66 protein-coding genes (2 of these 66 only partly in view) are annotated in these 54,129 nt (G+C 56.8%); 21 read left to right on the top strand and 45 right to left on the bottom strand.

The window, feature by feature from the left end:
* Window positions 1-447 carry the 5' portion of a GNAT family N-acetyltransferase gene (locus QEP11_RS11350; protein WP_284336763.1) on the bottom strand. 87 nt of this gene lie to the left of the window's left edge, so the window shows 447 of its 534 coding nt (coding positions 1-447); it begins with the start codon at window positions 445-447; its stop codon lies beyond the left edge, outside the window.
* Entirely contained in the window at window positions 434-922 is a 489-nt protein-coding gene (locus tag QEP11_RS11345; protein WP_413788718.1) for a hypothetical protein, read from the bottom strand. The genes QEP11_RS11350 and QEP11_RS11345 overlap by 14 nt, the downstream gene beginning before the upstream one ends.
* Before the next feature lie 111 nt (window positions 923-1,033).
* On the opposite strand from QEP11_RS11345, the gene xdhC reads away from it, so the two are divergent.
* The 4 genes from xdhC to QEP11_RS11325 all read left to right on the top strand — a co-directional run bounded on the left by xdhC (window position 1,034) and on the right by QEP11_RS11325 (window position 6,277).
* On the top strand, window positions 1,034-1,837 hold the full coding sequence (gene xdhC / locus QEP11_RS11340) for a xanthine dehydrogenase accessory protein XdhC (RefSeq protein ID WP_284336762.1): 804 nt from the start codon (window positions 1,034-1,036) through the stop codon (window positions 1,835-1,837).
* 203 nt (window positions 1,838-2,040) lie between these two features.
* On the top strand, window positions 2,041-3,342 hold the full coding sequence (locus QEP11_RS11335; protein ID WP_284336761.1) for a urate hydroxylase PuuD: 1,302 nt from the start codon (window positions 2,041-2,043) through the stop codon (window positions 3,340-3,342).
* Between the two features lie 190 nt (window positions 3,343-3,532).
* The gene (locus tag QEP11_RS11330) at window positions 3,533-4,156 is read left to right on the top strand and encodes a Crp/Fnr family transcriptional regulator (RefSeq protein ID WP_284336760.1); all 624 of its coding nucleotides are present in this window, start codon (window positions 3,533-3,535) and stop codon (window positions 4,154-4,156) included.
* A 189-nt stretch (window positions 4,157-4,345) separates the two neighbouring features.
* Window positions 4,346-6,277 carry a sensor domain-containing diguanylate cyclase gene (locus QEP11_RS11325; protein WP_284336759.1) on the top strand — a complete coding sequence of 644 codons (1,932 nt, stop codon included), beginning with the start codon at window positions 4,346-4,348 and terminating at the stop codon, window positions 6,275-6,277.
* On the opposite strand, the gene xdhB is transcribed toward QEP11_RS11325, so the two are convergent.
* Window positions 6,274-8,601 (bottom strand): xanthine dehydrogenase molybdopterin binding subunit, encoded by a 2,328-nt coding sequence (gene xdhB / locus QEP11_RS11320; RefSeq protein ID WP_284336758.1) that lies wholly within the window; start codon window positions 8,599-8,601, stop codon window positions 6,274-6,276. The genes QEP11_RS11325 and xdhB overlap by 4 nt on opposite strands.
* Complete coding sequence (gene xdhA / locus QEP11_RS11315) at window positions 8,598-10,121, bottom strand: xanthine dehydrogenase small subunit (RefSeq protein WP_284336757.1); 1,524 nt, start codon at window positions 10,119-10,121, stop codon at window positions 8,598-8,600. Before xdhA ends, xdhB begins: the two co-directional genes overlap by 4 nt.
* Before the next feature lie 237 nt (window positions 10,122-10,358).
* Here xdhA and QEP11_RS11310 point away from each other — a divergent pair, with 237 nt between their 5' ends.
* From QEP11_RS11310 to QEP11_RS11270, 9 genes are all read left to right on the top strand, one after another.
* Window positions 10,359-11,153 carry a hypothetical protein gene (locus QEP11_RS11310; RefSeq protein ID WP_284336756.1) on the top strand — a complete coding sequence of 265 codons (795 nt, stop codon included), beginning with the start codon at window positions 10,359-10,361 and terminating at the stop codon, window positions 11,151-11,153.
* 75 nt (window positions 11,154-11,228) lie between these two features.
* Complete coding sequence (locus QEP11_RS11305; RefSeq protein ID WP_284336755.1) at window positions 11,229-12,152, top strand: LysR family transcriptional regulator; 924 nt, start codon at window positions 11,229-11,231, stop codon at window positions 12,150-12,152.
* 86 nt (window positions 12,153-12,238) lie between these two features.
* On the top strand, window positions 12,239-13,828 hold the full coding sequence (locus tag QEP11_RS11300) for an ABC transporter ATP-binding protein (RefSeq protein ID WP_284336754.1): 1,590 nt from the start codon (window positions 12,239-12,241) through the stop codon (window positions 13,826-13,828).
* Window positions 13,821-14,903 carry an ABC transporter permease gene (locus tag QEP11_RS11295; protein ID WP_284336753.1) on the top strand — a complete coding sequence of 361 codons (1,083 nt, stop codon included), beginning with the start codon at window positions 13,821-13,823 and terminating at the stop codon, window positions 14,901-14,903. The genes QEP11_RS11300 and QEP11_RS11295 overlap by 8 nt, the downstream gene beginning before the upstream one ends.
* Window positions 14,903-15,823 (top strand): ABC transporter permease, encoded by a 921-nt coding sequence (locus QEP11_RS11290; protein WP_284336752.1) that lies wholly within the window; start codon window positions 14,903-14,905, stop codon window positions 15,821-15,823. Before QEP11_RS11295 ends, QEP11_RS11290 begins: the two co-directional genes overlap by 1 nt.
* Window positions 15,824-15,924: 101 nt before the next feature.
* On the top strand, window positions 15,925-17,076 hold the full coding sequence (locus QEP11_RS11285) for a BMP family ABC transporter substrate-binding protein (protein ID WP_284336751.1): 1,152 nt from the start codon (window positions 15,925-15,927) through the stop codon (window positions 17,074-17,076).
* A 338-nt stretch (window positions 17,077-17,414) separates the two neighbouring features.
* Window positions 17,415-18,560: a BMP family ABC transporter substrate-binding protein gene (locus QEP11_RS11280; RefSeq protein WP_284336750.1), complete on the top strand. Its 1,146-nt coding sequence runs from the start codon at window positions 17,415-17,417 to the stop codon at window positions 18,558-18,560.
* Window positions 18,561-18,671: 111 nt separating this feature from the next.
* Entirely contained in the window at window positions 18,672-19,655 is a 984-nt protein-coding gene (locus QEP11_RS11275) for an aromatic ring-hydroxylating dioxygenase subunit alpha (RefSeq protein WP_284336749.1), read from the top strand.
* 4 nt (window positions 19,656-19,659) lie between these two features.
* Window positions 19,660-20,724, top strand: coding sequence for an adenosine deaminase (locus tag QEP11_RS11270; protein WP_284336748.1), 1,065 nt, complete (start codon window positions 19,660-19,662; stop codon window positions 20,722-20,724).
* Between the two features lie 42 nt (window positions 20,725-20,766).
* On the opposite strand, the gene fos is transcribed toward QEP11_RS11270, so the two are convergent.
* On the bottom strand, window positions 20,767-21,192 hold the full coding sequence (gene fos / locus QEP11_RS11265) for a fosfomycin resistance glutathione transferase (protein WP_284336747.1): 426 nt from the start codon (window positions 21,190-21,192) through the stop codon (window positions 20,767-20,769).
* A 157-nt stretch (window positions 21,193-21,349) separates the two neighbouring features.
* Entirely contained in the window at window positions 21,350-21,799 is a 450-nt protein-coding gene (locus QEP11_RS11260) for an HIT family protein (protein ID WP_284336746.1), read from the bottom strand.
* 372 nt (window positions 21,800-22,171) lie between these two features.
* Between QEP11_RS11260 and QEP11_RS11255 the strand changes: the two genes are divergently transcribed.
* Window positions 22,172-23,422 (top strand): tyrosine-type recombinase/integrase, encoded by a 1,251-nt coding sequence (locus tag QEP11_RS11255; RefSeq protein ID WP_284336745.1) that lies wholly within the window; start codon window positions 22,172-22,174, stop codon window positions 23,420-23,422.
* On the opposite strand, the gene QEP11_RS11250 is transcribed toward QEP11_RS11255, so the two are convergent.
* The 12 genes from QEP11_RS11250 to QEP11_RS11195 form a co-directional block, all read right to left on the bottom strand.
* Window positions 23,419-23,625: a helix-turn-helix transcriptional regulator gene (locus QEP11_RS11250; RefSeq protein ID WP_284336744.1), complete on the bottom strand. Its 207-nt coding sequence runs from the start codon at window positions 23,623-23,625 to the stop codon at window positions 23,419-23,421. The genes QEP11_RS11255 and QEP11_RS11250 overlap by 4 nt on opposite strands.
* Window positions 23,626-23,661: 36 nt before the next feature.
* The gene (locus QEP11_RS11245; RefSeq protein ID WP_284336743.1) at window positions 23,662-23,910 is read right to left on the bottom strand and encodes a hypothetical protein; all 249 of its coding nucleotides are present in this window, start codon (window positions 23,908-23,910) and stop codon (window positions 23,662-23,664) included.
* A gap of 18 nt (window positions 23,911-23,928) precedes the next feature.
* Window positions 23,929-24,150 carry a hypothetical protein gene (locus QEP11_RS11240; RefSeq protein ID WP_284336742.1) on the bottom strand — a complete coding sequence of 74 codons (222 nt, stop codon included), beginning with the start codon at window positions 24,148-24,150 and terminating at the stop codon, window positions 23,929-23,931.
* 26 nt (window positions 24,151-24,176) lie between these two features.
* Window positions 24,177-24,428, bottom strand: a complete 252-nt coding sequence (locus QEP11_RS11235; protein WP_284336741.1) for a hypothetical protein — start codon at window positions 24,426-24,428, stop codon at window positions 24,177-24,179.
* On the bottom strand, window positions 24,425-24,646 hold the full coding sequence (locus tag QEP11_RS11230; RefSeq protein WP_284336740.1) for a hypothetical protein: 222 nt from the start codon (window positions 24,644-24,646) through the stop codon (window positions 24,425-24,427). Before QEP11_RS11230 ends, QEP11_RS11235 begins: the two co-directional genes overlap by 4 nt.
* A 25-nt stretch (window positions 24,647-24,671) precedes the next feature.
* Entirely contained in the window at window positions 24,672-26,600 is a 1,929-nt protein-coding gene (locus tag QEP11_RS11225; RefSeq protein ID WP_284336739.1) for a replication endonuclease, read from the bottom strand.
* A gap of 9 nt (window positions 26,601-26,609) precedes the next feature.
* Entirely contained in the window at window positions 26,610-27,011 is a 402-nt protein-coding gene (locus QEP11_RS11220; protein WP_284336738.1) for a hypothetical protein, read from the bottom strand.
* A gap of 2 nt (window positions 27,012-27,013) precedes the next feature.
* Window positions 27,014-27,163 carry a hypothetical protein gene (locus QEP11_RS11215; RefSeq protein ID WP_284336737.1) on the bottom strand — a complete coding sequence of 50 codons (150 nt, stop codon included), beginning with the start codon at window positions 27,161-27,163 and terminating at the stop codon, window positions 27,014-27,016.
* Window positions 27,160-27,468: a hypothetical protein gene (locus QEP11_RS11210; protein ID WP_284336736.1), complete on the bottom strand. Its 309-nt coding sequence runs from the start codon at window positions 27,466-27,468 to the stop codon at window positions 27,160-27,162. Before QEP11_RS11210 ends, QEP11_RS11215 begins: the two co-directional genes overlap by 4 nt.
* Before the next feature lie 116 nt (window positions 27,469-27,584).
* Complete coding sequence (locus QEP11_RS11205) at window positions 27,585-28,100, bottom strand: Ogr/Delta-like zinc finger protein (RefSeq protein ID WP_284336735.1); 516 nt, start codon at window positions 28,098-28,100, stop codon at window positions 27,585-27,587.
* 11 nt (window positions 28,101-28,111) lie between these two features.
* Window positions 28,112-28,420, bottom strand: a complete 309-nt coding sequence (locus tag QEP11_RS11200) for a helix-turn-helix domain-containing protein (protein WP_284336734.1) — start codon at window positions 28,418-28,420, stop codon at window positions 28,112-28,114.
* 97 nt (window positions 28,421-28,517) lie between these two features.
* Window positions 28,518-28,715 carry a hypothetical protein gene (locus QEP11_RS11195; protein ID WP_284336733.1) on the bottom strand — a complete coding sequence of 66 codons (198 nt, stop codon included), beginning with the start codon at window positions 28,713-28,715 and terminating at the stop codon, window positions 28,518-28,520.
* Window positions 28,716-28,872: 157 nt separating this feature from the next.
* On the opposite strand from QEP11_RS11195, the gene QEP11_RS11190 reads away from it, so the two are divergent.
* The 3 genes from QEP11_RS11190 to QEP11_RS11180 all read left to right on the top strand — a co-directional run bounded on the left by QEP11_RS11190 (window position 28,873) and on the right by QEP11_RS11180 (window position 30,630).
* Window positions 28,873-29,106 carry a hypothetical protein gene (locus QEP11_RS11190; RefSeq protein WP_284336732.1) on the top strand — a complete coding sequence of 78 codons (234 nt, stop codon included), beginning with the start codon at window positions 28,873-28,875 and terminating at the stop codon, window positions 29,104-29,106.
* 229 nt (window positions 29,107-29,335) lie between these two features.
* Window positions 29,336-30,034 (top strand): XRE family transcriptional regulator, encoded by a 699-nt coding sequence (locus tag QEP11_RS11185; protein WP_284336731.1) that lies wholly within the window; start codon window positions 29,336-29,338, stop codon window positions 30,032-30,034.
* Window positions 30,013-30,630, top strand: coding sequence for an OB-fold protein (locus QEP11_RS11180; RefSeq protein WP_284336730.1), 618 nt, complete (start codon window positions 30,013-30,015; stop codon window positions 30,628-30,630). Before QEP11_RS11185 ends, QEP11_RS11180 begins: the two co-directional genes overlap by 22 nt.
* 24 nt (window positions 30,631-30,654) lie before the next feature.
* Here the strand turns inward: QEP11_RS11180 and QEP11_RS11175 are convergent, their stop codons facing one another.
* Window positions 30,655-30,900 carry a hypothetical protein gene (locus QEP11_RS11175; RefSeq protein WP_284336729.1) on the bottom strand — a complete coding sequence of 82 codons (246 nt, stop codon included), beginning with the start codon at window positions 30,898-30,900 and terminating at the stop codon, window positions 30,655-30,657.
* A 335-nt stretch (window positions 30,901-31,235) separates the two neighbouring features.
* On the opposite strand from QEP11_RS11175, the gene QEP11_RS11170 reads away from it, so the two are divergent.
* Window positions 31,236-32,705: a hypothetical protein gene (locus tag QEP11_RS11170; RefSeq protein WP_284336728.1), complete on the top strand. Its 1,470-nt coding sequence runs from the start codon at window positions 31,236-31,238 to the stop codon at window positions 32,703-32,705.
* 27 nt (window positions 32,706-32,732) lie between these two features.
* Window positions 32,733-33,569, top strand: coding sequence for a DUF6216 family protein (locus QEP11_RS11165; protein WP_284336727.1), 837 nt, complete (start codon window positions 32,733-32,735; stop codon window positions 33,567-33,569).
* Window positions 33,570-33,601: 32 nt separating this feature from the next.
* On the opposite strand, the gene QEP11_RS11160 is transcribed toward QEP11_RS11165, so the two are convergent.
* Window positions 33,602-33,841, bottom strand: a complete 240-nt coding sequence (locus QEP11_RS11160; protein ID WP_284336726.1) for a hypothetical protein — start codon at window positions 33,839-33,841, stop codon at window positions 33,602-33,604.
* 389 nt (window positions 33,842-34,230) lie between these two features.
* Between QEP11_RS11160 and QEP11_RS11155 the strand changes: the two genes are divergently transcribed.
* Together QEP11_RS11155 and QEP11_RS11150 are read left to right on the top strand one after the other, a co-directional pair.
* Entirely contained in the window at window positions 34,231-34,617 is a 387-nt protein-coding gene (locus QEP11_RS11155) for a hypothetical protein (RefSeq protein WP_284336725.1), read from the top strand.
* Window positions 34,618-34,817: 200 nt separating this feature from the next.
* The gene (locus QEP11_RS11150) at window positions 34,818-35,525 is read left to right on the top strand and encodes an HNH endonuclease (protein ID WP_284336724.1); all 708 of its coding nucleotides are present in this window, start codon (window positions 34,818-34,820) and stop codon (window positions 35,523-35,525) included.
* A gap of 117 nt (window positions 35,526-35,642) precedes the next feature.
* Here QEP11_RS11150 and QEP11_RS11145 read toward each other — a convergent pair whose 3' ends face one another.
* From QEP11_RS11145 to QEP11_RS11025, 25 genes are all read right to left on the bottom strand, one after another.
* A complete protein-coding gene (locus tag QEP11_RS11145; RefSeq protein WP_284336723.1) occupies window positions 35,643-36,797 on the bottom strand; it encodes a contractile injection system protein, VgrG/Pvc8 family in 1,155 nt (384 codons plus the stop codon).
* Window positions 36,794-37,291, bottom strand: a complete 498-nt coding sequence (locus QEP11_RS11140; protein ID WP_284336722.1) for a phage tail protein — start codon at window positions 37,289-37,291, stop codon at window positions 36,794-36,796. The genes QEP11_RS11145 and QEP11_RS11140 overlap by 4 nt, the downstream gene beginning before the upstream one ends.
* Before the next feature lie 6 nt (window positions 37,292-37,297).
* A complete protein-coding gene (locus QEP11_RS11135; RefSeq protein ID WP_284336721.1) occupies window positions 37,298-40,225 on the bottom strand; it encodes a phage tail tape measure protein in 2,928 nt (975 codons plus the stop codon).
* A 33-nt stretch (window positions 40,226-40,258) separates the two neighbouring features.
* Window positions 40,259-40,384: a hypothetical protein gene (locus tag QEP11_RS11130; protein ID WP_284336720.1), complete on the bottom strand. Its 126-nt coding sequence runs from the start codon at window positions 40,382-40,384 to the stop codon at window positions 40,259-40,261.
* Window positions 40,385-40,395: 11 nt separating this feature from the next.
* Window positions 40,396-40,515 (bottom strand): GpE family phage tail protein, encoded by a 120-nt coding sequence (locus tag QEP11_RS11125; protein ID WP_284336719.1) that lies wholly within the window; start codon window positions 40,513-40,515, stop codon window positions 40,396-40,398.
* A gap of 8 nt (window positions 40,516-40,523) precedes the next feature.
* On the bottom strand, window positions 40,524-40,865 hold the full coding sequence (locus tag QEP11_RS11120) for a phage tail assembly protein (protein ID WP_284336718.1): 342 nt from the start codon (window positions 40,863-40,865) through the stop codon (window positions 40,524-40,526).
* 73 nt (window positions 40,866-40,938) lie between these two features.
* A complete protein-coding gene (locus QEP11_RS11115; protein ID WP_284336717.1) occupies window positions 40,939-41,448 on the bottom strand; it encodes a phage major tail tube protein in 510 nt (169 codons plus the stop codon).
* Between the two features lie 16 nt (window positions 41,449-41,464).
* On the bottom strand, window positions 41,465-42,673 hold the full coding sequence (locus QEP11_RS11110; protein ID WP_284336716.1) for a phage tail sheath protein: 1,209 nt from the start codon (window positions 42,671-42,673) through the stop codon (window positions 41,465-41,467).
* 144 nt (window positions 42,674-42,817) lie between these two features.
* Window positions 42,818-43,225 (bottom strand): hypothetical protein, encoded by a 408-nt coding sequence (locus QEP11_RS11105; RefSeq protein WP_284336715.1) that lies wholly within the window; start codon window positions 43,223-43,225, stop codon window positions 42,818-42,820.
* Window positions 43,222-45,690 carry a hypothetical protein gene (locus QEP11_RS11100; protein ID WP_284336714.1) on the bottom strand — a complete coding sequence of 823 codons (2,469 nt, stop codon included), beginning with the start codon at window positions 45,688-45,690 and terminating at the stop codon, window positions 43,222-43,224. The genes QEP11_RS11105 and QEP11_RS11100 overlap by 4 nt, the downstream gene beginning before the upstream one ends.
* 12 nt (window positions 45,691-45,702) lie before the next feature.
* Window positions 45,703-46,251 carry a phage tail protein I gene (locus QEP11_RS11095; RefSeq protein ID WP_284336713.1) on the bottom strand — a complete coding sequence of 183 codons (549 nt, stop codon included), beginning with the start codon at window positions 46,249-46,251 and terminating at the stop codon, window positions 45,703-45,705.
* Complete coding sequence (locus QEP11_RS11090) at window positions 46,244-47,161, bottom strand: baseplate assembly protein (protein ID WP_284336712.1); 918 nt, start codon at window positions 47,159-47,161, stop codon at window positions 46,244-46,246. The genes QEP11_RS11095 and QEP11_RS11090 overlap by 8 nt, the downstream gene beginning before the upstream one ends.
* Window positions 47,158-47,502, bottom strand: coding sequence for a GPW/gp25 family protein (locus QEP11_RS11085; RefSeq protein ID WP_284336711.1), 345 nt, complete (start codon window positions 47,500-47,502; stop codon window positions 47,158-47,160). The genes QEP11_RS11090 and QEP11_RS11085 overlap by 4 nt, the downstream gene beginning before the upstream one ends.
* Window positions 47,499-48,161, bottom strand: coding sequence for a phage baseplate assembly protein V (locus QEP11_RS11080; protein ID WP_284336710.1), 663 nt, complete (start codon window positions 48,159-48,161; stop codon window positions 47,499-47,501). Before QEP11_RS11080 ends, QEP11_RS11085 begins: the two co-directional genes overlap by 4 nt.
* Window positions 48,162-48,327: 166 nt before the next feature.
* Entirely contained in the window at window positions 48,328-48,780 is a 453-nt protein-coding gene (locus QEP11_RS11075) for a DUF2442 domain-containing protein (RefSeq protein ID WP_284336709.1), read from the bottom strand.
* Window positions 48,768-48,995 (bottom strand): DUF4160 domain-containing protein, encoded by a 228-nt coding sequence (locus tag QEP11_RS11070; RefSeq protein WP_284336708.1) that lies wholly within the window; start codon window positions 48,993-48,995, stop codon window positions 48,768-48,770. The genes QEP11_RS11075 and QEP11_RS11070 overlap by 13 nt, the downstream gene beginning before the upstream one ends.
* 31 nt (window positions 48,996-49,026) lie before the next feature.
* Window positions 49,027-49,494, bottom strand: coding sequence for a phage virion morphogenesis protein (locus QEP11_RS11065; RefSeq protein ID WP_284336707.1), 468 nt, complete (start codon window positions 49,492-49,494; stop codon window positions 49,027-49,029).
* Window positions 49,487-49,990 carry a phage tail protein gene (locus QEP11_RS11060; RefSeq protein WP_284336706.1) on the bottom strand — a complete coding sequence of 168 codons (504 nt, stop codon included), beginning with the start codon at window positions 49,988-49,990 and terminating at the stop codon, window positions 49,487-49,489. Before QEP11_RS11060 ends, QEP11_RS11065 begins: the two co-directional genes overlap by 8 nt.
* Window positions 49,987-50,481, bottom strand: coding sequence for a lysis system i-spanin subunit Rz (locus QEP11_RS11055; RefSeq protein WP_284336705.1), 495 nt, complete (start codon window positions 50,479-50,481; stop codon window positions 49,987-49,989). The genes QEP11_RS11060 and QEP11_RS11055 overlap by 4 nt, the downstream gene beginning before the upstream one ends.
* On the bottom strand, window positions 50,478-51,053 hold the full coding sequence (locus QEP11_RS11050) for a glycoside hydrolase family 108 protein (RefSeq protein WP_284336704.1): 576 nt from the start codon (window positions 51,051-51,053) through the stop codon (window positions 50,478-50,480). The genes QEP11_RS11055 and QEP11_RS11050 overlap by 4 nt, the downstream gene beginning before the upstream one ends.
* A complete protein-coding gene (locus QEP11_RS11045; protein WP_284336703.1) occupies window positions 51,050-51,505 on the bottom strand; it encodes a hypothetical protein in 456 nt (151 codons plus the stop codon). The genes QEP11_RS11050 and QEP11_RS11045 overlap by 4 nt, the downstream gene beginning before the upstream one ends.
* A 29-nt stretch (window positions 51,506-51,534) precedes the next feature.
* The gene (locus QEP11_RS11040) at window positions 51,535-51,747 is read right to left on the bottom strand and encodes a tail protein X (protein ID WP_284336702.1); all 213 of its coding nucleotides are present in this window, start codon (window positions 51,745-51,747) and stop codon (window positions 51,535-51,537) included.
* A gap of 2 nt (window positions 51,748-51,749) precedes the next feature.
* A complete protein-coding gene (locus QEP11_RS11035; protein WP_284336701.1) occupies window positions 51,750-52,229 on the bottom strand; it encodes a head completion/stabilization protein in 480 nt (159 codons plus the stop codon).
* 114 nt (window positions 52,230-52,343) lie between these two features.
* A complete protein-coding gene (gene gpM / locus QEP11_RS11030; protein ID WP_284336700.1) occupies window positions 52,344-53,222 on the bottom strand; it encodes a phage terminase small subunit in 879 nt (292 codons plus the stop codon).
* A 60-nt stretch (window positions 53,223-53,282) separates the two neighbouring features.
* A protein-coding gene (locus QEP11_RS11025; protein WP_284336699.1) for a phage major capsid protein, P2 family crosses the window boundary here: on the bottom strand, window positions 53,283-54,129 show its 3' portion. 170 nt of this gene lie beyond the right edge of the window; the window shows 847 of its 1,017 coding nt (coding positions 171-1,017); the start codon falls outside the window, past its right edge — the gene reads right to left on this strand; the stop codon is at window positions 53,283-53,285.

Raw genomic sequence — 54,129 nt, 5'->3', positions numbered from 1 at the left:
GAATTGCTGGTACAGCGCGATGGCCGCGTGATTGATGCTGGCCACGCCCAATTTCACCTGAGTTAGCCCTGGCATGGTGCGTGCGCGCTCCAAGGTGGAGCGCAACAAGGCTTGTGCAAGGCCTTGGGTGCGTTGATCAGGGTGAACGTAGACAGCCCAAATCTCGGCTTTGTGGGCCAATTTTCGGGGGCGCTGGCGTTGCAGACCCATAGTGCCAACGAGCTGGTCTGCGCAAAAGGCACCCAGGACAAACTGTTCGGCTCCCGGCTCAATGCTGTGGGCAACAGCGGATAAAGGCATGGCCGCCTGCTCTTCAGGCGAGGTGAAAAAAGCCTGCGGATGTTGGTGCAGTGCCATCAGGCGCAGGTTTTGAAAGGCGGCAACATCACTAGCTTGCAACGCACGTATGTGTGCCTGAGGCAGGGCGTTGGAATCAATCTCCGTCACGCTGGCCTTCTGTCAAAGTGTCGAGCTGGAATTTTCCAGATTTGTCCCACAACCAGGTGTCGGTGTAGGTGACATAACCGAGTCTGCTCGCAACAGGAAAGGGGGCGGCTGCACGCACGGTGCGCTCGATTTCTCGGATCACTTCTGGTGCGTGGCGTGGCGCACGCATCCAGTTGAAGCTGCGCACCTGCCCCTTGCGATCCAGGTTCACTTCCAATGTACCTATTGCGTACAGCAGGGGCGGCAGCTTACCTTTGTAAATACGGGAGGCATTTTTCGCATACAAATGTCGCGCTGCATCCTGGCGGTATGAGCGGGGATTGGTGGCGCTGGAGGAGCCGCTGGAGGATGGTGGAGGGCTTGAGGGCGTGATGCCACAGGCAGCCAAAAGGGCAGCTACCGCTGCAGCCATTCCACCCCACAGCCAATGGCGCTTAGGGTGTGGGCAAGATGTGGGAACAGACTTTTCACTCATGGTGCAAGCTTATCCGGATTGCGGCGGATGTAGAAGTGGCAAGACTTGTGCTTGGTTTGCGGGCTTCGGTGTAAGAAAAAAGGTGATTGGGTGAACGATAGACAGCGACTGATGACAGCCGTCGCACAAGGCCTGGTGTGTCTGGTCGAAGTGGTGTCGGTGCAAGGGTCGGCACCACGCGGTCCAGGTGCGTGGATGGCGGTGCAGCCTTGTGCATTGATTGGCACGATTGGTGGTGGCCATCTGGAGTGGGAGGCATTGCGGCTTGCACGTGCATGGCTGCAACAAGGCCTGGAAGGGCAGGCTCGCATACACCGCCTTGCGTTAGGGCCTTCTTTGGGCCAGTGCTGCGGGGGCGTGGTGGAGATCCGTCTGTGCGCAGTGACGCAAGCGACGGTGGAAGCTGTGCTGAAGCGCTTGCAGCCCGTGAAAGTACCTGTAGCCCTGTTTGGCGCTGGCCATGTGGGTCATGCTCTGGTACGTGTTTTACAGCCCTTGTCCTTTGATGTTCAGTGGGTGGACAGTCGCGAGGAGATGCTCCCTGCCGAACCGCCTGCACATGTGCGATGCGAACATTCCGAACCCGTTCATGATGCGGTGCGCGGCCTGGCTGCACATTCGCTGGTGTTGATCATGAGCTTTAGTCATGCCGAGGATCTGGACATTGTCTGTGCCTGCCTTCGCCGCCAGCGCATGCAGGGGGATCTGCCATTTGTGGGCTTGATTGGTAGTGCGACCAAATGGGCGGTTTTCCAGAGAAGATTGGCGGAACGCGGGTTTGCCGAAGATGAGGTCGCCCACATCACCTGTCCAATAGGAATGACAGAGGTTCCAGGCAAAGAGCCGGAAGTGATTGCCATCGCTGTGGCGGCACAGTTATTGCAATTGCGAGCCAAGCAGCTTGCAATCATCTGACGCGGGTTGGTAGTTGTCCTAGGAACATGCATTTTTTCAAAATTGTCGACAAAAAATGCATACACTTTCGGCAAAGACAGGTCGCAGCGGTGCCCATAAGGATGCTCGTATCCCAGGTGCGCGACCCCTTCTTCTGCTCAGAGCGCCCGCAGTGGTGAGCAGGATTGATCCTAGGCAGCACCATACTGCCGGAGTGAAGAGCTATGGAAAGCTATTTTCTCGACTGGGCCAACCTGCTGTTGCGGTGGCTGCATGTCATTACCGCCATCGCATGGGTAGGCTCGTCGTTTTATTTTGTATTTCTCGACAGCAGTCTGACACCACCAGTTGATGAAGACCTCAAGAAACAAGGCGTCAGCGGTGAATTGTGGGCCGTCCACGGAGGGGGGTTCTACCACCCTGTCAAATTCAATGTCTCACCGCCCAAACTGCCGGATCACCTGCACTGGTTCTATTGGGAAAGTTACACGACATGGCTGTCGGGATTTGCGCTGCTGACAGTGTCCTATCTCTGGAATGCCAATATTTACCTGGTCAATCCAGCCAATCCGGTCATGTCCAGTCAAATGGCCATTGTGGTGGCGCTGGCCTTTCTGGTGGTGTTCTGGCTGCTGTACAACGCAATCTGTCGCATCTTTGGTGAAAAAGAGGGGGGAGACGGCATCGTCGGCGCGCTGGTTTTGGTGCTGGTCTGTATTGCCTCTTACCTTGCCTGCCATTTGTTCCCGGGGCAAGCCGCATTTCTGCTGATTGGAGCAATGTTGGCGACTTCCATGAGCGCGAACGTGTTCTTCTGGATCATTCCTGGCCAAAAGAAGGTGGTTGCCTCCATCAAGGCGGGTGAGCCTGTAGACCCTATTCATGGCAAGCGCGGCAAGCAGCGTAGCGTGCACAACACCTACTTCACCCTGCCTGTACTGTTTGCCATGCTGTCCAACCACTATGGCTGGCTGCATTCACATGAACTGAATTGGCTGGTACTGATTTTGATGATGTTTGCGGGAGCTGCCATTCGCCAGTTCTTCGTGATGCGTCATGGTTACAAACTGGGCCGAAATCCTCACCCCTGGAAGTATGCGGCCGTTGGTATGGTTGTGTTGCTGGGTGTGCTGGCCTGGCTCAAGCCGATGCCTCCAGCAGCAGTAGCAGTCAATCCGGCGGTGATTGCGCCCGTTGGACAGTCGGTGTTGCAAGGCGAGGAAGCGAAAGCTGTGGCACCGGCAGTGTCCGCTGCTACTGGCAGTGCAAGTACAGGCACTGTAGGAAGCTATGAAAAACTGCATGCCGTGATGCAGCAACATTGTGTGGTGTGTCACAGCGCCAACACCATCGCGCAAAAGAACGTGAAGTTCGATACGGCCGAAGAGGTCAAGTCCCATGCCCAGCAGATTTACCAACAGGTGGTGCTGCTGCGCAAGATGCCGTTTGGCAATCCTGATGCGCTCAATGAAGAAGAGCGTGCAGCCTTCAAACAATGGTTTGAAAGTGGCGCTGCGATCAAGTAAAGGCAACGCAAAACCACGCTCTTAGGTGTAACCCGCAGCCATGCGCTGCGGGTTTTTTCTGGCTTGCATGCAGCTTTCAAGCGTACGCTCCTCTGGAAACTTTGAGGAGAAAAGAATCTTGACAAAACCAGATTGCAATGTTGACTTGGCTCAACATAGTCTGGTATGGGCTCAGGCAAAGTCTGGGACTATGTTCCTCATCCCATCATTTGATCCCTTGGCCCAAGCAGAGGTGGTTTCCGCCGGGCAATTGCTGCGTCAACGTGGTTCGCGTCCTGATTCCGTACTGTACCTCGACAGCGGTTGCGTGGTGTTGGGTGTGCGGGATGACGGTCAAATGCGCCACCAGCTTGGCATGGTTGAAGGCCCAGCTTGGCTGGATGCTGCTTTTGCTTTGGCCGATAAAGCATGTGGCATCGATATGGTTACCGACTCGCGGGTACGCTTGCGTCGTATTTCGCTGAGTGCTTTCCGGCAAAGTCTGGAGGGTTTGCCTGAGACGGTGGTGACTTTGGTGCGTGACATGGCGCATGGCTATTGCCAGCAGACCGAGACAGCAGTGAGTCGCCTGTCTCAGGATGCCGAAGCGCGGTGTGCACAATGGCTGCTACGCCATGCGCAGCAGGCTGACAACGGCACCATGCGTGTCACATTGCACCAGCGCAAACGCTCTATTGCTGCCCAATTGGGGATTGCGCCAGAAACCTTTTCACGTGTGCTGCGCCACTTGCGCGAGCATGGTCTGATCGCTGGGACGGGTAATGTCTTGAATTTACCCAAACCCAGTGCATTGCAAAGCATGGCGGGTATCTGAAGATATCCATCGGGGAGGAGAAAAGAGGCCGTAAGGCCTCTTTTGCTTTTGGCTGCTGTCAGCCGCTGTCTGGCAAGGGTTCTACCCGTGTGAAAGAGTGTGTTCACGTGCCTATAGTGGGGTGTGAACCGGATTAAAAGCAACCTTCTTTCGCCGGATAGTACAGCCACCAGCTGGCATGGCGTTCGCATGGCGATCTGTGTTTTGGTGGCATTGGTGCTGTCTGCCATGTTGCTGTGCGCTTTCTTTCTGGTACGGGTATTTGATGAGCGCATGCAAGAGCGCTTGGTTGCACACCAAACCGTTGAAGCTGATTTATGGGCACGCATGCTCACTGCCCGCATGGAGGCTCATCAGCGATTGCTCAACTCCATCGCAGAAGGCTTGCACACCAGCTTGCTGGATAAACCAGCGGTGCTAGATGCTTTGATGCAACAAGACGGCTCCATGCTGCGCTTGTTTGCAAGCCTGCATGTGGCGTTGCCATCAGGCTCTGTGACCCATCATGCAGCGGTCGGCACAGTGACTGACATTGACGTGCAAGGTGTGGATGCGCTGCGCCGAACCATTTCTGAAGGCAAGCCTTTCATCACCAATGTTTCGGCAGTTGACGACAAACAGCATCTGCGCTTGCTGTTGAGTGTGCCGATGCGACGTGAAGATGGGCGTGTCACGGGTGCTTTGGCGGCCACTGTGAAATTGCCTTTGGCTGCCTTGCTGCCAGAGGTCACTGAGCCTGAGAAAAATCTGCAGTATCTCTTGCTGGATAACGATGGCATGGTACTGGCGCATTCGGATTCCACGCACCGCTGGCAGCACATTGATAATTTGCTGGCTCCGCATGAGCAAGCCTGGAAGGCGCTTTCCAACCCTTCGGCAGCCAATGCCGATACGCAGCAGTGGGGGGCGACGCTGGTGACGCGTGTGGGGTTGCCACTGCCTCAGTGGCAACTGGTCGTGGTGCGCGATACTTCCAAGGATATTTTCTTTGGGCAGGATCTGCCTGCCCAGGTATGGTTGGGACTGGCAGGTGGAGCCTTGCTGTTGACGGTGCTTGCAGGTGCTTTGTTGTGGGGCTGGCTGGCTCCGTGGCCTCGCCGGACATCGTTGCCAAAGCGCAGTTTGCTGTCTCAACCAGACGGGGAATTGGACACCGATCTGGAGGAAGATGCCTTGCAAGAACGAGCGTTTGCACAGCGCTTGTCACTACAGGCAGGTGCCATGGCCATGTTCGAGGCGGTGCCTTCAGCCATGTTGCTTGAGCATGAGGGGCGCATCACGCTGGCAACGCCACAAGTTGCGGTCATGCTGGGCTATTTTGGTGCGGAGAATGAGCCGCTCACCATGGAGCAATTCTTCGAAAGTGCTGCGGTTTTGGCGGACGTGCGGCACGCCCTTGTGGACCTGGGAAGTTTCGAAGGTATGCTGAAGCTGCGCAAGAAGGATGGGGACTGGGTGTCGGTGGATGTGCTGGCATGGATTCCCTCCCAGCTCTCTTCGGCCACGGTGTGGCGCATGCAGCTGCCATGGCGTCAGCGTCGGGCAATGCCTTTGCCTAACCAGGAACATGCTTGGCGTGACACCCTCACAGGCATGCCCACCCGTGAAGCCTTTATGTGGGGGCTGCAATCATGGGTCACTGACAGCATGCAAGCTGGGAAAACTGCTGTGATTGAGAACAAGCTTGTTCCTGCACAGGGCTGCCTGCTATTTGCTGACCTGGATTATCTGGGCATGATGAATGAAACCACCTCACGCGAGATGGGGAACAAAATTCTGCGTCATGTAGGGCGTTTGCTCGCCAGTTATACCCAACCTCTGGGAAATGTAGCGCGCCTTAGCGGTGATGAATTCGCCGTGCTTTTGCCGGGTATCAGCCTAGCCCATGCACAAGGCATTGGACAGGCGCTGTGTGACGCGGTTTGGCGCTGGCAACCCAGTTGGGGAGGGGAGCGTCACTGGGTCAGCGTCAGCATCGGTGTGGTGGCAGTAGACGCTCTTCGGCATACCCCGCAGCAGGCCTTGCATGCAGCAGACATGGCTTGCTATGAGGCCAAGCGCCGTGGTCGCTGTCAAGTCGCGGTGGGGCAGATCAGCGCCAACCGCAGTTTGCAAGACTAACGCAGCAACGCTTGCAACACATGCTCCGCAGTAGCGGGAGCTTGCAGTTGCACCACCCCCTTCTTCCCTTGTCTGTCGCGCGCACTGGCAATGGCATGGCGTAGCGCTTCGTAGACGCTGATTGCGAGCATGAAGGGGGGTTCACCCACGGCTTTGCTAGCGCCCACGTTGTCTTCAAAGTTGGGCTCTTGGTACAACTCAATCTTGAAATGCTCCGGAACATCGCCTGTGGCCGGGATTTTGTAGGTGCTGGGAGCGTGTGTGGTCAGCACGCCTTTGTCATTCCACACCAATTGCTCGGTCGTCAGCCAGCCCATGCCTTGAATGAATCCGCCTTCCACCTGCCCGACATCGATGGCGGGATTGATGCTCTTGCCTGCGTCATACAGCACATCAACAGCCAGTACCTTGGATTCGCCCGTGAGCGTATCAATGGCCACTTCTGTGCACGCCAGACCATAGGCAAAGTAATAGAAAGGGCGGCCCGTCAGCGTTGTCTTGTCGTAGTGGATCTTGGGTGTGCGGTAAAAACCATCGCTCCACAGCTGGATGCGGTTGGCATAGGCTTCCTTGACCACGGCTTTGAAATCGCGCGACCCGCTGGGTGTATGAATTTTCCCGGCAGAGAAAGTCACGGCACCAGCGCCACAATTGTCCAATCCCGCCACAAAAGCGGCCAGATTGCTGCGCACTTTGCCAGCAGCATATTGCGCGGCGCGGCCATTGAGGTCGGTGCCGCTGCTGGCCGCTGTGGCACTGGCATTGGGTACCTTGCTGGTGTCGCTGGCAGTGACCTGCACCTGCGACAGCGGCACGCCGAGTTCATCAGCCACGATTTGCGCCACTTTGGTGTTCAGTCCCTGGCCCATCTCGGTGCCACCGTGGTTGACCTGCACGCTGCCATCGGTATAGACGTGCACCAGCGCTCCGGCCTGATTGAACAGTGTGGCCGTGAAGCTGATGCCGAACTTCACGGGCGTCACAGCAATGCCGCGCTGCAACACCGTATTTTGTGTATTCCATGCAGCAATGGCTGCCAGCCTTTGCTGATAGTTGGCTGACTGCGTCAGCTTTTGCGTCATGGGGTGCAGGATGTTGTCTTCCACCCTCATCTGGTAGTGAGTGACGGCGCGTGCAGAGCTGGCATCCGCAGCGTAGTAATTGCGCTGGCGCACGTCTAGGGCATCCAGGCCCAGGGTGCGTGCAATATCGCCCATGATGGTCTCTATCACGATCACCCCCTGTGGTCCGCCAAAACCGCGAAAGGCCGTATGGCTCTGCGTATTGAGCTTGCAGCGGTAGGAGGTGATGCTCACGTCTGACAAAAAGTAGGCGTTGTCAGCATGAAAAATGGCGCGGTCGGCTACCGGGCCGGACAGGTCTGCACTGAAGCCGCAATGTGCGGCCATCTCCAGCTTCAAGCCAGTGATCAGGCCAGTGTCATCGAAGCCCACATCCCATTTGTAGTCAAAGGGGTGGCGCTTGCCAGTGACCATGAAATCATCATCGCGGTCCAGTCGCAGCTTGATGGGGCAGCCGAATTTGCGGGCCGCCAGTGCAGACCATACGGCCAGATGTCCGGCCTGGGTTTCCTTGCCACCAAAGCCGCCACCCATGCGGCGACATTGGACGGTGACGGCGTGTGCGCTGATACCCAGGGCATGCGCCACCCATTCCTGAACTTCGCCTGGATGCTGGGTGCTGGAGTGCACGATCCACTGGTTTTGCTCCGCCGGAATGACGTAGGCAATCTGGCCTTCGAGGTAGAAATGCTCCTGTCCACCGACCTCCAGCGTGCCCTGCAAGCGGTGGCTGGCGCGGGCAAGACCCGCATCGGCATCGCCGCGTTGTACATGCACGGGTGGCAGCACAAAACTCTGTTGGGCTATCGCGGTTGCAGTATCCAGTATGGCGGGCAGCGGCGTGATGTCCGCTTTGACTTTGCGTGCAGCGCGACGCGCCGCCATCACACTGTCAGCGACTACCAGGCCCAGCACCTGACCCACATGGAAAACTTTTTCGAGCGCGAAAATGGGTTCGTCATGGCCAAATGCGGCCAGGATAGGATCGCCAGGAATATCTGCCGCCAGGACGATGCCGCGCACGCCAGGCATGGTCAGTGCTTCACTGCTGTCCAAGCCATGCAGTGTGCCATGGGCTACAGTGGAGAGAATCGGTGCGGCGTAGAGCGTGCCGCGCAGCTCGGGCAGATCGTCCAGATAAGGCGCACTGCCTAAAACCTGTGCGCGGGCGCTCTCGTGGATGTTCGATTGTCCAACCACACCGGTGCTTGTGGTCGTTGCTGTGGGGATTGCATTGCTCATGCGGCCACCTCCACGCGAATGTTTTCAAGGGATGTGCAGGCGAGCCCTTGGCTTTCCAGCCAAAAGCGCTGCATCAAACTGCCCAGCACATGCTTGCGGTAATCGCTGCTGGCGCGCATATCGGAGATAGGGTTGAATTCTGCTTGCAAAACTTTTGCTGTGGCTTGTAGCGAGTCTTCGCACCAGGGCTGACCGATCAAGGCTTCTTCAGTCTGCCTGGCACGTGCAGGGGTGGCTGCCACGCCGCCTGCACCAATGCTGGCCTGGGAGATCAGCTTGTCTTTCACATGGATATGGATGACCAGACACACGGCGGAGATGTCGTCATCCTGGCGCTTGCTGATTTTGTAAGCACGCAAATATGGTGTGGATTCATCGGTGTTGGGCACAGGAACGTCAATGCGTGTGACCAGTTCGTCTGCGGCCATGAGGTTCTGGCGGTAGCCTGTGTAAAGCTGCTCCAGGGGCAGGCTGCGCTCTCCGCGCACGCTGGCCAGTACCACCTGGGCATTTAAGGCAATCAGCAGTGGCATGGAGTCCCCGATGGGAGAGCCATTGGCCACATTTCCACCAAGCGTTCCACTGTTGCGTACGGGCAGGCCAGCAAAGCGCGCTGCAAATTTGTGCAATTGGGGCCAGTGGCTTTTGAGTGCTGCGAAAGCCTCATGCAAAGTGGCTGCGGCACCTATGTGCAGGTAATTTTCAGAACGTTGGATGGTTTTCAGCTCCTCTGCGCCTGTCACATCCAGCACCATGTCGAATCTTCGGTGCTGCTTGGTGACCCACAGCCCAACATCGGTGCAACCTGCCACCACTTGTGCGCGCGGATAGGCTGCCCGGATTTGCAGCAACTCACGCATGCTGCCGGGGCGTTGGTAGCTGGGTGCGGTCTGCCCCATTGTTGCCTCGTGATGGGCTTGAGCTTGCTGTTCGAGTTGCTTGAGCTTTTGCATCACTGCGGGTGCATTGACGGTGGCCGGAGGTAAAAATGCCATCTGCTGGGCAGCATCCAGAATAGGGCGATAACCCGTGCAGCGGCACAGATTGCCCGACAGCGCTTCTTGTGCACCTGAGCGGTCAAGCCTGGCACCCTGGTCATGGTTTTGATACATGCCGAACATGCTCATGACAAAACCGGGTGTGCAGAAACCGCATTGTGTGCCATGGCATTGCACCAGGGCTTCTTGCACAGGGTGGAGATCTTTGCCTGCTGGAAGCTGGATATCAGGGTCCTGGGTCAAATCTTCCACTGTCCACAAAGCCATGCCCTCGACGGAATGCGCCAAGCGAATACAACTGTTGATGGCTTTGTAGCTCAGCTGTTCCTGTCCATCGGCATCGGATACGCGCTCGCCAAGCACCACGGTACAGGCGCCGCAGTCACCCTCGCCACAGCCTTCTTTGGTGCCGGTGCAATGCAAGTCTTCGCGCAGCACCTCCAGCAGGGTGCGGTCCGGGGGAACGTCGTGCAGCGTCACGGGCTGACCGCGGCGCAAAAAATGGAGAGGTCGTGAGGACATAAGCTTGCGATCTGGCGGTATTTGGGTGATTAAGCCACTCGGAGTTGGCGATGGCATATAGACTTCCATATGCAGTTCATGCGTTTACAGCAATAAAGTCGGTGTCCATGTAGGTGTCGATCTATAGGCTGCAATCTGTATACACGTTCTGTAAGCAACTTCCGTGCAAGCTAGGTGGGTGCCTTGCTTGTGATTGTTAAACTCTATGACCTGTCTTCTTGGAACTTTTGCCGCAACATGAGCTTTTCTAATTTCTTGCGTCGTGCCAAAAGCTCCCTCAAGTTCTGGTCTGCATCTGCTCAGCCTGAATCGGAACCTCCTGAGTTTCATATTGACGAAGTTTCCGAGCGCGTCGCCAAGCTCCAGGCTCCCCAAGCCAAAGAGCCACAGCAATTTCACGCCTTGGTCAAACTGGCGCCTATTCCAGTGCCACGAGAAGTGCGCTGGGAAAGTCAGCTCATTTATATGGGAGCCTGGGCGGGTACTGCGGCGCTAGCTTGGGGAGGTTTTCACGTTCCGACAAACTGGTTGCTATGGTATGGCGCTGCTGCCGTACTGATCTTCGCAATGCTGTTTCGGCTGGAAGGTCCGCGCACCCGCAAGGAGCGGTTGCAGCGCGAAAGCGAAGTGCAACGTTGCCATGCAGCCTATTTGCAAGCTGAAACCGATTTGAAGGCCGTGCTTAGCGAGGGCTTCAATGAGCGCATGGAAGAGTTCAACAGTATTCGTGCGGAATACGACGGTGCATGTCGGGCCCTGGGGACGACTGATCCGAGTAAAAGTAGCAAGCTGCTGGCCGTATTGGCCAACCCATTGCGCACGGAGAAGACGCCGGAAGATGAGCTGATGGAGCAGATGTCCAAGATGGAACGCAAGATGCTGAAATTGGTAGATGAGCTGGAAGACTATTCCGACATCCACAAAGAAGTGATCGATGCAGCCATCATGGCTCGCCACAACGCCCGTCTGGCGTACTGGCAAGCGCGATTGGATGAAGCTGCATTGACGGGTGAAGCTGTGCAGCAGCATTAACCTCCGAATAATCCCTGCCCTCGTGGCATCCGAGCCTTGGCATACTGGGTCGCAATCGCGGCCCTTATTTCTTTCATGCGAGAAACCACGCCTTTCGAAAAAATCGATCTGCACCTGATTCGCGTGCTGCATACGGTCATTGCCGAACGCAGCGTTTCGCGTGCAGCGGTGCGCCTTGGCATGCACCAGCCAGCGGTTTCTACAGCGCTCAAGCGTCTGCGCGATTTATCGGGTGATCCGATTTTGGTGCGCTCGGGCAGTGGCATGCAGCCTACTGATGCGGCGCTGCGCATGCTGGAGCCATCTGCGGCGATCTTGCAAGCGGCCGAGAACCTGTTTATTGAAGCGCGCTCGTTCGATCCGCGCAGCGCATCGCGCGTCTTTCGCATAGCAGCAAGTGATTATCTGGATCCGCAGTTTCTGCCCAAGCTGGTGGCTTATCTGAAAAAGCATGCGCCGCTATGTACTGTGGAGATCATGGCGCTGAGCCATGACGTGGACTACAACGGTCAGCTGGCGCATGGCGATGTGGATGTGGTGATTGGCAATTGGCCCCAGCCGCCTGCAGAGTTGCGCATGGCCCAGTTGTTTGCCGATGACACCGTGTGCTTGGTCAGTCAGGGTCACCCCGCAGTACGCCGAGGATGGAGTGCCCAGGAATGGCTGGATGCCGAACACATAGCGCCCATGCCGACGCACCCTGGCGCCAAAGGTGTCATTGATGAAGCATTGAATGCGCAAGGCATGCGCCGCAACATTGCCGTGCGCTGTGCGCATTTTGGCTTGATGCCACAGATGGTGGCATCGAGTTTGCTAGTGCTGACTACGGGAAGGCAGTTTTGCGAGCGTTATGCCGCACAGCTGCCTTTGGCGATTTTGGAGCCTCCAGTGCCTCTGCCACAAATGCGCTATTACCAGTTGTGGCACGACCGAACGCACCATTCCAGTGCCGGTGCATGGTTGCGTGATGCTGTTAAACACACTGCTATGCAGCTATGAAACAAATAGCAAATAGACCAAGTTGAAGCTGCGGGTTAGCAGTTTTTGTTCACAAGATTTTTTATTGAAACTGAGAAAATTCGCGCATGAATTCCCCTCAATCCATCCCCCAACCCGGTGAAGCGCCACCGCGTCTGCAACTGGTGGGCATTACCAAGCGATATCCGGCCGTGGTGGCCAATGACGGGGTATCGCTGACTGTGCTGCCAGGTGAAGTGCACGCCGTATTGGGTGAGAACGGCGCGGGCAAGTCCACGCTGATGAAAATCATTTATGGCACCGTCAAGCCTGATGAAGGTCAGGTGCTGTTTGATGGCAAGCCTGTCCATATCCGCAATCCCCAAGAGGCGCGTCAGCTCGGCATTGCGATGGTGTTCCAGCACTTCAGTCTGTTTGACACGCTGACTGTGGCAGAGAACGTCTGGCTGGGGCTGGACAAAAGCATGACCTTGGCGGAGGTGACTGCGCGCATCGAAGCCAAGGGTGCGGAGTACGGTATGGATATCGATCCATCCCGGCCCGTGCACACCTTGTCGGTGGGCGAGATGCAGCGCGTGGAAATCATCCGAGCCTTGCTGACGGATCCGCGTGTGCTGATTCTGGACGAACCCACTTCGGTGCTGACTCCGCAAGCAGTGGAGAAGCTGTTCGTGGTGCTCAAAAAGCTGGCATCCGAAGGCTGCTCCATTCTTTACATAAGCCACAAGCTGCACGAAATCCGTGAGCTGTGCACGGCATGTACCGTGCTGCGTGGTGGTAAGGTCACCGGCTACTGCAATCCTCAGCAAGAGAGCAATGCATCGCTGTCGCGTTTGATGATTGGTGCCGAGCCTCCGGCGTTGCAGTACCGTGAGGTGCAAACCGGTGACACTGTGCTGCATGTCAGTGGCCTGACCTTGAAAAAGCAGGATCAGTTCGGGGTGGATCTGATCGACATGCAGTTTGAAGTGCGTGCTGGTGAAGTTGTAGGCATTGCCGGCGTGTCGGGCAATGGTCAGCAAGAGCTGCTGTATGCGCTGTCAGGGGAAGACACACGTGCGGATGCCCAGATGATCTACGTCACGGGGCAGGCTGCAGGACGCCTGAATCCCAAGCAGCGCCGCGCGCTGGGCTTGCATTTCGTTCCTGAAGAGCGTCTGGGCAGAGGTGCGGTGCCGACCATGGGTCTGGCGCACAACATGTTGCTCACACGTGATGATGCCGTGGGCAAGGGGGGCTGGCTGAGCATCAGCAAGCTGGAGGCCCATGCTACAGACATCATCAAGCGCTTTGGCGTGAAAGCCGGAGGTCCGAATTCTCTGGCCAAGTCGCTGTCTGGCGGCAATCTGCAAAAGTTCATCGTGGGTCGTGAGATTGACGCCAAACCCAAGCTGCTGATCGTTTCTCAACCCACCTGGGGGGTGGATGTGGGCGCAGCCGCACAAATCCGCGGAGAAATTCTGGCGCTGCGTGATGCGGGATGCGCAGTACTGGTACTCAGTGAAGAGCTGGATGAACTGTTTGAAATCTGTGATCGTTTGCATGTGGTGGCCAGGGGGCAATTGAGCCCATCGCTCAAGCGCGCAGACGCCACGCTGCAATTGGTGGGTGAGTGGATGAGTGGTTTGTGGAATGCCGATGTGCAGCAGCACCTGGCGCAAGTCGAAGCAGATAAGGGAAGCGCACAGCATGTTTAAGCTTGAACCTCGTCCACAGGTCTCCAAGTTCTGGACCTATGGCGCGCCCATTCTGGCGCTGTTGATCACCGTGGCCATTGGTGTTGCCTTGTTCATCGCGCTGGGCAAAGACCCCGTCAGGGGCTTGCAAGCCTTCTTCTGGGAACCTATCAAGACCTCTTACGCCCTGGGTGAGCTGGTGATGAAGGCCACGCCCTTGTTGCTGATCGCTTTGGGTCTGTCGGTGTGCTTTCGCTCAAACATCTGGAACATCGGTGCCGAAGGTCAGTTCGTGATTGGTGCGGTGACAGCGGGCGGCGTGGCGCTGCTGGCCGATCAGAACACAGGCCCCTGGATCATTCCTGCCATTTTGCTGGCCGGGGTGCTGGGTGGCATGGTCTGGGCGGGCATTGTTGCCTTCCTGCGTGACAAGTTCAACGCCAATGAGATTCTGGTGAGCCTGATGCTGGTGTACGTCGGCACGCTGGTGCTGGGCTATCTGGTCTATGGTCCTTGGAAGGACCCCATGGGCTACAACTTCCCGCAGTCCAAAACTTTTGACAGCGTCACCCAGATTCCCAAGCTGATTGCTGGCACACGTGTGCACATCGGTACGCTGCTGGCATTGGCAGGTGCAGCGGCCTTGTGGATTTTCCTGTTCCGCACCAAGGCGGGTTTTGCGCAGCAGGTTGGCGGTATGGCACCGGCTGCAGCACGTTATGCGGGCTTTTCTTCGCGCCGTGCGCTGTGGACTGCATTGCTGATCTCTGGTGGCGCAGCCGGATTGGCGGGTGCGCTGGAGGTGGCAGGTCCTATCGGTCAACTCACCCCCTATGTACCCGCAGGCTATGGCTTTGCGGCCATCATCGTGGCCTTTGTGGGCCGATTGCACCCCGTTGGAATGATTTTTTCGGCCATTTTGATGAGCATGTTCTATATCGGTGGCGAGCTGGCGCAATCGCGCCTGGGCTTGCCCAAGTCTTTGACGGGGGTGTTCCAGGGGTTGCTGCTGTTTACGCTGCTCGCTTGTGACACTTTGATTGCCTACCGTGTACGTTGGGTGGCTTCCAAGCCTGTAGTGAAGGGAGCCCAGTAATGGACGCGTATGCATTGCTGTTTGCTTCGACGCTGAGTGCCGGCACGGTACTGGCTCTGGCAGCCTTGGGTTTGCTGATCAACGAAAAAGCCGGTGTGATCAATCTGGGGGCCGAGGGCATGATGCTGTGTGCAGCACTGGCAGGTTTTGCCGCTGTGGTGCACACCGGTAGTACCTGGATGGGCTTTTTGGCGGGCATGGGTGCCGGTGCTCTGCTGGCTGCGGTGTTTGGTGTGCTGGTGATCTGGCTCAACACCAACCAGTCGGCTACCGGCCTGGCCTTGAGTCTGTTTGGCGGTGGTTTCTCGGCGTTTGCTGGCCTTAACTATGTGCAGGCCAAGATGCCTGAATCACCGAAGTTTGAAATCCCCTTCCTGGCGGACATTCCTGTGTTGGGCCCCGCATTGTTCCGTCATCATCCGTTGGTGTATGGCGCCATCATCATTGCGGCTTTGCTGGTGTACTTTTTGTATCGCACCCGCGCGGGCCTGGTGCTGCGTTCGGTGGGGGAGTCGCCGGAGTCCGCGCATGCGCTGGGTTACAACGTACGCCTGATCCGTCTGGGTGCAGTCATGGCCGGTGGTGCCTTGTGCGGTCTGGCAGGAGCTTATGTGTCGACCGTCTACACCCCGCTGTGGGTGGAGGGCATGGTTGCAGGCCGGGGCTGGATTGCACTGGCGCTGACCACGTTTGCAACGTGGCGCCCCACACGGATTTTGCTGGGAGCCTACCTTTTTGGCGGTGTGACCATGCTGCAGTTTCACCTGCAAGCCTCGGGTGTGCATATCGCGAGCCAGTTGCTCAGCATGCTCCCGTATGTGGCGACGATCGTCGTTTTGGTGCTGATTTCGCGCAATCCAGCCTGGATTCGTGCGAATATGCCGGCTTCGCTTGGAAAGCCGTTTTACCCAGGTTCTTGAGAGTTCCAACCATGGCGCTGTGCTCTGCATAAGAAGCCGAGGCAGCGCGAGGCGGGCTTTCCAGGTCCGCCTTTTTTTACATCCACGTCGAGGAAATATCCATGTCCCAACTGCACAAACGCACCGTGCTGAAGATGGTGGCGCTGTCGGCCATCACCGTTGCCACTCTCGCTGCTTGCGGTAAAAAGGAAGAAGCTGCACAGGCGCCAGCGGCACCTGCTGCTGAAGCACCAGCCAAAGCCGAGCCCTTGAAGGTCGGCTTTGTCTATGTCAGCCCCATCGGTGACGGTGGCTGGACTTTCCAGCACGAACTGGGGCGCAAGGCTGTGCAAGAGAAGTTTGGCGACAAGATCGAGACTTCCTTTGTGGAAAGCGTGGCAGAGGGGCCGGATTCTGAGCGTGTGATGCGTGATATGGCGGCACAGGGCAACAAGCTGATCTTCGCAACCAGCTTCGGCTATCAGGAATATGTGCAAAAGGTGGCGCCAGAGCTGAGTGGTGTGAACTTCCAGCACGCAACGGGCTACAAGCAAGCTGCCAATAGTGCCACTTACGATGCCAAGACCTTCGAAGGTGCGTACATGGCCGGTATCGTGGCTGGTGCGATGAGCAAGACCAAGACTGTGGGTGTTGTGGCTTCGGTGCCAATTCCGGAGGTGGTGCGCAATATCAACTCCTTTGTGCTGGGCGCCCAAAGCGTGGATCCTTCCATCAAGGCCAAGGTGGTGTGGGTGAATTCCTGGTTCAGCCCCCCACAAGAAGCTGAAGCGGCCAACAGCCTGATCAATGGTGGCGTGGATGTGATGTACCAGAACACGAACTCTCCGGCCGTGCTCAAGACCGCTGAAGAGCGTGGTGCCTATGCCTTTGGCAAGGATGGTGATATGAGCGCTTATGCGCCCAAGGCGCACCTGGGCTCTGCCGTGATCGACTGGACGCCTTACTACACCAAGGTGGTGCAGGATGCACTGGACGGCAAGGTGGAAAACGGTCAGAACTTCTGGTGGGGTGTCAAGGAAGGTGCAATGGATCTGGTCAAGATCTCGGACGAAGTGCCGCAAGAGATCAAGGACAAGGTCGAGCAAGTGCGCCAAGGCCTCAAGGATGGCAGCTTCCAGATCTGGAAGGGCCCTTTGAAAGACAATACCGGCAAGCAATTGCTGGCTGAAGGTGAAGTGGCAGACATGGCCTTCATCACCAGTATCAAGTTCTATGTGGATGGTGTCGAAGGCACCGTACCCGGCGCAAAGTAATTGCGTAAAGTCAGCGATGGAATAAACCCCGTCGCTGCGCAAGGCCTCCCGTGAGACGGAGGCCTTTTTGTTGCATAGCCAAATGGCGTGCGGTATACCGCTGCTGCGTGCGCAATGGCATACATCTTGCGGCAAGTGCTGTCCACAGCATTCCGAATGGAGGCTGGGTATGAATTTGCACCTACTGAAACTGCTGCGCTGGGATGATTGTTGTCAAAATTGCACTGGTTTTGTGCAACCATCACGCCATTTGGCAATGGTTGCAGCAAGCGCTGGCAAAAGCCGGATGCAGTGTTGCTGCAGTGGTTTGCTTATTTTCCGATCCTTAAGGATGACCCATGACTGATCTGAACAAACGTTCGATGTTCAAACTGGCTGCCGTATCGGCGCTGACCATCACTGCCCTGGCTGCATGTGGCAAAAAAGAAGAGCCTGTTGCTGCAGCACCTGCTCCTGCTGCTGAAGCTCCCGCAAAGGCTGAGCCCTTGAAGGTGGCTTTTGCCTATGTGGGCCCGGTGGGTGACGGTGGCTGGTCGTTCGCGCACGACACGGCACGTAAAAAAATCCAGGAAGAGTTCGGCGACAAGATCGTCACAACCTTCGTGGAAAGTGTGCCTGAAGGCCCCGATGCAGAGCGTGTACTTCGTGATCTGGCCAACCAGGGCAACAAGGTGATCTTCGGCACCACCTTCGGTTACATGGATACGCTGCAAAAGATTGCGCCTGAGTACAAGGATGTGAAGTTCAACCACGCGACCGGCTACAAGACCGCCGAGAACGTGCGCACCTATGACAGCCGTACTTACGAAGGTGCTTACATGGCGGGCATTATTGCTGGCGGCATGACCAAGTCCAACACCTTGGGCATCGTTGGTTCGGTGCCAATTCCTGAGGTGATTCGCAACATCAACTCCTTCACACTGGGCGCCCAGTCCGTGAACCCAAGCATCACCACCAAGGTGGTGTGGGTGAATGAATGGTTCAGCCCTCCCAAAGAGACCGAAGCAGCCACCAGCTTGATTAACGGTGGCGCGGATGTTCTGTTCCAGAATACAGACTCGCCTGCCGTGCTCAAGACAGCCGAAGAAAAGGGGGTCCGTGCTTTTGGCTGGGACTCGGACATGACTGCCTACGGTCCCAAGGCGCATCTGGGGTCGGCCATCATCAACTGGCAACCTTATTACTCCAAGACCATCAATGATGTGCTGAACAACAGCTGGCAAACAGGTAGTGCATGGTGGGGTGTAAAGGAAGGTGCCATTGACTTGGTCTCCGTTGCCGAAGACATTCCTGCGGAAGTCAAAGCCAAGATGGAAGAAGCCAAGGCCGGTTTGAAGGCTGGTACTTTGCAAATCTGGAAGGGGCCGCTGACTAGCAATGACGGCAAGGAAATTTTGGCCGATGGTGCCGTGGCAGATGATGCTTTCCTGAGCAGTATCAACTTCTACGTCAAGGGCGTGGAAGGCAAGGTGCCTGGCCAGTAAGTCAGTACCAACGAGCCACTAGATGGCTCGGATATTGCAAGGGCTGCCTGTGTGCAGCCCTTTTCTTTGGAAAGATAGCAGCCTCCGAATACAACAGCGACCGTAATCCCCATGATGGAAAAAAATCAATGGCACCCCGTAGCTTTGGCCTCCGATGTAGTTGCAAGCCCTGTCGGCGTGCGCTTGCTCGGTGAGGACTTGGTACTTTGGCGTGATGCACAAGGTGTCGCCAAGGCGTTTGTCGACCGCTGCCCGCACCGCGGAGCCCGCTTTTCGTTGGGGCGGGTGAATGAAGGTAACCTGGAGTGCCCCTATCACGGCTGGCAATTCTCCACCACTGGCCAGTGTGTGAAAGTACCGGCGGTGCCAGGTTTTACCCCCCCGCCACAGCACTGCGTGAAATCGTTCGGCGTGCAAGAAGCTTATGGCTTGATCTGGGTACAGCTTGAAAAGCCGGAAGGTGCGGACGTGGCCCTGCCCGTGTTCGAAGCCGAGAGCGACGAACGTCTGCGCAAGGTCAACTGCGGTCCTTACGACGTGCAGGCCAGTGCGCCGCGCATCATCGAGAACTTCCTCGACATGTCGCACTTTGGCTTTGTGCATGAAGGTTGGCTGGGCAGCCGTGATGCCACAGAGATGGCTCCCTACAATGTGGAGAGCACCGCTTTTGGGGTAAAAGCCACCAACTGCAAAGCCGTGCAGCCATTGTCGAACCTGCATTCCACCAAGCCTGCAGAAGTGCACTACACCTACGAAGTCACAGCGCCTTTTACTGCGCTGCTGAGCAAGGTTCCGGAGGAAGGTAGCAGCAAGGACGGCTGGCGCGAGTCGATTGGGCTGTTCATTTGCCCCGTGACACCGAGCACCAGTCGTGTGTGGTTCCGCTTGGCCGTCGCAGACTTCGAATCCAGCGATGACAAGCTGCAAGCTTTCCAGCACACTATCTTCACGCAAGACCAGCCGGTCCTGGAGTCGCAACAGCCAAAGGAACTGCCGCTGGATCCTCGTGCGGAACTGCACTCTTCGGCGGATCGCATGTCGTCTGCTTACCGACGCTATCTGAAAGCCAGTGGCGTCACTTTCGGAGTTTGTTGATGTTATGAGTTACGCCATTCCTCCTGCTGTTCAGCACATCACTGCAGCGCAACTGCCCGAGCTTTTGCGCACCATGCCCAAGGCAGAGCTGCATATGCACATCGAGGGTTCACTGGAGCCCGAGTTGATCTTTGCATTGGCAGCACGCAATGGGGTGAAGCTGAAATACAGCAGCGTGGAGGAATTGCGTAGCGCCTATGCTTTTACAGACCTGCAAAGCTTCCTGGATATCTACTACGCAGGTGCCAGCGTCCTGCTCCGGGAGCAGGACTTCTATGACATGACCATGGCTTATCTGGAACGCGCAGTGGCGGACCATGCAGTGCGTGCCGAGATCTTTTTTGATCCGCAGACACACACCGAGCGTGGTGTGCCTATGGCCACCATCATCCATGGTCTGTCACGGGCTTGCGCAGATGCGCAGGCCAAATGGGGAATCAGCAGTGCACTGATTCTGAATTTTCTGCGCCACTTGAGTGAAGAAGCCGCTTTTGCGACCCTGAAAGCCGCCTTGCCGTATCGCGCGCATTTCATTGGCATTGGGCTTGATAGCTCAGAGGTAGGCAACCCGCCCGAGAAGTTCCAGAACGTGTTTGCACGTTGCCGCGAACTGGGTTTTCATCTGGTGGCCCATGCGGGCGAAGAAGGGCCTCCCGACTATGTCTGGAGCGCGCTGAACCTCTTGCGCGTGGAGCGCATCGATCACGGTGTGCAGTCAGAAAAAGACCTGTCCTTGATGCAGCGTCTGGCACAGTCACGTATACCACTGACGGTGTGTCCATTGTCCAATCAAAAGCTATGTGTCTTTCCTGATCTGCGTGAGCACAACCTTCCGCGCCTGTTGCAGGCGGGGCTGAACGTTACTGTGAACTCCGACGACCCAGCCTATTTTGGTGGCTATATCAACGAGAACTATCAGCAAGTTTTTGCAGCAACTGGCATGGGGCCCAAGCAGGCTTACCAGCTGGCGCGCAACAGCCTGGAAGCCAGCTTTGTCAGCGATGCTCAAAAAAGCGCATGGGTCGAGCAGCTGGACGCCTGTTTTGAGCGGTTTGCACAAGCTGCGTGAGCCTTGGCGGGTGAGGCGCGCAGTACCTTGCCGACAAGGTACCTAAAGAGCTTGGGCTTTGTCGAAAAACTCCATCTCTGCATAAGGCTGAGCGCGGCATTTGCTGAGTCGGGATGCCAGGCTACCAACGTGTGCTTCCAGCTTGTGGCCGTCAGGATCCAGGAAATAGAAGGAGTCACCTTCGCTGCTATTGAGCTTCCATTCCAGCACGCCTTGCTCTCGCAGTTTGGATGCAAAGGCAGAAAAATCCTTCTGTGCGATCGAAAAAGCATAGTGTGTGTACTCGGGTAAGGGGTGCGCACCCCTCTTTTCGTCCATTGAGAGACATAACCATAAGTCGCCAAGCTCCAGGTAGGCGCCCGTTCTCCATTTCGCAGCAAGGTGAAAACCAAGCACGTCTCTGTAGAAAAGCACGCTTTGATCCAGGGACCGGACAGACAGGGTTAGGTGATTCATTCCTGTGAGCATTAATTCCTGCCCTCAATTCCAATAAATTCGTGCTGGAGAAGCTGACGCTAGAAAAGTCTGCAAAGTGTTTACCAGTATCAGCGAACAGGACTCACGAAATTGGAGAAGGGCTGAACTGAGCACCGAGGGATCAAGTTGCCAGCACCGCTGGGCGCGGCTAGGCGATGGATCGAAGCGCGGCTTGCAATTGCTCAGCATAGTCTTGCAGCAGATGCACAGCAGGTTCTTTGCGAGGCCATTCCAGCGCAACGCCGTCGCCTTCGTGCCGTGGCAACACATGCATGTGAAAGTGAAATACGGTCTGTCCACCGGCAGCGCCATTGGCCTGAAACAGAGTCAGCCCTTCAGGTGCAAATGCGGTGTGGGCGGCCTGAGCAATCCGCTGCGCTGTCTGCATGACGGCGGCGGCTTCTTCTGGCGTGAGGTCAAGCACTGTGACAGCATGGCGTTTGCTGGCCACCAGCACATGACCGGGGTTGACCTGGCCAATGTCCATAAAAGCGATGCTCAGCTCGTCTTCATAAACCTTGGCTGCGGGAATCTCTCCGTCCACGATCTTGCAAAAAATGCAGTGGCCGGGTGGCGATGTGTCAACAAACATGGGCACAGCAAAATCTCCTTGTAAAAGCTGCTGTCATCGTAGAAACACCAGGAGAGAAATGCCAGTGTGGTTAATCCTCAAATTCTGAAGGATGTGATTAGCCGCTAGAATGCGCCGCTTCATTCGTCGCATTGCTCCAGCGGCGGGCGAATTTGTCTTTCGGAGCCATGTAGAGGAAAACATCTACATTGGCTTACATCGGTTTGGACGACGTGATCCTCTTAACGTGTTGATTTGCTTGGTCGCAATGTCCAAGCTAGTCCAAGCCAATACAATCCCAATCTTTTTAAAACTGTCACCAAAACTGTCACAGAAATGTCTGGGCTCTTGCGGTGACAGTCTGCGCAGGGGTTGAGCATGGCTACTACACACGGGCAGATGTTTGCGGAGCTTGCCCTTGGTAAGTTTATGAGGTTGGCGAAAATTGCCCCCGCAGGGTCGCTGGAGGCGCGGCGCATGGCGGGTGATGTGGTGATGTTCTATTGGCGTTACACATTCAAGAATGTCAGTGCACGCGAGCCCATTGGTGTGTGGGATTCGCGTGCCAAGCCAAAGGATCTCAAGCCAACTGCACGGGGGTATTCAGTCGCTGCTGCGCAAGAGGTGGCTCGTGAAATGGCGGTGCTGCACTATGCCAACCTGGAGGCTGGTGGCTACGCGGCTGCTGTGGCTGCCCGTAAGGCTGAGGTGCAACGGGTCAAGCAGGAAAAGCAAAATCTCTCAAGCTTTACCCTGCAGGCGCTGCTGACAGACTATGCAGACTGGCTGCAGGCAAATGGCAAAGTGTCTGCCCGGAAGGTGTGTACGCAGTTCAAGTTGCATGTGTTTGACCCTTGGCCAGAGTTGGCCGCACTGCCTGCAAACGAGGTAACAGAAGAGCAAATTGCAGATGTTTTGCGTAAGATGATCGAGGTCGGCAAAGTCACCACGGCCTGGGGTTTGCGCAAAATGCTCCGGGCAGCTTTTCAGATGGCACGCGAGGCTAAAACGAATCCGGCAGTGCCGTTGAAATTCAAGGGCTATGCGCTGAAGTTCAACCCGGTCAATGACGTGAAAGTGGCTGGGGGAGGTGGGGCGGATATGAATCCGCTCACGGGTGAAGAAATGCGCGCCTACTGGCAGTCCATCAAGAACCTGGACACGAAAGCCGGGGCAGTGCTACGTCTGCACCTGTTGACTGGTGGCCAGCGGTTGGAACAGCTCAGGCTTTTAAAAACTGCCGATATTCATGCCGGGCACATCGTGCTATGGGATGGGAAGGGGAAGGTAGGAACCGCACCTCGGCAGCATCTTGTGCCCCTTATCCCCGAGGCCAAGCGTGCATTGGAATTGTGTAATCCGGTGGGTGAGTATGCGTTGAGTGTGAAAGCTGGTGAGCCGCTTGGAGATAACACTATCCGCCTCTGGTCGAAGAAACTCCCAGGAAATCAGGACTTCCAACCGAAGCGCGTGCGATCGGGTGTCGAAACGCTATTAGCAAGTCTTGGAGTTTCAAAAGAAATCCGTGGCCGCCTGCAAAGCCACGGAATCTCTGGGGTGCAAGATAGGCACTACAACGCCTATGAGTACATGAAGGAGAAAGAAGATGCGCTGCGCCTGCTTTTCCAGTACCTGGAAGGCAAGAACTAGTGCGTGCTCTCTTTGGGTAGGTTGTCGACCCATTCGGCAATCTCGGTCAGTTTCCAGGCGGTTTTTTGTGAGCCAACACGCACAGGCTTCGGAAATTTGTTTTTCTTGATCTGACCATAGATCCATGACTTGCTCATTTTGATGTGGGCGGCGACTTCTGTTGCGCTGAGCAACGTGATGCTGGTGTTTGCTTCGAATGTCATATTTTTTCAGGCGTTAAAAAGCTCCTTGCTGGCGGCTTAGGCTTGGTCTATCTGCAGCGGCTGGAAGCCCAGCCTTTGCAGCACACTCAAGGTCACATGCAACTCATCTTCTCTGTTACCCAATTCCCGAAAGCGGGGGCTGTTCCAGTCCCTGGCGGGAGTTGCCCTCAGCTCCACGCAGATTTGCTCCTTTTCTTCTTTCAACCGCCGAATCACTTCTGACAGAGAAGGTGCAGTGCAGTGCTTTTGGCTGGCTTCATGCGCTGTGTTTGCTTGTGTTTGCATTGCAATGTCTCCTGTGTCTTAAACGATGAGAGATTCCACGCGCTCTACGCGCAGCACACCCTTGCCGCTGGCGATGTGTGCCTGCGCTTCGGCATGGGTGGCATTGGCCGCCTTAACGCGGATCGTGGGCAGCAGCCCGGCGTCGGCCAAATCTTCCAGCGCCGTGGCGTCGGCGTTAACGGGAATCAGCGTGGCGCGATAGCTTTTGAGCGCCTGAATGTTGTGAAATCGTTGGTGCATGTCGTTTTCCTTGTTTCTGTTCTTGTTCATGGGTGTTGATGCAGCTGCGGCTGCTGTTTGGTCAGGGTTGCGAACATGGCTTGCAAATCCCTGGTCAGCGCTCCCGGCTTGCGGTTAGTCGATCTGTTGCGCTTTCGGTCGTAATCTGATCGGCAGGCTTTGCACTGACCACTCAGCCCGTCACAGTTGCCCGGTACGCGGTGAAAAAACTCCGCATCTGCAGGCCATGATTCGTTGCAGTCACAACAGACCTTTTCTGCAACTTCAACGGTGCTCATTGCGCGAACCCCTTTCTATGGATCGGCAACACCACCGCCGCAAGATCCAGCTGTGCCTGGGCTTCCAGCGCCTTGGCCGCATCGCGTTCGGCCCTGGCCTGGGCGCGGCGCATCTCTGCAAAGCGCTTGGCCAGATTGGTGCTGGCGGCGTTGGTGTACTTGAACCCGTGCGCCGGATTGACGGCGCTGCGGCTGGGTTCTGTGCGTTTCACGGGCATGGGTCACTCCTCCTGCGGGTTCAGGTTAGAAAAAAGGGATGGGGGAAGGGCCGATGGAGCGCCATTCGGCGTCCGTCCGGTGGGTCGGAACCGGCAGGCAGTCTTCAAATTCATGCCTTCCGCGTCCTAAAAGTGCTCTACGCAGTGCCCCTGTCAGGCGGGCTCTACAGTTATGGAAACCAGTCCAAGGTCGCGGCATAGCCGCTCGTGCCTCGCCTATGGCGAGGGAACGCCCGGAATCGCTATCTGTGCACAGTTCAGGGTCAAAGGTTTCAGTCTCAGCAGCCACCGGCGTCCACGCCATGCGGCGGCTAATCAGCCACTGACCACGGACGGTTTGCAGACCCACCACGCGGCCCACAGTCAGCTCCTCGCCGTACTGGTTGCATTCACCCTCGCGCAGTGGGCGGTGCGCCATGCGCAAGTGCCAGCCACCACGCCCACGGCAGTGGCCGCCCATGGCCTCCATGTACACGCGCCAGTTGGCTTGAATGTTGCCTTCACGGTGGCAAGCCACCCACGCGCGGTGCGTGGTCAGATCGCCATCGCGGTGCAAGCTGCGAATCTGGTCTTTGCCCACACGGCGCAACTCACGCCACACGCACACGCTGGGCATACCAATGGCCTGAAACTGCCGTATGCCCCAGGTGGATGCCCAGGCATCCACACGGCGGTGACCGGGCATATCGTTTTGTTCCACGTCCCACAACTGGCCTTGCACGACATCCAGGTGGTCTGCCAGTGCAGCGTGACCCACGCTCTTGGCGATGTACTTGGCCACATAACCCGCAGCGCCGCCGCTGGTCATGCGCTTGCAGTTCACTCTGTTCTTGAATGCGCCGGGCTCGTCACCGTCTTCTTGAAGCCACCACGCCTTCATGGCCAGCTCAACGTACTGCGCCTCCGCCTCGGTCTCTGCCCAAATCAGCATGTGCCAGTGGGGCGTGGCATCGTGGTGCGGCTCTACGACACGAATGCCATAAATATTGATGCCCTGTTTCTTCAGGTGTGCTCGCAAGCGTTTCCAACGTGTGCACAACCACCGCTGCGCATCACGCGGCGTGCTCACCCCGTCATAGCGCGGGTTGCGGCGCGGCCTGCCGCCAGCACCTACCGTCATGGCGTGGAATCTGCTGGGTGCGGTCTGGGTAAAAAACAGGCCCACATGGTTGCGGGCGTCTGCATACTCTTCCGCGCCACGAATGCGCGTCATCAGCTCGCCACCGCGAATGATGGGGTTTGAAGGGGACAACGCCACCAGTTCTGCCAGCGACCAAATCTGCCCCGCTTCGTTCTTGAACAGGCTGCGCTTCAACGCCTCCTGGTTGCCTTCCAGCTGCGCCTGCCGGCGGCGCACGGCCAAGTCACTGGCATAGCCACCCTGCATGCGGTTCACAATGCCCAGGCGCACAGCCCCGGCTTCCACCACACGGGCCACATGCTTGCGCAACAAGCGTCGCCACCACTTGGCATCCTGGCTGCGTTTTATGTCTGGCAAGCCCTGCAGCGGGCGGCTTTCCTGCACGCCCAGCATGCGCAACAACATGCGCACCGTGTCAATGCGCTGGGGCACACCGGCACCCTCGGCCACCATGGCAGCATCCAGCTCCTGCGCTTCCTCAGTGATGCGCTTTGCCATCTCGCAAATCTCGCCCGCCGTCAGGTTCCAGCTGCTGGCGCGGCCAAAGCGTTCATCAAACTCGGCAATCGCCTGCATGGCATCCCAGCTTTGCAGCCACAGTGGGGCCGGGTCGGGGTTGTGCAAATCCAGCTTGCCCAGCCCGCTTAGTTCAATGGGCTGGCGCCATTGCTCAGGCACGGCACGCAGCAACGCATCCAGCGCACGCTTGGCCATCCAGGGCGCGGGCTTGTAACGCTTCCACTCTTTCAGGGATGCGGTGGGCAGGCTACGTGCAGACTGCTTGATGGCTTGGGTAACAGGTTTGCGGGCCATTGCCATACCTCACAACCTGCTGCACAGGGCAGCCACCCGCGAGAAGGTGCGCCGGGCCGCTCTGATTTCCGATTTGATGGCCGCACGCTCTGGCGGCGTGAACTCTCGCCACGCACGGGCGGCCAGCGCGTCCAGGTCACCGTCAATGCCCGCAAGCATCATCAACATCACGCGCTGCTCGTGGCCAATGTGCGACCACTCTTTGCTCTCAGCGTCATGCCAGCGCCCGGCGCTGGCTTTTTGCAGCAGCCTGTCACGCAGAATGCGCAGTCGCTCACGCGCTTCTGGCACGGTCAAACTTTCAGCAGGCTTGTTCAAGTGCTTGGGCTTGATGGGCTTTAGCGTTTTCAGCGTCCTGCCCATGGCTTTCATCTGCTCGTGCAGGTCTTCAATGGGTGCTGTGGCACTCATAACTACACCTCCACGCGCACAGCGCAGGCAAACCATGCGTCGCCAAACTGCTGCTCCACCATGCGCAAGGCTTGACGGCAGTTCCTGGCCAGCACACGCATACGGCGGCGCGTGCGGCACTCATCAATATGGGTGATGCGGTACACGCTCATGCTGCAGCTCCAGGCTGTGCAGCGACTGCACAGACGGCATCAACAGCGGCCTGTACCTCGCAGGCGGTGGTTGCAGCAGCTTTCAAGGCATCTGCAAGGGCAATTGCAGCATCTGGCGTCAGTACCACTCCCAGGCTCACAACCCCACGAACACCCCCGCAAAGCTTCACCCCCGCTTTCACCCCTGCGGCCTCCGGGAAGTAGTAGCTGTATATGACGATGTCGGACTGCTGCTGATACCCGCAAAGCACGGAACCATGCTTTTTCCAGTGATCTTTCGTGGTGTCGATTGGGTTCGCCTGCATGGTGTGACCTCCGTTATTCAAGAAAAAAGGCGTAAGAAATCCCGCAGGGCCTGCAAACAGGCTCTGTGCATGGGGTTGTGAAGTGGGGTAGGGGTGCGCCTTACAGGCGCTGGGTGTTATCCGGGCTTGTCAAACAAGTTGCCGGTTTCCGGCTTGCGCCGCTCGGACAGCAAAGGCCGGTCTGATGTCTGTGCATAGTCCATCTGCGCTTTGATGACATCGCGGCGCATGTGCTTGGAGTTGGGCAGATTGATTGCCGGATCTGGCATAGCGCTTGGGGAAATGCGGCGGTTGATTTCCATCGTTGCGCCGTAAGTGCCTCCGCATTCCGCGTTGACGCAAAAGTAGTAATACTCACGGGTTAGCTTTGACATCTGGCGGCTGGTACGAATCAGGCAAGGAGAACCACAATCGGGACAGGGCACGCGCTGGTATTCGCGCACCATGCCCGGCAGGCTGGAGAACAAACCTTCTGCAGCGCTTTCGGTCTGGCAGGCATAAGGCTGATAGTCATCGACCTGGGCAGCAGCACCCGCCGCGATCTTTCGCCCACTGGCTGCCAAGCGCTCATGGGCCTGCAAGGCCGCATCGGCTGCATCTGGGGTAGAGGGGAAGGGGGTATTTATGAACATCAGTTCTGGCCCTACTCAGCGCAACGCACCACACCAGCACCGCATTCACCACCACCTGTGCGGGCGCAGTGGCAATGCATGCCCACCTCGCCCAGCGTGCCAATGGCATCAAAGTAGCGGCGGCTTATCAACACATAGCCTGCTGCGCCCACAATGGCATCCAGCTTGGAAACCGGCACACCTTGCTGGCCACTGAGCACACGGCTGACATTGCTGGCATCCCAGCCTGCAGCCTCAGCCACAGCGCTTTTGGGCTGGCTCAGGTTCTGGCGCAGTACGCGCTCAATCGTTCCAGTGCCGTGTGATGTGCGCATGTTCATATGGGTTCCTTCCGTGGGTGCTCAGTGCGCAACGCTGCGCAAAACAAATTGCGTGTGCTTGCGTGCGGTGCGGGGCAAGATGCAATGCATGACGCAATCAGCCACCATTCACAGCAGCTTGCGCTGCATACGCTTTCAAGCCCAGGCCAATCAGCTTGCGCACTGTGGTGGTGTATTTGCGGCCTTCGGCCACGGCGATCTGGCGCACCTGGGCGGCGTCAAGGGGATCAACGCGCAGATACAGGATTTCATCAACCGTCCGGCGGTGCTTGGGTGCGGGTTGTGGCTTGGTCATAATGTGTTTGTTAAGAGTTTTGGAATTGTTGAAAGTGGGTACCAGTGCTCTCCAATGCTTGAGCGTTACGCAGGTGCTGCATGCGCCTTCGGTGCAAGACGTTGGCTGATGCACAGTTACCGAGACTCGGAAGCCGGATAGATATTGAGGAAAGACCATGAAGAAACCAGTCGTTGGGCAAGTGCTTGCAACTCGCAACGGTGAGCAGTTCCTCGTAGAGGATGTGTTTTCCACCTTCAACCCCGACGACGAAGGTGCCTCCCCCGATGACTTTGCGGTGCAACTGGCTCCAGTTAAAGGGCTCCACGCCGTCCAATCGGATTGGGAAATGGACGCCCTGTTTCACGACGAGTTCGAAGAATGGTGCAAGCGCAATGGCGTCAGCTATTGAAAAAGCATGGGGTTGCAGTCTTGCGCTCCAGACCATTTGCTCACTGCCTGGGCGCATGCACAGGTAATGGGGCTTGTGCGGATGTCCGATGAAGTCACGGCCAATGCGAACGTGTGCAGGCATCGGATTGATTGGCGCGGCAGTGGGCTTACGTGGTGTGTTCATGGCTCTCACTCGTTAAGAAGTGAGTGAATTCTGTTATGCAATTGCATAACTGTCATGAAAAAGTATGGAATTAGATAACTTTTCATCGCGCTTACGGGAAGAGCGAACACGATTGGGGCTTAGTCAAGAGGCCTTGGCTGAGGCTGGTGGCGTAAAAAAGTTGGCCCAGCACAAGTACGAAAAGGGCGAGAACAGCCCATCTGCTGCATATCTGCAGGCCATTGCTACTGTTGGAGTTGATCCAGGGTACTTATTAACTGGGAAGCGAAGCACGCTCATTCCACCTGTGAAGGATCGGAATCTTTCCGGTGCAGTACCAGCGCCAGCGAGTGACAGTGATGCGATCTATGTTCCGCTGTATAGCTCGACAGGCAGCATGGGCCCTGGCAATGAGCTGGTGACCGAGGACGTGATTCTTGGTGATGTGCCGCTGTCCAGAACCTGGATTTCCAACAACCTGCCGCGATGCAGACCTACCGCTTTGAAGATGGTGCACGCCTACGGCGACAGCATGCATGGCACGCTGGAATCCGGTGACTTTGCGCTGGTGGACACTGACGTACAAAGTGTGGAGATTGACGGTGTCTATGTGTTGCAAGCACACAACCGTCTGTTCATCAAACGTGTGCGCCAGCGCATGGATGGCTGCTACGAGGTGAGCAGCGACAACCCCGCCATCAAGCAAACCGATATCCTTAGCGGCAAACACGAGGTACAAGTCTGCGGGCGTGTGGTGTACGGGTGGAATGGGCGGAGGTTTTAAAGAAAGCAGCCGCTGAGTCAGGAATTACAAGATTTCAAATTACCCACAGAGATGGGGTCGGAGAGGGCGTTGTTATGAAGAAATTGCTGAAATGGATCGTTTTGTGCTTTCTTGGTTTGATGGTAATTGGCGCGATTATTGAATCCACCAAGTCGCCAGAGGAAAAGGCTGCAGATCAAGCTGCTCGGGAACAACGTGCCGCTGCAGATCAGGCTGCAAGGGATCAACGTGCTGCTGAAGAAGCATTGGCTAAAGCTGCGCAAGCCAAGCTGGAAGCCGACAGTTTGCCCACCGTGACAGCTTCTGATCTTGTTAAAGCATATGACGCCAATACGGTGGCAGCAGATCAAAAATACAAGGGAAAGAAGTTCAAGGTCAGCGGCACGGTAAGTGACATCAACACCGACATCATGGGCGATCCATACCTTGTGTTGCACTCCAGCGGCAACAGCTTTAATGCTCCACATTTCAGTTTCGATAAAGCTGCTGCCTCGCTGCTTGCCAACATCTCTAAGGGCAGCAAGGTAACGCTGATTTGCACTGGCAAGGGCGACATTGTCAAGACTCCAATGGCTGGCGATTGCTCATTGCTGTGATTGTTGAGTACACACACCCTGCATTTAGGGCGTGTGAATGGATTGACACCATCTACGCGCTGTAACTGCCTGTTCATCAAACGAGTGCGCCAGCGCATGGATGGCTGCTACGAGGTGAGCAGTTACAACCCCGCCATCAAGCAAACCGATATCCTCAGCGGCAAACACGAGGTACACGTCTGCGGGCGTGTGGTGTATGGGTGGAATGGGAGAAGATTCGAGCGTCAAAGTGCCCAGAACGAGTACTGCTCTATTGAGAGCCATAGTCATGTTCTGCACATTGGTTCAATGTGTATTTCATATCTATGCTGCGAGCTAGTCATGCCCAGGGAAAAAGGGCGGGGGTGCATTGCGCGGGTGAGTAGTTTGTATGCAATGACGGCTCGATGAGTGGCTCCAAGGGCGGTAGTTCCAGCCGCTGTCTAGGCCTGATGCTTCCATGCTGCGAGTGGTAACTGCAGTTGCTGCCGTGGAAATATCTGCACCGGGTCGCGTAGTGGGTGGCATTGCTATTCGGATTCGGGGCGGAAGAGTTATGTGTAGCGATGAGTGAATTTTTTTTCAACTTAATGCCTTTCATTAAATAAAATATAAAGGGGAACCTTGTGAGTCGTTGGATTGATGCAGCTAAAAATAATAAATTTCAAACGGTATGGAATCAGCTTTTAAATGCATTAAATGATGTAGACATTAATGATAGTTCACCGCCTTCTGCCATTTATGAATTCGCAAGACTTAGAAAAATTCTGACTTTGATTGATAATGTAATTAAAAAATCTGACCCTGAACTCTTCCCTGTAGCAATTTATGAAAAATTGCATCAACTGACAAAAACTTGTTTTGATCAAGTTACTGCGTACAACGGTAATAAAAATGCTGGTAATTTGACTGGTGCAAATTCTAGTGCAGACAGCCTATTTTTATTAGTACGACCATACATATTGGTGCCGGATCAGGAAATTGATGCTTTTAGCAGCGCGGTTGAAGCTTACTCAAGTAGTGTTACTAAATATATTAAAAATTTTGTGCATAGTGCGAAAGAAGCACAGTCTGCTCTATCCATTGCTAATGATGAGGCGATAGCACAGAAGAAGCGAATTGATGATATTGAAGCTAGGGTTAAAAGCTTTGATGATTATATTTTTTCTGTGAATAATGAAAATAAATCAACTGAAATTCGTATTAGAAATATGGTCGAAAAGATTACGAATGACCAGAAGGCTGTCAGTGACTACTATGAAAAAATTTTTAATGGTCCTGAATCTACGTCGCAGATTATTTCAGGATACGAAAGAGATATAAGAAAGTTACGAGATAAGTTAAATGCTTTGACAGAGTCAGCGACAAATGAACATGAGGATCTCAAAAACTTCTATCATAGAATTTTCGGTCGGCCTGATACGGGAGGTGTCGAAGCCGAGCACAAGGGTCTTAAGCATGAGCTAGATGAGAGGCTTGAACAACTCAGAACTTACGAAGAAGCTCATAACGTGCGTCACAATGCAATGTTTCAAAAAGTGGAGTCGCTTTTACCAGGGGCAACTAGTGCTGGTCTGGCGACAGCGTATAAAGTGTTAAAAGACTCATTCGATAAACGTATTAGTAATTACACGAAAGCGTTTTACGGAGCACTGGTTTTTTTGCTGATCTCTGGACTATTTATGATAATTGACTACACAAGTAATCCTTTCAAGGTCGAGCTGGTAAAGCCCCATGATTGGCAGGAGATGTTGAAAACACTTTTGGTACGTGCACCAGTGGTAATTCCTGTTGTTTGGTTTGCAGTATTTTCTGCTACTCGCAGAAGCCAGTATGAGCGACTGCAGCAAGAGTATGCCCATAAAGAAGCGCTCGCTTCTTCGTATGAAGGTTACAAGAAACAGCTTCAGGATTTGAGGGTTGATGCAGAAGAATTACAAAAGGAGCTTATTGCCAAATCGATCAATGCTATTGCTTACAACGCTTCAACAACTTTGGATGGTAAGCATACTGAAAAGCCACCTGTTCTTCAGTTCTTTGAAAAACTCAACGCTGATGAACTTAAAAAGCTGCTTGAGATTTTACGCAGTAAGTGAAAATAAAAAAATATATCGAAAGAAAATATGAGTAATGCAGATGTTGTTGATGGAATAGGTTCAATCCCTAGTTCAATTCCTATATTTGGAGGAGTATTTGTAGCAGGCATTATTTTTATTTGTCTTTGTGTTTGTATCTACAGGGCTAAATCTATTAACTTCCTTTTGGATAGAGTGTGGATATTTTTTGGCGGCAAGCTGGAATTCAATGACAAAGAACTGAATAATGAGTGGGATACTATTAGAGATTTAGAATTGTTTAGATATAGATATAGGTTTGATGTGGAAACCATTGATCACGTTAAATCGCTAAGATATTGGCTTTACTCTAATAATGTAAACTTTCTTGAGCTTCGCAAGATATCAAATCTATTTGATGTACGGCTTGTTAGGATAAAAAAAAGTAGTTTCAAGTCGGATATTATTATTAATATACTTCTTATTTTTGCTCTTGTAATGGCTATTGTTCTTTCCAATTTTTTTCTAAACACAGAAGATGCAAAATTCGTTGTTGTTGAAACAGAGCAAAATTTTCATTTTGATGGTAAAAAGCTATCTATTTATGATGAAATACTTAGCCGCAGACAATGCGATAAAGTGACCGCTGGCGCATATCCAGAGCCAGACAATGCTGATGAGAATAAGTTATTCAATAAATACATCGCTTGCGGCATATTTAGCATCGAAGGTAAAAAATTCTATAAAAATACGGTAAATAAATCAAAAAAATTCGCTGCTGCTATTTCAATTACCTGTTTGTTGATAATTATGGTTTTTATGTCTCAGGTAAATAAATATTTTATTGCTTGCGAGATTAACAAAAGAATTGAAGAAAATAAGAATACAGAAAATATTAATCAATGAGTTGTCTCATCCCCGCCATCCGCCCCTTCCGCCTAGTGCTTTCCCAGCGTGATCTGGCTGGAGTAGCCACTGCTGCTCAGGCTGTGGCGCACATTGGTGATGATCCACGGCGTTTCATCGATTTGCTTTTTGTAGCCGCTGATCACGGCGGGGCGTTGCGGCATGAGGTCTGCACGTCCGCGTGCCAGGGTGATGTCAAAGCTGTAGATGCCGCGCTGAATGCGCAGCCATTCGGCACGGGCGGCGGCCAGTGGAATTTGCGTGGATAACACCACCCGCAAGATTCGCTATCTGCTGATTGGGTTTGCAGGGGCGCCCAAATACTGGAATCATGAGTCATATGGCCTAAAGTTTGATGCAGCGATGAAGCTCAAAGAGCAGGGCCACCCCATCCAATTGTGATGGAAGCGGTGTGGGTGGCTGGGCTGGCTTGAAAGCCATGTATTGGTTGATAGTGAGCGACTGCTGGCGGCTATGAGCAGTCCTTCGTAATTGACCTTCAGCATCCGCCAATGACTGAGATCAAAATTTTTAGGCTTCACTAAACGCGACAACAGCCAATTTGCCTGTAGAAATGCAGGCGCTTACAGTATTAGACGAACTGGGCATGCCTGTTGCGTGCCTCGTAAATCTAGTTAGACCTCACCCACTCGGATCGCCAATGTTGCAACTGCTCCTTAATATCTTTCTCGCTCTTGCTTCGGGTGTTGTCGGCTCGGTGCTTACCGTCTGGTTTATGGTTCGCATCGAAGATCGAAAGCTCAAGACCGACACCCTTCGCAGAATGCTTGGCAATCGAGATGACTTAAACGGAGCAGCTTTCTGTTCGGCGGTTAATGAGGTTTTAGTAGTTTTTCGAAAAGATGAGAAGGTTCTTGCCGCCCTTCACAATCTTCTCCAAGTCGCATCAACGCCTTCAAAGCCAAACATCGACGACGCGTTGGTAGTGCTACTCAAGGAAGCAGCAGCGGCGTGCAAGTTGTCACCGAGCAGCATTCCCGACACAGCATTCCTGAAAGTCATCAATCGAGTGCCGGGAAAGCAGTGAGGTCTAACCTATCAATCAACCGGACATGCCCCGGCAAGCCAGCTGCCGGTTACCTCAAACACGTTAACAATTTGGCAGTCTGCTTTGGGTCGTTTTGCGACTGTCACAGTTTCGGCCAAAAGCTGACTTTCAAGAGCCGGGTTCATGGCGTTCAAAAATCTTTTCGGGCGAATCAACCTATCTGACACGATTATTAAGACATGAACTTCTACGACTGGATGATTGATAAGGGGTTGTCGAAGTCCTCCGCAAGAAGTTACGACGGAGCACTCCGTGGATCATTGTCCGAATGGGCAATGGATAGCGGTCTGATTTCAGGCCCTTTATTCGCTTTAACCAGCTCATCAGCCTTTGATGAGCTTTCCCAACTCATCCAGGAGCTGCCCGTCTTCAAAGAGAGAAACGCGCGTGGGCATCACATGTATAGCGCAACCTTGTCGCAGTACGCCGCATACCTCGCGAGCAATGGCGGTGATGACATGCAAGACGACGTTGAACAAATCATGAGCGATCCGACCACGACGCCGACCGAGAAAACGGCGCTTATCAAATCCAGGATCGGACAGGGTACGTTCCGAGACAAGGTGCTACTGCATTGGACCTGCTGTGCTGTAACTGGGTTCAGCGATACAAGCCTCCTCGTTGCGTCTCACATTAAGCCGTGGAAGAACTCAACGAATAGTGAGCGATTGGACCAATGGAATGGTTTGCTGCTTTCGCCAAATCTGGACAAGGCGTTCGATAAAGGCTTTATCACGTTCGATACTGATGGGTTTATCAGCCTTTCACCCCTATTCACCGAGGCCGATAAGCTTGGGATCACATCTTCTATGAGGATCGCACTGAAACCTGAACATGAGAAGTACATGGAGCATCATCGAGCAGAAGTGTTCAGGTGTAAGCAGTAAAGCTGCAAACCTTGCTGTGTGACCGTCGCTTCTCATTTCCGCAATGGCTGCTTATGGTCGGTAGCAGTCCTCGTGCAGGTCAATCAGTTGAGCGCGTAATGCTGCGTTGAACAATATCTACTCTGTTGCCTCATCCCCACCATCCACACCCTCGGCTTGGTGCGTCTCAAGCGTGATCTGGCTGGTATAGCCGCTGCTGCTCAGGCTGTGGCGCACGTTGGTGATGATCCACGGTGTTTCATCAATTTGTTTTTTGTAGCCGCTGACCACGGCGGGGCGTTGCGGCATGAGGTCTGCGCGTCCGCGTGCCAGGGTGATGTCAAAGCTGTAAATGCCGCGCTGAATGCGCAGCCATTCGGCACGGGCGGCGGCCAGGGCATCAGCCTCACTGGCAAACGTCTGGCGCAGCGTTTTGGCTCTGCCACTGATACCTGCCAGCACACTGCGGCGCGTGCCGCGCTTGATGTCGTTGTAGCAGGCTTTGACGCCGCTGTATGAGTCTCGGTCAGCGCGTGCCCAGCGGTGCTGATCGCCGTCACTGCGCACAATGATGACGGTAGGCAGCGGCTGGCCGCTGGGTGTCTGGGCCTTGCGGGCTTGGCTAAACAGAAGGGTACCATTTTTGATGGTGCACAGGCAGTCCATTTGCTTGCCCAGGCGGCGCAAGAACGAAGCGTCTGACTCATGGGCTTGGTCTGCATGCGGCACTTTGCGCACTGCAATTTCCTTGTCGATACTGGCCTTGAGCTTGTTGGCTGCTGCAATGCTTTGCACAATGGCCCCCACAGTGGTTTTGTGCCAGCTGCGGTCTTTGATGGTGCGCAGTTCATCCAGCAGGTTGGCCGCACGCGCACGCAAGGTGATGGCATCGGGCGCACCGCTGTATTCCACGGCCTGAATGGTGTAGCTGCCTTTGTCCACCAGCCCAAGGGGGAAGTCTTGCTGCGGTGCATCCTGGCCAGCACCGCCATCGAGTTGCCAGCCAATGGCCACGGTCAGCGTGTCACCGGTGTCGGGCAGTTCAATTGCACCATCGTGGTCGCTGACAACAATTTCCACTTCATCGGCTTCATCGCCCTGGTTGTCTGTGATGTTCAGACTGACAAGACGCGGCGCAATGCGGGCGCTGATGTCCTGGCCCTTGACGGTAACGCGCCACACAGGCCGCAGGTTGGCAGCGGGGCGCTCAGGCTTGCCCGTGGACTGCGCAACCGGCAGCCCTGCGCGAACGGTGGTGGTTGTACTGGGCGTACTGTTGGGCGCGGTGCTCATGGCGTACCCTGCAGCTCTGGTTGTTCGTCGTTGTACGCACTGTCATCTTCCGGCTCCAGGTCGCCCATATCGTTGCCACTGGTGCCATCTTGCGCATCGTCGGATTCATCAGGATCTTGATCCACGCGGCGCAATGACAGCGTAAATTCAATCTTGCGCGGAGTGCCATCCACATAAAACAGGGTTTTGGTTTCCTGCAGATCCATGATGACAAAGGCACCGTACACCGTGCCGCTACCCTCTACCAGTACCCATGCCTGCCCCGTGTTGGCCATGCGGCGCAATTCATCCAGGCTGGCGGGCTGGCCTGCAAACTCGGGCACCATGCTGCCGCTCAAAGTGATGGTGTCTTCGCCCGGCCCCAGAAACTGCGAGGCATCACGCCCGCCAACAATGCTTTGGGTGGGGTGCTTCCAGGCGGTGCGCCGTTGCAGTTCCTGGTAGGCCAAGGTATTGAGGCTGAAAACAAACAGCCCCAGGCAGAGCATTTGCATAGACGGTTATCCAAAGTCGTTGAAAGCGTTTTGCAGACGCGCAGCCTTTGCATATTCGCGGCGTTGCAGTTCTGCGCTGATGGCTTGCGCCAGGGCCTGGGCGTCCATGCCGGGCTGGGAGTGAATATGCATGGTGATGTTGTCACCCTGAATGGTGACCGTCGGGCGCATGGCAGCGGGCGCAGCAATGGCCGGGCGGCGGTCAATTGCCACAGCGGGCATCTCTGGAGCCGCAGCAAATGTTGGCAAAGTGATGGCCGGGCGGTGGTCAATCAGCCCTGGGGGCAACTCTGCCGTTGCCGCAAATGCTGGCATACCCACAGAGGCAGCACCGGCCATGGCCAGCGCTGCAGCGCGTACCTTGAATTGACCGGATTCGATGCCATTTGCAGCCCCCTCTGAAATCCACCCTCCATATTGAGTAAACAGCTTGGATGGACTGGCAATGCCCAATCGTTCCTTGAACCAGCTGGCTGCAGAGCTTGCAGCACCCACTACGGCTTCTTTCAATGCAGACAGCTTGCTTTGAATGCCGCCTATCAATCCATCCACGATAAAGCTGCCAAAGTTGCGGAATTGCTCAGGCACCTGAATGCCCAGCGCAGACAACGCCGCAGTAATGGCATTCCACAGCACACCGAAGGGCGAGAAGTTCAGCAGGGCAGCCATCCAAGCACCCACGCCGCCGTCCAGCAGGTTGCGCACACCTTCCACCAGCCCCGTCAAAACCCCCTGGGCTGTACTGACCACGGCATTCCACATGCCAGACAGGATGCTGGCCATGCGGGCGGAAAAGCCGTTCCACCAATCACCCAAGTCTTGCCAGAGCGCTTTGGCACCGCCACAAATGGCATCCCAATTGCTGTATAGCATCCAGCCAGCCGTTACCAGCAGCCCAATAGGCCCCAGAATGCGCAGCAGCATTGGCGCGGCACGAACTAGCAGCGGCCCCAGGCGGGCAACCATTGCCGCAACTCCTTTGATGCCCGCCACCAGACTAGGCAATTTGAAGCCCAGCAGACCAAAGCCAAAGCGCAGCAGCATGACCTTGCCGTAGATAAGGCCCAAGGGGATCAGCAGGACTCCAAGTAAGGCAGTAAAGGCCGAAATTGCAACCAAGCCTCCAAGTACCCACTTGGCAAGCTCTTTGTGCTGCATCACAAAAGCGGAGAATCCCTCAATGAGCGGATTGACTGCTTTCATCAGTGAAACCAAGGCTGGCTCCAATGACGAGCCTATGGCGGCCTTCAGGTTAAAGGCCCGGTTTTGCGTCATCTGCCATTGCGCGGAAAGCGTTTGATTGCGCGCATCTGCCTCCCTGGCCATGGAGCCTTGGGACTCTGTGCTGTTAGCCAACTTGAGCTGACGCTGGAACTCTTCCGGCTTATCGACCAGCTTGGCCAAGGTGTCGCTATGCTCCATTCCAACCAGCTCGACCATGACGCCGATGCGTTTGTCCTCTGGTAGCTTTTGAATGGCATTGACCACCTTCATCAAAGTGTCGGTGGCATCCTTAGCCATTCCTTTTTGGACAGCGTTGCTGTTAAGGCCCACTTCTTTCAATGCAGACTGAAATTTTTTGGTGCCTTTCGTTGCTGCCGCGAATTTCTGGATGATCGCGTTTGCTGCCGTAGCCGCAGTTTCTTCACGTTCCCCCAAGGTGAGAAGCGTTGACCCCAGCGCTGCCGCATCCTTTTCAGACATGGCTACGGTGGAGATCACCCCGGATGTTCGATTGAGGAAGCTGATGATGTCGCCGCCTTTGCTGATGGCGTTGTCATCGAGGTAATTGATGGAGTCAGCCAAACTGCGGATAGATTCGATGTTGTCCGTGGGAATCTTGAAGTTCTTGGCAACCTTGCCCATTGCTTCGGTGATTTCATCTGGAACGGCATCAAATGCGGTAGCCATCTCTGAACTCATCAGAGTGAACTCGGCCAGCTTATCGGTCGGCACCTCCATGCGTGCCGCAGCCGTCACCATGTCGGTGATGGCGGTTGTCGCAAGAGGAATTTGCTGACTCAGTCCCCGAATCTGTTCCTCAATTGCGTAGTAGACGGGCGTGAGATTTCCTGCGCTACTGCGGGCACCTTCGACCTGCCGTGCGATGCCTAGCATGTGATCTTGGTGCTGGGCGTATTCCTGCACAGGGTTCATTCCTGCCTGTACGCCCTTGCGGCCAGCAGCGAACATTCCTCCACCTAACGCAGTCACCATCCCAGCATGCACCATCGCTTTGCCGTGCTGGGCCTTGAGTGCGCTGATTTTTTCTTGCTGCTCGTGCAAACGTGCCAGGGCCTGCTTTTGCCGGTCAATAGATGCGCTGCCCTGGTCAATGCGGGAGCGTAGCTCTTTGGAGCGCAGCCCCAGCCGGTCTGTGCTTATGCCAGCCTGCTCCAGCCGCTGCTTGTAGCCTTGCAGGCGCTCTTGTCCGTTGTTGATCCTGCCACTGAGTTGTTGAATGTTGCCCTGGGTGTTTTTGATCTGCGCCCGGTACTGATTCAGGGTGGACTTGGAGCGCTCATAGGCGCTCTGGCTGTTAAACAGGGAAGCACGGGTTTGTTCCAGCTGCCCAATAAATGCGGGCGTTACCTCGGCACCGTTTTGCAGGGCCGCAGTCATACGCGCATGAGCTTCACGCGAGGTTTTCAGCGATGCCGTGATGTGTTTGTGCCGCTCTCGTGCATCAGTCAACTGGCCATTGGTTTGCGCCAGCTTGCCCTGCAGCGCTTGCAGCTCACGCTGCTGGCCGCGCAATTGCACGGTGGTGGTGCGCAGGCCCGTGATGTCACGCTGGGCCTTTTCCATTTCGCGCACTTGCTCACGGGTTGCCTTGAGTGCGGCTGCCGCATCCTGGCTGCCAGCCTGAATGCCACGCAGCGGGGCTGTGACCTTGTCTTTGAGTTCCAGCAGAAGCTGCAAACGCTTATCCATGCGCGGCCCCTTGGGCTGCGCAGGCAGCGGTACTTACCTGCCCAGCAGCATGCGCATGACAAAGCCACCCGCCAATGCGCAGAAGTAGGCCGCCATGACTATTGCGCTCACCAGTGTGAGGAAGCCCAGCGCAATCAGTGCGTACATGATGATGTTCATAGCCCATAGTATTACATGCCCTGTTTTTGAGCACGCAAGCGTGCACGTTCGCGCCAGTCCATCAATTCAGCCAGCGACATGCAGTCCATGTCCGCAGGCCGCCAGTGAAAGATGGTGGCCAGATCCGCCATGGCGTCTTCTACGCGTTCAGGTACGCCGCACGGGCACTCTTGCGCACGAAAAAACCCGCCACCTCTGTGGCCAGCTCGGTGAGGTCGGCAGGGTCGAGGCTGGCCACCTCATGCGTGGTCATCGTGGGCGTGGTGATGCGGGGCAGCAGCTTCTGCACGGCTCCCACGTCCAGGGCCAGCAGTTCGGTCAGCTTGATGCCACGCAGCTCTCCAGCCATAGGTTTGCGCAGAGTGATGGTGCGCAGCTCTGTGTCGCCACGCTTGAGCGGGTAGTCCAGCGTGACGGTGTTGTCACCGTCGGTGGCAACGGTTGGAGGCAGTTCTGTGGTGGTTGTGGTGGTGTCTTGCATGGTGCGTCAACAGGTGTAGAGATTGCGAGAGAGCACCGGGCCGTGGGCCCGGCGTGCTGGTGTGGCAGGTGGTTTACATGCCGATAGCGCGGCGCAGCTTGGACAGCATGTCTTGCCCGCGCACATTGAACAGATAGCCTGGCATGTCGATTTCAATTTCATCAACACCGTTCACAGTGAGCTTGTAGTAGCTCACGGAGATGGCATGCGTGTGCTCGGTGTCATCACCGGCTTTGGCTTCGCCCGGGTCGATTTCACGCACACGGCCACGCACCAGAATTTCCACAGCCAGGACGGCACCGGTGCTGTCATCTTCGTAGGCACCGGCAAAGCGCCACTGGTTGGCGTTGTGCGTGGACGCACCGAAGGCGCGGTAACCATCCAGCAAAAAGCCGCCCGCCTTGAAGGTGAGTTCCAGCTTTTCCAGGCCAAGATCCACATCAATGGGGCCGTGCATACCGCCGCCGCGCCACTCTTCCACTTTGCGGGTGAGCTTGGGCAGGGTGACGGAATCAATCTGGGCACGCCAGAGGTCGCCGTCACCGAAGAGGTTGAAGTTTTTAAGTTTGCTAGGCAAAGACATATTGGTTCACTCCGGGTCAGGCTTGGATGGCGGCGGCAAATTCAGCCAGGAAATCGTCCGTGATGGACTGCTCAAAGATGAGGTTTTCCAGCGGCGGCACAGGGGTGTAGCGGTAGCTGATAAGCAAGCGGCCAGCTGCAAGGTCTTCCTTGCTGTTGCGGTCGGGGTCAAAGTAGGCTTCGGCGCCAATCAGATAACCACCGTTGACCAGATCGCGGAAGCGGCTATTGATGAAGCCCAGCATGTCGCGCACCAAGCTGGGGTGCATGGGCTTGTCAACGAAGGTGAAGTGCGCCTCGGCAATGGTGTCTGCCAGCACCTGGGCGGTGCGTGTGTAGTTCTCAAAGGCAAAGCGCCCGCCTTGCTCTTCACAGGTGCGTGAGCCCCAGAAGCGATAGCCGCTGCGGCGGATGATGGTGGTCACCTCCTGCGCGTTCAGATAGCCTGCATCGCTGGCAGGGTTCTGCAAGTCAAAGAACACAGGCACGGTGACGCCCTGGGGGCCGTTGATAACGGCATTGCTGATGTTCTTGTGCCAGCCCACTTCCTGATCCAGCTTGGCACGCAAGCCCATGGCGTAGGCGACGGCGCTTTGCGTGACCACCGCGCCTTTGCCGTCTTCCCCGGCGTTGCTGTCCCAGGCCAGGAAGTTGGGGTAGAGCACCATGACCTCACGCTGGCCAAATTCCTTGCGGTAAGCCGTGGCCTGCTCTTTTGTTTGCGCGTAGTTGCCTGCGGTATCTCGCGCAGCCACATAAGTGAAGGCGCGCAGCGCCTGGGCAGCACTGGCCAGCGCATTGGCAACTTCTTGCGTGTCCAGCTCTGGCACACCGATGATGCGCGGCTTGACGCCAAGTTCACTCTCGGCTGACAGCAGGGCCTGAATGCCTGTGCGCTGGCCTGTGGGCAGTACAGAACCAATGATGTTGGAGACGGTTTCAGACGCCTCCGCACCTTCCTCCACGCGCACCACAATGGTCAGTGCGCGGGATTGTTTGCTGATGGCATCCAGCGCACGGGCGAGGGTGCCACTCTTGCCCGCTTTGCCAATGCCACCGGCGGGGTTGGTCAGCAATACGGGAGTGTTGATGGGAAAGGCATCATCGTCAGCTTCCGGCGCGGTGGCCACCAAGCCAATAACGGCGGTGGAGACAACGCGGATAGCCGCGCCTGCGCCCGTAGTTTCAATGACTCGGACGCCGTGGTGATAGTCGGTTGCAGCCATGTGGCAGGGCTCCTGTTGGTGTGGAGCCTCTATGCTCACTCGAGCTGCACGCAGCGGCCAGCAGCGGCTGTTGTGGCGGTTCAGGTGACGGAAAAATGGATGCGTGCGCGGGATTGCTGCCAGCGTTTTTCCATCTGCATTGCGTCAGACTTGTACTGTCACGGCATAGCTAAATAGCTCATCCATATCTGTCTCTGACAGCTGTAGCAGCTGGGCCAGAAACTGCATGGTGGGGCTCTTGAGTTCCCAGGACGTGGCGCGTTGATAGCCGATTTTTGCGGTGTAGCGCTGCACGGGATCCGGGATTTGCTCAATCGCTGCAAGCACCTGATCTTCGGTGATGCCTTTGATGGCAAACAGTGCCACAAGCCCCTGGGCAGGCGTGCACTGCTGTGGCGGTGCTACCACTGCAGGCGGTGGATTCAGGTGGGCCTGAATTTCCTCTTCGGTCATGGCCCGTAAGGTGGGCGAGATGTAGCCGTCTTGGGAACCGTCGGCCTCGTAGGCATAAACAGTGCCCGCATCATCTGTGAAGTATTTGTGTTGCCTCATCTCAATTCTGCCCAGATATAGATTGCATCGCCTTCAAATTCGCTCACCAAGTAAGTTGCCCCAGCGGGAACAATGCCCGTGACTACCGCATCTTTTTCACCGCTACTAAATCGTGTCACGCTCCGTGCAACTCTGATGGAGTTGATATACAAGGAAATTGATGCTGCGGTGTTGCCGTCAGCGCGGCGAGAAGTCACAGATATAAAAATCGGTCTGCCGGTGGTGTTGGTGTAGGTGGTGCCCACAGCACGCGAAGCTGTGACGTCTTGCCACGATTGCCCAATTCCAAGCGCATGCAGCCCCACAGTTCCTGCTGCCGTCAGTCGGCCCTGCGCATCCACGGTAAATGTTGGCACTGCGCTGGAACTGCCATAGCTGCCCGCAGTGACTGCGGTATTGGCCAGCGAAAAGGTGCGGTTGGCCGTCAGGTTGCCACCCCCTGTCAGGCCCGTGCCTGCAGTGATGGTGCGTGCAGCCAAGGCACCATCGGTGATGCCATAGCCTGCCAGGGTGGTAGGGGTTCCGGTGACGCTGCCCCAGGCAGGCGTGACCACGGCAGAGCCCGCAGCCGTGAGGCGGCCCTGCGCATCCACCGTAAACGTTGGCACCACGGAACCACTGCCGTAGCTGCCTGCTGTAACGGCAGTATTTGCCAGGGCAATCGTGCGGTTGGCCGTGAGGTTGCCGCCGCCGGTCAGGCCCGTGCCCGCTGTGATGGTGCGGGCAGCCAAGGCTCCATCGGTGATGCCATAGCCTGCCAGGGTGGTCGGTTTGCCGGTGATGTTGCCCCAGGCTGGGGTCATGGTTGCGGTGCCCGCAGCGGTCAAACGCCCCTGGGCATCCACGGTGAACGTGGGCACTGCGGTGGCACTGCCGTAACTGCCCGCAGTGACAGCGGTATTGGCTAGAGCAAAGGTACGGTTGCCTGAAAGGTCGCCGCCACCAGTCAGTCCAGTGCCTGCAGTAATACTGCGCTCTTCTGTCACGTTCTTGCGCCACGCAGTCCATGTAGTGTTGTAACGCGAACGCGTCCAGACATCACCATTTAGATAGTGCTGATAGCTTTGTGTCGTGATGCTGCTGCCATCATGGGCCACCGTCAGCACTCCAGCTGCAGCAACCGGGTAATTGGTGCCGCTGGAAGCGTTGGCATTCGTGCTTTGCGTATAAACGCCACGCTCTGTAATGGTGTTCAGGTCAACACCTGCACTCAGCGCCGATGCCAACGTGACTTTGTCGCCGTTGACAAGATCGGCCACGTAGAGAGTGACGGCGTGACTGTGGGTTTCCGTTCCCACGGCGTTGGTGGATGACCCTGTGATCGTGCTGGGAGTGCCCAGGGCCACGGATCGATTGGCCGTCAGGTTGCCTCCGCCTGTTAATCCGTTGCCCGCGGTGATGGTGCGTGCAGCCAAGGCACCATCGGTAATGCCATAGCCAGCCAGGGTGGTAGGCGTGCCCGTGATGTTGCCCCAGGCTGGCGTCATGGTTGCCGTGCCCGCAGCGGTCAGGCGCCCTTGTGCATCGACCGTGAATGTAGGCACCACCGTGCCGCTGCCATAGCTGCCCGCTGTGACAGTGGTGTTGGCCAGCGCAAAGGTACGGTTGGCCGTCAGATTGCCTCCCCCTGTCAGGCCAGTGCCCGCCGTGATGGTGCGGGCAGCCAAGGCAGCATCGGTGATCCCATAGCCCGACAGCGTTGTTGGTTTGCCGGTGATGTTGCCCCAGGCAGGGGCCATGGTTGCAGTGCCCGCAGCGGTCAGGCGCCCTTGTGCATCGACCGTGAATGTGGGCACCACGGTGCCACTGCCGTAGCTGCCTGCCGCGACTGCCGTGTTGGCCAGGGCAATGGTGCGATCTGCAGACAAGTCACCGCCGCCATTCAAGCCTGTGCCGGTGCTGATCTTGCGCGTTACCAGGGCACGCGCAGCAAACAGCCCTGCCACACTGGCAGCAGTGAGGGCGCGGGTGGCGTCTGTCAGTGCGTCTGCAATCGCCTTGGTGGCAAGTTGCACCACGCCCTGGCGCTCGGTGGTTGCGGGCGGGTTGATGAAGTCGGTAGCACCAAACTGCAGCGTGCTGATGTCCACACCGCCGTCCAGCACACGCAAATCCGTGGCCAGCAAAAAAATACTGGCCGTAGATTTTTCCAGAATGACTTCGGGCTGGCTGTACGTGCCCAGCAGTACACCGTTGTCCAGGTACAGGCCCAGGCCGCGCACGGTGTAGGTGCCCGAGCCATCGTCGCGGATGGTGACGTGGATGGTGTCTGCAGCGACAACATCACCGGCAATGGTGGTGATGCGCTTGATTTCGTTCGGAATGGCCGTGATTGCATCGGTGGGCGTAAATGCAGTGGCAGTGATGCCCACGCTGACAATGCGCCGCGCATTGGTGCCATCGTGGGCCGCGTTGACCAGCGCAGCCCGCCCGGCGGTGGTGAGTTTAAAGATGATGCCTGTCATGGATGCTTGGGGTTACTGCACAGCCATATCCAGCCGTGCGTAGTTGACGGTGCGGCCCACGGCTACAAGCTTTGTGGATGCCGATGTAGAAATGCCCTGAATGAAAGTGAAGTGAGAGCGCAAGGGTTTGACGCGGGAGACTTCGGCCATGACGTCTTGCACGAATTCAGCGCTGGCTTGCACACCGTCATTGCCGGTCATGGTGAAAACCAGCTCAAACGTATGGGGCGTGCCCTTGGGCGTGGTTTGCCACCATTCCCGGATACTGATTGCGCCGCCGAATGCGGCCACGGTGTCGCGCACGCTTTTGACAGTGCCGCGAAGTCGCTGCACTTGAATGGCATTGCGCACGATGGCGCGCTTGATGTGCTCAGGCCAGTCGCTGCGCCAAGCTTCCACGCCCAGACTCCATGCCAGCCAGGGCAGCAGCTCCAGCGGGCAGGTATCGGGGTTCCAAAGCCCACGGTGCGGCTGCTCGATGGCAGACAAGTGCTTGGTCAGCACTGCCTCCGCCGCACGGTCCAGCGCGGTGGCGTTGGGGGGTAAAAGGGAGTTAACCAATGGTGCCCCCGTAGTTGATGTCGATGGCTGTACACCAGCTGGCCTGCGTTGCACCCACCAACACATCAGCGGTGGGGCTTGTCAGTTCCACGCGGGCTACACCTTCGATGTGCAGCGCGGCGTAAATGCCCGACAGCGTGGGCATGCGCCCGATGCGGTGCATGGAATCGGCGTAGTCGTTGATGCGCTGGCGGGCAGTGACAAGAACGCTGGAAGAGTCTGGGCCGGGCAGTGTGTAGATGCTCCCGGAAATCTTGTAAGGAACAATGCCTGCAGCTTGAACGATGACCTGATCTGTCAGCGGGCGCACGTCTTCTGCGTTGATGGCAGCAGCCACCACATCGAGCAAGGCTTGATCGGGTACACCGCTGCCCTGGCGGGACAGTACCGACACGATGACAGTGCCCGGCGTGGGACTGGTGGCCGCAGCATCCAGCACCTGTCCGCTGGCGGTTTTGGCGTGGAATACGTAGGCACCCACAGGGCCCGCCACGCTATAGCCACGCGGCGCCATCTGGATGCGCTCCCGGAATGCATCATCAGCTTCCATCACCGCAGGGGTGGGCGGCAATGTGCCGGGGTCTGCGGCCTGAATGGTCAGGCGCTGCACGTCAAAGAATGCGGCGAGTTGATCCAGGTCGCTGCCTCGCGCATAAGCCAGCATGACGGCATGTGCGCTGTCATTGCGGTCGCTGCGCTCAACCACGAGTTGGTAGGCCAAGCGCTGCAGCCACTTGGTCAGCGGCTCTGACTCCAGCTGCAGCGTGGCGGCTATGCTGGCACGCTGTGCCTGGGGCATGGCCGCAATCATGTCAGCCTTGAGTTCGGCCAGGATGGATTCAAAGTCAGGCACAACCACCACAGCAGGTGCTGGCAGTTTGCTCATGTCGATGATCTGCGCGTTGCTCATGCCTGCAGCCCTCCAGTCAATGTGACGGACTGGCGCATGACCGTGGCCTGCCCTTGATCCACACGCTCAATCTGCAACACTGCGCGGCCAGTGGCATCCATTGCCAGCGTTGCACGGCGCAGCCGTGTGCGGGGCTCCCATTTCATGATGGCCTGGGCCGTGGCAGCCTGCAGGCGCAGGATGTTGGCGGGCGTCATGGGCTGGTCAATCAGCTTGGGGATATAGCTACCGTATCCACGGCGCATGAGCCGCGACTGAATGGGCGTGCTCAGAATGTCGGCAATGGACTGGCTGATGTGGGCACGCAGACTGATGCGGCGGCCTGTGTGGGCATCCATCATTGCGGGCCTCCGCTGGTGTCGCCACCTTCCTGCACACCTATATGGCGGTGGCTGCGCAGGCTGATGCTGCCCGCCACCACATCCTCGGTGGTGCGCAGCGTGCCCTCGATTTGTGCCGATCCGCTGGCGCCCTGGGCCACGCCGCTACCCTTCATGCCGCCCTGGTAAATCAGGGAGCCTTGGACAAGGCAGTGGCCGGTCATGGTGGTTTGCGGGCTGTCAATGGTGACGCTGCCTGGGGCTTTCAGCGTAGCGGTACCACCGGCTGGCAGCGTGGCCTGCAGGGCATGTGCAGCATGGTCGTACTGAACCACAGCGCCATCCTGGTAGCGGGTGACCGTTTGGCTGGGGCTGTTGCTGGGGGCAGGGTGGCCGGTGCTGTTGAGCCCCACCAGCACAACGGCAGCGCCCAGGTCGCCGCTGGGTGACAGCACGGTGGCTTGTTCGCCCACGGTGGGCGGGCTCCAGGTGGTGGTGCCACCGGCACGGCATTCGTGGTAGGGGCGCCAGTCTGTGGTGAGGTCGCCAATGGATACCCGCACGCGGGCGGGCTGGCCTGGGCCGCCGTGGTCTACCTCGCTGATAACGCCCACGCGCACGACGTTGTGCAGCAGGCGTTGCAGCTCGGAAATGGCAAGGGAAGGGTCGGAGAGGGGCATGCAGCCAATGTGCCGCGACAGTCTTTGCGGCGCAGCATCTGGCTGTTGTGGCGGGGCTGGTAACGGCGGTTATTAATGCGTTGGCAAGCCACTCAAACTACTTAAGCTGTTTTAGCTGCATAGAACCAGGGGTGCATAAAACGCCCCTGGTTCTAAGTTTTTGCGTTTACCCACGTGCGTGCTCGGCTTCCCAGCCTTTGACGGCCAAGGCGATATAGCGAGGCACCGGGTGCGTACCGGAGCCATAGGCGCTCATGGTGCGGGTGGTCATGCCCAGTGCTTCTGCAGCTTTGACCAGTGATAGGCCGTGGCGCGCGCGCCATTGCGCGAAGATGCGCGTGTTTTCATCAGGCGCGTTTTGCGCTTGAGCATCTAGCCACAGTGTGTCGGCACCGATCTGAATGTCGAGCTCAGGCCATTCCGCAGTCCATCCCTCATCTTCTGCAATACAGACTTTGGCAAAGGCCTTGGGATCACGCAGTGGAGCAAGCGCCGGGCTTTGTGCGAAGAAGGGGGTGAAATCTACCGTGGCCTCTGTGCCGTTGATAAAGGTCATGCGCAACCGGTGGTTGGGTAGAGCCTTGAGTGCTGCAAATCGGGGGCGTTTCATGGATGCCATTTTTTCCACTCCTTTAACAGTGCTGGCTGGTTGTCTTTCACCCACGCCAGCACTTCATCGAGCAAGGAACGTTCACAGTCGCCAGTGTGGTCCAGTGTCTCCAGGTTGATCAGTATGTCCAACCCTCCTCCCGTCAGATGCACATGGGGTGGGAGGTGGTCACGCTCACGCAATTCCAATCGATATTTGTTGCGAAAGCGTTGTTTGGTTGACATTGCTAAATTGTATAGAAATTATTTCTATACTTCAAGCTTCCACGAGGTGTTGCAGCAGGATGTCTTCTACGGCTTGAAGGTCTGCATCAGAAAAGCCCAGCAGCTCACGGCGTGGGTATTGCACCTCGGGGCTATGGGGCTTGCTGCGGTCTACGCGGTCGCGCAGGCCCAGGTGGTGGACACGGGCCACCGTTTGAACACGCGGATTGATGCCCACACTGGCCATGTCTGCGCTGGCGGCACGCGGCAAATTGCGCGCTTTGCGCAGGCCCATGAACATCTGTTTGCGAATGGCCCCTCTTTTATCGGCCAGCTGTGCACGGGGGCGGCGCGGCTCGTAAGGCGTGCCGTCCGGGTTTTGCTGGCTGGCAATGCGCTGCATCTGGCTGCGCTGCAGGTAGTGGGCCACGTCACGCATGGCTGCCCGTCGCTGCTGGGGTTGCAGCTTTTCTAGCAAAGGCTGCGCCCAGGCGGCCAGCTCTTGCAGTGGGTCAGCCATGGGCAGCATCCTGTGTGATATGCCACTCGGCCCCGATTTTGTCGCCCAGGTAGAGGCTGTAATCCCCTGTGGCGTAAGGAGCCGGATGGATGACTTCGCCCTTGTGCGTGGCAGTCAGGCGGCGGCCAGCAGCGTCTGTGGACTCGGCCACGATCACGGATTCCGTAAGGTCGATTTCGACCACGATGTCCATCTTGTCATTGGACAGTGGCTCTGCCTCAAAGCGCAGGGCTTTGCTGGCCTTTTCCTTGTTTTGCAGCAGGTCAGGTTGGCTTGTGGACAGCCACGCCAGCAGCGGGATGGCCAACAGATCCAGGCTGCCCACAAAGTCGAGAAACACAATGCGCAGGGTGAAGCGGTACTCAAACGACAGCGATTCCCCGCTTCGCGCCACGATGTTGCCGCGCTCCACAAAGATTTTTAGTTGCTGCGGATCGGTGGCCAGCTGCGGAATGCAGCGGCGCAAATATTCACGCAATGCGCTGGGCTTGTTCATGGTGTTGCGCTCAGGGTTTGCTGGACGGCGTGGTAGCGGTCAATGCAGGTGTTGAGTTCGCGGATGGCATCGTCGCCTTGGGCGGTGATGTGGAGAAGCGCTGCAGCATCTGCTGGGTCAAGTTCGGTGTGCGCTTGGACAGTCCCAGCGGCGGCACGGTCGGTGTTGCCCCCGGCGCTTGGCGCGTGGGTGGTGCGGACGTGCAGGCGGATAGCGCCGCTGCGCAAATCAGTGCCCAGGCGGGCGACGGCTTCTTGTGCATTGAATTGCTCCTGCTGGTGTTGCTCGATGAATTGACCCAGCACACCGGCAAGCCGGTTGCTCTGCTGGATGTTGCGGGAGAGCACATCGGCATGCTGCGCAGCTTGTCTGGCTTGTTCATCCAGACGCCCGCGCTGCTCTGCCCGTTGATCCACGCCGTAGAGGATGGCCACCGCTGCCAGCGGCAGCAGCAGGCGGGCCAGCATGGGAATGAGGGTGGCGGCGTTCATGCGGGTAAAAAGGACTTGCCGCCCATGAACTCGCCCAGCGCACGGTTGAGCTGCCAGCCGTACTGGAATTTTTCGTCCTTGGGGCGGCGCTCGGCCAGCTCCAGCAGGTAGTTGGACTGCTGGGCCACCACCATGCCAAACAGCACACCCGCCCCCTCGCTGCCACGCTTGGTCAGAAAGCTGCGCAATGCGGACAGTGTGAGGGTGCCGATGCGGCCATCGGCCACAACATCGGGGTAGTCTGCCTGGTTGCGGTTCAGGACATTCAGCACGCGCTGTAGGTGTCGGCTAGCGGTGCTCTGGCCTGCCAGCACACCAAAATCCAACAGGCAGTCGGCCAGGGCAGGGTACAGCTCATGCACTTTGTGGAAACCTGGCTCCACCCAATAACGGCGCAGGTAGATGCTTTGTGCTGTTGCGCGGGGAAGGTCGCGCATAGGGCCCTGGTAGCCGTAGGCGCGGGCGGTGGCCACGGTGATGCCGTATTTGGTTTCACCGCCGCTGTCTTGCGGGTCATCGACGTAGCCGCCTTCGCGCTCGATCAGGTCGTTGATGTATTCAATGGCGCTCATGGCTTGGGCTCCTGTGCGTTGCTGCCACGGATGTCATTGCGCACCTCTTGCGCAAACTCGGTGATGGTCTTGCCTTCGCTGCGCTTGAGCCACAGAAAGACCGCAGCCATGATCCAGGGGCCAGGGATGGAAGACACCACAAACACGCAGCCTGTGATGACAAAAAAACCAGCAATGTCGGGCAGCTGCGCAAAGGTGGCCAGCCGCACGCCCGCATCGAAGATGCCGGGCCAATGCTGCATGAGTAGCACCAGCGCAGGTATGCCCAGCACAAAGCCGCTGACAAGGCACGCCAGCACGCGACCCAGCAGGTCACTGCGCGGGTCATCATCACGCAGGGGCACAAAGCGCAGCCCCAGCCAGAAGGCAATCAGGCTGGCAACGATGGGCAAGGAAAAGAGGGCAATCTTGTAACCAGCAAATGTGCCGGCGGTGGAGGTAGGTTCAGCCATGGTGCAGTGGTTTGGTGGTGGTGTGTGTGTCAGTCCCATAGCTTCACGATGTGGCTTGCGGTGGGGGCGGTTGGCGGGTTTGGCAGCTGCACCAGCAGGCCCAAAGGCAGCATCGGTCCGCGTGCAGCTAGGCCGGGATTCAATGCGTAGGTGGCTTCGGTGACGCCCGCTGTCTGGCCCAGGTGCCGCAGGCACAGCAGATCCACGGTGTCGCCTTGCTGGGTACGCACGGTGAATGCCATGGCTAGATCAGCTCACTGGTCATGCGGGGCTGACCCAGGATGTCGCGCACAGCGTGCAGGGCATCACGGCGGTATTCGTCGGCTTGCAGGCGTCGGCCTTCCTCGCCCCGTTCAGCGCGGCCTGTGGCATCTGCATCGGCGTAGCGCTCTGCCAGATCAGCCTTGGCGTATGCATAAACAGCGCGTTCAAAGCGTAGAACCTGGAGGCTTGCGTCGTTGATGTGAACGCATGGAACCTGGGCCAGCGTTGTGTAACCCTTGGCCTGCTGCTCTGCAGCCCAGGCGGTGAGCTGGTCAATCACGTTGCTCATGGCTGCGATGGCAGCATGTTCAAGGCGCTGCGCAGTGACGCTGGCGTCAACCGCCACATTGACGCGCACCAGCTCCATGGAAATAACCGGCCAGAAGGAGCCTGCATTCAGACTGCTCTTCGGTGGCGGCGCAGTGGTTGCCTGTGGAATGATGATGGTTTGCAGGGACATGATGTTCAATGGCGATTTGTTCAGTCAGTGCCAGGGTGGGCGGTGGTTGCAGGACGTTGCCAGGGCCAAAGCCCAGCGCGGCCCTGCAAGCCGCCCGGCACGGGGTGTGCTCGGTTAGCGCCGCACCTTGCTTGCCGATTTGGCAGGCGCTTTGCGGCTAGTGGTTTTGCGGGCTGGTGGTGTTGCAGCTGGCTTGACAGGCTCCACAGGAGCTACATCCACCACTTCCTGCGCCTCGTTTGTCTGTTGTTTGGCACGCTGCTTGCGGGTGATGCGTTCAATGTCTTTTTTGACGCCAGACATGGGATCCAGGTGCAGGGCCTGCATCAGCAGCGCCAGGGCACCAGCCAGGGTGTCGGCAGGCAGTTCGTCCAGGGGTGCTTCTTCTGCGGTTTGCACCTTGCCCAGCATGGCGTAGGCCGTGGCCTTGCACAGCTTGGCGCGGGCTTGGTCAGGCGCATCCTTGCCTTCGGTGATGGCAGCGGCAGCGCTCAGGTGTTCGGCGGGGTGGGTGGCGTCTGCCACCAGAGTGGTGTGACCGTCTTCATCCACCAGTGGGCGCAAGGGGTGCCACTGCCCACGCAGGTAGGCGTCGGAGAATTCATCCATGACCAGGGTAGCGGTGGTGCGCTGGTACTGGTCGGGCAGCGGCATACTGTGCTGGATCACGTAGCTGGCCATGCGCAGCGCCAGACCGTAGGCACCCGCATCTATGGCCCACACCATGGCAGTGGTCAGCACATCGTCGCGCCCACCTTGGCCTGTAGACAGCGTGCCTTCAATCCAGGGCAGGTAGTCAGGCAGCATGCGGGCCTTGGCTTCGCGCTTGAGCTGCACCGACTGCATGGATTTGAGGGCGCGTTTATCGGTGGCCAGCTTGGCCAGCATGAGTTCATAGGCGCTGCCTTTTAGCTCGATGCCGTAGGGGCTTTCCGCCTGGGCTTTTTCAGCCAGCACGCGGGCGCGGTGACGTTGGGCGGGGGTGAGTGCCATGGTCGTTTCCGGTGAGGGTGAAGGGCGGGCCACCCGCTGCTGGCAAGCGGCCCGGGTGGCTTAGTCCGTGGTTAGTTCAATGTTTTCCAGCAGCACGGCCTGTCCTACGTCTTCGATCACGTAGTCGTCGTTACTGGACTGGTAGTCCTCAACGCGGCTGCGTTTGGGGTTCTCAACGATGTGGCGGCGGCGGCTGCCTAGCTGCCAATACACAGACAGGTTGTCCAGGGTGGTGATGAACATGCCGTTTTCCGGGAAGAACGGCACCTGCACGGCCTGCAAACCGCCCACGCGTTTTTGGCTGATGACAATGTCTGCGGCCAGGGTTTCGGTGGGGGCTTGATCGGTATTGACCAGCGGGAAATACTTGTCGTGCAGCAGTTTGGAGCCCAGGATGCACACCAGATTGGGGTTGTTGCGGTGCCAGGGGTCCAGCAGCTCGCGGGCATCAAAGACGGCGGCGTCCAGATTCTTGTAGTCGCCAGCACTGCCGATCAGGAGCTTGCCCGCTTGCTTGACGCCTTCTGCCATGACACGCTCGGGGGCTTCTTCACGCAGTTTTTGCAGCCAGCCTTTGTTGACGTCTTGCAGCAGCGGGTTGGCAGCAATGTCGGTGTCTGCGGCAATCGAAGTACCGTTGAAGCCGATGCAGATGCGATCCAGCGCCTGGCGCTGGGCCAGCATTTTGGCGATGCGCACCTGAAAGTCTGGAAACTTGGCCCAGGCATCGATCTTGGCGTAGGTCAGGTGGGTGTCGTAGTCGGTGTGCTGGCAGTGGTAGCCGCGTGCGGACAAGCTGGTCAGGTCGCGGGTCTGGCGCTCTTTAGTGGCGGTATTGGTGCGGCTGGCAACGGGGCCAGACAGCGACAGACCCAGCTTTTGGCCTTGCTGTTCATCCACGGAGACG

This window comes from Comamonas halotolerans (genome assembly GCF_030162935.1).
GTDB lineage: Bacteria > Pseudomonadota > Gammaproteobacteria > Burkholderiales > Burkholderiaceae_C > Comamonas > Comamonas halotolerans.
Note: the sequence above shows the minus strand (reverse complement) of the source record. Positions and strands in the feature narration are given on the sequence as shown.

Coding starts and splice junctions, on each gene's coding strand:
- QEP11_RS11100 (WP_284336714.1), bottom strand. CDS start 45,690: ATGACAGGCATCATCTTTAAACTCACCACCGCCGGGCGGGCTGCGCTG.
- QEP11_RS11335 (WP_284336761.1), top strand. CDS start 2,041: ATGGAAAGCTATTTTCTCGACTGGGCCAACCTGCTGTTGCGGTGGCTG.
- QEP11_RS11245 (WP_284336743.1), bottom strand. CDS start 23,910: ATGCAAACACAAGCAAACACAGCGCATGAAGCCAGCCAAAAGCACTGC.
- QEP11_RS11060 (WP_284336706.1), bottom strand. CDS start 49,990: ATGAACAAGCCCAGCGCATTGCGTGAATATTTGCGCCGCTGCATTCCG.
- QEP11_RS11195 (WP_284336733.1), bottom strand. CDS start 28,715: ATGACCAAGCCACAACCCGCACCCAAGCACCGCCGGACGGTTGATGAA.
- QEP11_RS11080 (WP_284336710.1), bottom strand. CDS start 48,161: ATGCCCCTCTCCGACCCTTCCCTTGCCATTTCCGAGCTGCAACGCCTG.
- QEP11_RS11055 (WP_284336705.1), bottom strand. CDS start 50,481: ATGAACGCCGCCACCCTCATTCCCATGCTGGCCCGCCTGCTGCTGCCG.
- QEP11_RS11310 (WP_284336756.1), top strand. CDS start 10,359: ATGAGCTTTTCTAATTTCTTGCGTCGTGCCAAAAGCTCCCTCAAGTTC.
- QEP11_RS11120 (WP_284336718.1), bottom strand. CDS start 40,865: ATGCAAGACACCACCACAACCACCACAGAACTGCCTCCAACCGTTGCC.
- QEP11_RS11255 (WP_284336745.1), top strand. CDS start 22,172: ATGTTTGCGGAGCTTGCCCTTGGTAAGTTTATGAGGTTGGCGAAAATT.
- QEP11_RS11345 (WP_413788718.1), bottom strand. CDS start 922: ATGAGTGAAAAGTCTGTTCCCACATCTTGCCCACACCCTAAGCGCCAT.
- QEP11_RS11085 (WP_284336711.1), bottom strand. CDS start 47,502: ATGATGGATGCCCACACAGGCCGCCGCATCAGTCTGCGTGCCCACATC.
- QEP11_RS11290 (WP_284336752.1), top strand. CDS start 14,903: ATGGACGCGTATGCATTGCTGTTTGCTTCGACGCTGAGTGCCGGCACG.
- QEP11_RS11140 (WP_284336722.1), bottom strand. CDS start 37,291: ATGCAAATGCTCTGCCTGGGGCTGTTTGTTTTCAGCCTCAATACCTTG.
- QEP11_RS11270 (WP_284336748.1), top strand. CDS start 19,660: ATGAGTTACGCCATTCCTCCTGCTGTTCAGCACATCACTGCAGCGCAA.
- gpM (WP_284336700.1), bottom strand. CDS start 53,222: ATGGCACTCACCCCCGCCCAACGTCACCGCGCCCGCGTGCTGGCTGAA.
- QEP11_RS11040 (WP_284336702.1), bottom strand. CDS start 51,747: ATGGCATTCACCGTGCGTACCCAGCAAGGCGACACCGTGGATCTGCTG.
- QEP11_RS11240 (WP_284336742.1), bottom strand. CDS start 24,150: ATGCACCAACGATTTCACAACATTCAGGCGCTCAAAAGCTATCGCGCC.
- QEP11_RS11285 (WP_284336751.1), top strand. CDS start 15,925: ATGTCCCAACTGCACAAACGCACCGTGCTGAAGATGGTGGCGCTGTCG.
- QEP11_RS11090 (WP_284336712.1), bottom strand. CDS start 47,161: ATGAGCAACGCGCAGATCATCGACATGAGCAAACTGCCAGCACCTGCT.
- QEP11_RS11135 (WP_284336721.1), bottom strand. CDS start 40,225: ATGGATAAGCGTTTGCAGCTTCTGCTGGAACTCAAAGACAAGGTCACA.
- QEP11_RS11235 (WP_284336741.1), bottom strand. CDS start 24,428: ATGAGCACCGTTGAAGTTGCAGAAAAGGTCTGTTGTGACTGCAACGAA.
- QEP11_RS11165 (WP_284336727.1), top strand. CDS start 32,733: ATGAGTAATGCAGATGTTGTTGATGGAATAGGTTCAATCCCTAGTTCA.
- QEP11_RS11215 (WP_284336737.1), bottom strand. CDS start 27,163: ATGAGCGTGTACCGCATCACCCATATTGATGAGTGCCGCACGCGCCGC.
- QEP11_RS11115 (WP_284336717.1), bottom strand. CDS start 41,448: ATGTCTTTGCCTAGCAAACTTAAAAACTTCAACCTCTTCGGTGACGGC.
- QEP11_RS11145 (WP_284336723.1), bottom strand. CDS start 36,797: ATGAGCACCGCGCCCAACAGTACGCCCAGTACAACCACCACCGTTCGC.
- QEP11_RS11065 (WP_284336707.1), bottom strand. CDS start 49,494: ATGGCTGACCCACTGCAAGAGCTGGCCGCCTGGGCGCAGCCTTTGCTA.
- QEP11_RS11045 (WP_284336703.1), bottom strand. CDS start 51,505: ATGGCTGAACCTACCTCCACCGCCGGCACATTTGCTGGTTACAAGATT.
- xdhC (WP_284336762.1), top strand. CDS start 1,034: ATGACAGCCGTCGCACAAGGCCTGGTGTGTCTGGTCGAAGTGGTGTCG.
- QEP11_RS11225 (WP_284336739.1), bottom strand. CDS start 26,600: ATGGCCCGCAAACCTGTTACCCAAGCCATCAAGCAGTCTGCACGTAGC.
- xdhB (WP_284336758.1), bottom strand. CDS start 8,601: ATGAGCAATGCAATCCCCACAGCAACGACCACAAGCACCGGTGTGGTT.
- QEP11_RS11230 (WP_284336740.1), bottom strand. CDS start 24,646: ATGCCCGTGAAACGCACAGAACCCAGCCGCAGCGCCGTCAATCCGGCG.
- QEP11_RS11110 (WP_284336716.1), bottom strand. CDS start 42,673: ATGGCTGCAACCGACTATCACCACGGCGTCCGAGTCATTGAAACTACG.
- fos (WP_284336747.1), bottom strand. CDS start 21,192: ATGCTCACAGGAATGAATCACCTAACCCTGTCTGTCCGGTCCCTGGAT.
- QEP11_RS11125 (WP_284336719.1), bottom strand. CDS start 40,515: ATGGCGGATCTGGCCACCATCTTTCACTGGCGGCCTGCGGACATGGAC.
- QEP11_RS11295 (WP_284336753.1), top strand. CDS start 13,821: ATGTTTAAGCTTGAACCTCGTCCACAGGTCTCCAAGTTCTGGACCTAT.
- QEP11_RS11175 (WP_284336729.1), bottom strand. CDS start 30,900: ATGACTATGGCTCTCAATAGAGCAGTACTCGTTCTGGGCACTTTGACG.
- QEP11_RS11220 (WP_284336738.1), bottom strand. CDS start 27,011: ATGAGTGCCACAGCACCCATTGAAGACCTGCACGAGCAGATGAAAGCC.
- QEP11_RS11205 (WP_284336735.1), bottom strand. CDS start 28,100: ATGTTCATAAATACCCCCTTCCCCTCTACCCCAGATGCAGCCGATGCG.
- QEP11_RS11185 (WP_284336731.1), top strand. CDS start 29,336: ATGGAATTAGATAACTTTTCATCGCGCTTACGGGAAGAGCGAACACGA.
- xdhA (WP_284336757.1), bottom strand. CDS start 10,121: ATGTCCTCACGACCTCTCCATTTTTTGCGCCGCGGTCAGCCCGTGACG.
- QEP11_RS11200 (WP_284336734.1), bottom strand. CDS start 28,420: ATGAACATGCGCACATCACACGGCACTGGAACGATTGAGCGCGTACTG.
- QEP11_RS11275 (WP_284336749.1), top strand. CDS start 18,672: ATGATGGAAAAAAATCAATGGCACCCCGTAGCTTTGGCCTCCGATGTA.
- QEP11_RS11250 (WP_284336744.1), bottom strand. CDS start 23,625: ATGACATTCGAAGCAAACACCAGCATCACGTTGCTCAGCGCAACAGAA.
- QEP11_RS11105 (WP_284336715.1), bottom strand. CDS start 43,225: ATGAGGCAACACAAATACTTCACAGATGATGCGGGCACTGTTTATGCC.
- QEP11_RS11325 (WP_284336759.1), top strand. CDS start 4,346: ATGGCGATCTGTGTTTTGGTGGCATTGGTGCTGTCTGCCATGTTGCTG.
- QEP11_RS11155 (WP_284336725.1), top strand. CDS start 34,231: ATGTTGCAACTGCTCCTTAATATCTTTCTCGCTCTTGCTTCGGGTGTT.
- QEP11_RS11190 (WP_284336732.1), top strand. CDS start 28,873: ATGAAGAAACCAGTCGTTGGGCAAGTGCTTGCAACTCGCAACGGTGAG.
- QEP11_RS11150 (WP_284336724.1), top strand. CDS start 34,818: ATGAACTTCTACGACTGGATGATTGATAAGGGGTTGTCGAAGTCCTCC.
- QEP11_RS11305 (WP_284336755.1), top strand. CDS start 11,229: ATGCGAGAAACCACGCCTTTCGAAAAAATCGATCTGCACCTGATTCGC.
- QEP11_RS11330 (WP_284336760.1), top strand. CDS start 3,533: ATGTTCCTCATCCCATCATTTGATCCCTTGGCCCAAGCAGAGGTGGTT.
- QEP11_RS11210 (WP_284336736.1), bottom strand. CDS start 27,468: ATGCAGGCGAACCCAATCGACACCACGAAAGATCACTGGAAAAAGCAT.
- QEP11_RS11280 (WP_284336750.1), top strand. CDS start 17,415: ATGACTGATCTGAACAAACGTTCGATGTTCAAACTGGCTGCCGTATCG.
- QEP11_RS11075 (WP_284336709.1), bottom strand. CDS start 48,780: ATGGCATCCATGAAACGCCCCCGATTTGCAGCACTCAAGGCTCTACCC.
- QEP11_RS11035 (WP_284336701.1), bottom strand. CDS start 52,229: ATGTCCCTGCAAACCATCATCATTCCACAGGCAACCACTGCGCCGCCA.
- QEP11_RS11050 (WP_284336704.1), bottom strand. CDS start 51,053: ATGAGCGCCATTGAATACATCAACGACCTGATCGAGCGCGAAGGCGGC.
- QEP11_RS11070 (WP_284336708.1), bottom strand. CDS start 48,995: ATGTCAACCAAACAACGCTTTCGCAACAAATATCGATTGGAATTGCGT.
- QEP11_RS11130 (WP_284336720.1), bottom strand. CDS start 40,384: ATGAACATCATCATGTACGCACTGATTGCGCTGGGCTTCCTCACACTG.
- QEP11_RS11300 (WP_284336754.1), top strand. CDS start 12,239: ATGAATTCCCCTCAATCCATCCCCCAACCCGGTGAAGCGCCACCGCGT.